We start from the raw sequence: 56,188 nt of genomic DNA, 5'->3' as shown, positions 1-56,188 counted from the left end.
GCCGCACCAGCGAGGGCAAGACCAGCCGCGAGATCAAACGCTGCCTCAAGCGTTACATCGCCCGCGACCTCTACCGCCTACTCGAATCAGGACCAATCAGGGATTGACGATCCATAGGAGCGTCCCCGCCCGGTCGACCCCGCCTGAGCAGATCCTGGCCGCCTGCGTGCCCGTCCAGCGACCGACCGGTGCGTCCCCACCGCCCGGGGCGTAGCGTCAGCCCCGTGACGACCGAGGTCCCCGCCGCGCCCCACGACGACGACACGCTGGCGCTCACCATGCGCCGCTTCCGCCACATGAGCAGCGTCGGCGGCAAGGACACGCCGCCGGTGCCGACCGAGGGCCTCCCCCCGGGCCCGAGGTGGCCGGCGATCCTGCAGACGGTCGCGCTGATGAGGTTTCGCCACCAGTTCCACCCCTGGCTGCACAGGCGGTACGGCGACGCCTTCACCGTCAACCTGGTGCCGGGCAACCGCCCGCTGGTGCTGTTCACCTCCCCGGAGGTGACCAAGGAGATCTTCGCCGCCGACCCCGAGGTGTTCCACGCCGGCAAGGGCAACGCGATCCTGGGCCCGGTGATGGGCGAGCACTCCCTGCTGCTCCAGGACTCCGCCGAGCACCACCGGGCACGCAAGCTGCTGATGCCGGCCTTCCTGGGCCACGCGCTGCGGGGCTACCGCGCCATGGTGGGCGAGGTCGCCGCCGCCGAGGTGTCCGGGTGGGAGGAGGGGCGCGACTTCCGATCGCTGGAACGGATGAACGCGCTGACCCTCGAGGTCATCCTGCGGGTGGTCTTCGGCGTCACCGACGAGGACCGGCTGGCCCGGCTGCGGCCGGCGGTCAACCAGACGGTGGAGATCAGCCCGGCCGTCCTTCTCGGCTGGGCGTACCCCCGACTCCAGCGGTTCGGGCCGTGGCGCCGGACGGTGCTCAACCAGATCGAGCTCGACAAGCTGATGTACGCCGAGATCCGCGAGCGCCGCCGGGCGACGGACCTGGCGCAGCGCTCCGACGTCCTCTCCCGCCTGCTGGTCGCGGGGGCCGACGAGGAGGGCGGCGGCCTGTCCGACGTGGAGCTGCGCGACCAGCTGGTGACGCTCCTGCTCGCCGGCCACGAGACGACCGCGTCCGCGCTCTCCTGGGCGCTGGTCGAGGTCGGCCGCTCGCCCGACCTGCTCGCGCGGACCCAGCGCGCCGTCGACGAGGGCGACGACGCCTGGCTCGAGGCGGTCCTCAAGGAGGCGATGCGCCTCCACCCGATCATCCCGATGGTGGTCCGCACCCTGATGCGGCCCGCCACCGTCGGCGGCTGGGCGCTGCCCGCCGGGGCCACGGTGGGCCCGTCGATCATCGTCAGCCATCGCAGCGAGGCCGGCTTCCCCGACCCCGAGGTCTTCCGGCCCGAGCGCTTCCTGCCGGCGCTGAGCGGGCAGGAGGCGCCGCCGCTGAACGTGTGGATCCCGTTCGGCGGTGGGGTCCGCCGGTGCATCGGCGCCGGCTTCTCGCTGATGGAGGGGGTCGAGGTGCTCCGCGAGGTCTTCCGCCGGTACGACGTCGCCGCCGTCGGCTCCGACGTGGCCAAGGTCCGCAACATCACCAGCGTGCCGCGCCGCGGCGCCCGGATCCGGGTCCGCTCGCGGGGCTGACCGGACGGGTGGAGGTCCAGGACGAGGTCGCGGCCGCGCCCGCCCGCTCGCGACGACGCGTCTGGGCGGTGGGCCTCGCGGGCGGGGCGCTGCTGCTCGCCGTCGCGGTGGTGATCGCGGTCGCCGTCGACCGCTCGCCGGGACCGGCCGACGCCTGTGGCGAGGCGGTCGAGAAGCCCGGCGGCGGCCGGTGGCGCTGCACCTTCGCCGACGACTTCGACGGCGACCGGCTGGACGAGGAGAAGTGGCGGGTGCCGCACGGACCGCCGACCGGCGATCGCGGCACCGAGACCTGCCCGGTCGACGACTCGCGCAACGTCGCCGTGGCCGACGGTGAGCTCCGGCTGACCGTCACGCCCGTCGACGGCCCGGTCGCGTGCGAGGCCGTGGCCGCCGCCCGCTACGCAGGCGGCACCGTGTCGACGTACCGTCTCTTCTCCCAGAAGTACGGCCGGTTCGAGACCCGGATGCGGACCGCGCCGGTGACGGCACCGGGTCTGCACGAGGCCTTCTGGCTGTGGCCCGACGACCGCTACCCCGACCCCCGTGGGCTGGCGTGGCCGGCTGCCGGGGAGATCGACATCGCGGAGACGTACTCGCTGTACCCCGACCTCGCCGTGCCGTTCCTCCACTACGGCACCGACGACAACGGCGGGCCGGTGCCGGGCACCAACACGGCCCACTGCTCGGCACGGCGGGGTGCGTGGCACACCTACACCCTCGAGTGGACGCCCGACCGCATCACCATCGAGGTCGACGGCGACGAGTGCCTGGTCAACGAGTCGGGGGACCCGGCCTTCGACAAGCGCTACATCGTGCTGCTGACGGCCGGCCTCGGGCGCGGCCAGAACGCCTACCGGGGCGGCTTCGACCTGCCGGCCACGCTCGAGGTCGACTACGTCCGGGTCTGGAAGTGACTCAGGCGGCCGCGGCCGGCACCACCTCCACCGTGGCGGCCACGTCCTCGAACACGTCGCAGTAGGCGGGGTAGTCGCTGCGCGCGACCGTCGCGGTCAGCGTGACGCCGACGCCGTCGACCAGCCACGACCACTGCTCCCCGACGAGGTCTGTGCCGGCGAGGTGGTGGGAGAAGCGGCGGTAGAGCACCTCGTGGTCGCCGAGCCCGAACCGGTCCTCGTCCTCGAGGTCGAACCGGACGAGCTGGAGCCCCATCGTGGTCAGCGCGTCGCGACGCCAGGTGAGCAGGTCGCTGTCGACCGGGACGGCGCGCACCACCAGCTCGGGCGGGAAGCCGCCGGGCGGCCGCTCGCGACAGCGCGCGGCGACCACGATCCCGCGGGCGGGATCGGTGCGGGTCGCCCAGCGAGGGGGCAGCGAGACGTTGATCGAGGTGCGCGACGGGACGGGCACGGTGGGCTCCTTCCGGCGAGGCGGGTGGGGCGAAAGCATGCGCCCGCCTCGGCCGTGGCGGAACCGGCCACCCCGGCACCTGTGGAGAGCCGCGTGGGCAAGGTGTGCCACCGCCGTCCAGCGCCGTCGCCGCGGCACCGACAGGCCGGGTGTCGGTGCGGCCACCTAGCGTCGGTGCATGCCCATCGCACGCAATCCTCAGCTGGTCCTCGACTGCCCGGACCCGATCGCTCTCGCGGAGTTCTACGGAGCCCTCCTCGGCTGGCCGCCCCAGGTGGAGCCGGACGGCAGCTGGGCGACCATCGCGTCCGAGGGCCGGGGGATCCACTTCCAGCGGGTCGACGACTACCGGCCACCGCAGTGGCCCGGCCAGGACGTGCCGCAGCAGATGCACCTCGACGTCGACGTCGAGGACCTCGACGAGGCGGAGGCGGCCGTGGTCGCCCTCGGGGCGGTCAAGCACGACCACCAGCCCGGCCGGACGTTCCGCGTCTTCCTCGACCCGGCCGGCCACCCGTTCTGCCTCTGCCTGGGGTGAGTGGCTCGTCGAGCACCATCACCCTGACGTCGATGCCGTGCCCACCGGCCTCGACCAGCCAGGCGGGCTGCAGGGTGCTGACGGTGCGCCACCCGGCGGCCTCGTACATCGTCAGGGCGGCCGGGTGGACCTCGAGCACCTCCAGGCACGGCTGTCGGGCCGAGTCGCGGATGTCGCCGACGACCGTGTCGAGCAGGCGTCGGCCCACGCCGCGGCGACGCCCGTCGAGGCCGACGAAGAGCGTCGACACCCAGGCGAGGTCCGACACGTCGCACCCGTGCGCGTCGGCACAGGCCCGGTTCATCGCGTCCGCGTCGACGAACCCGCTGAGCGGCGCCAGCCGGCAGACGTGGCCCACGACGGCGCCGCCGACCTCGGCGACCCAGGCGGCTTCCGCGTCCTCGGCGTGGAGGAACTGCTCGACCGGCACCGGCAGCGGGTTCCGGAAGGGGTAGCGGCTCACCGGCTGCTGCGCCAGCAGCACCTCGGCCAGCACCGGGATGTCCTGGGGCCGACGCCGGCGAACGGTGACGGGCGGGACCTCGCGTTCCACCGGCCGATCATCCCTCAGAGAGCGAACGCCGCCCGCACCTCGTCCTCGGTGAGCCCGTAGTCGGCCAGGTGGTAGCTGTGCGAGGGCCTCCGCGGCCCGCTGCGGGACTCCTCGTCGAGCCGCTGGACGTTGGCCCGCGCCTCCGTGCTCCAGTCGATGCCGAAGGCCTCGTAGATCGACCCGACCGTGCCGACCGGGTCGGTCACGAAGGCGCGGTAGTCGACGTCGAAGAACTGGCTCTCGTCGTACGTGGGTCGCGCCTGCCAGAAGGAGTGCCACTGCCGGGTCAGCAGCCCCAGCTGGTCGCGGCCGAGCATCTCGCCCACGAACGTGGTGGAGTGGCCGGCGGTCGCCTCGGCCGAGAGTGAGCACGCCGAGGCCACGGACGTCACCGGGTCCCGCTGGGTCATCACCACGAGGGCGTCGGGGTAGACGCTCATCAGGGCGTCGAGGGCGATCAGGTGGGAGGGGTTCTTCAGCACCCACCGCTTGTCCTGGTCGTTGAGGCCGATCAGCTGCAGGTTCTGCTTGTGGCGCTGGTAGGCATCGGTCCAGTCCTGCGCCGCCAGCCAGCCGGAGTACGTCGGCACGTGGGCCAGCGACTCGAAGCCGATCGACTTGCCGGTCTGGCGCAGCACCCGCCAGCACTCCTCCGGCTCGGCGGCGTCGGAGTAGTGGATGCCCATGAACTCGGGGTTGGTCACGTGGTGCTCGCGGAAGGCCGCCTGCATGGCCGCGAAGATCGGGTCGTCGTCCCAGGTCTCCCGCGGTGGGCGCGGCTGCGGGAACTCCGTCAGCCACATCTCCAGGCCCTGGTGGGCCGGGTCGGCGCAGAGCAGCCGGCTCAGCGCCGTGGTGCCGGTGCGGGGCAGGCCCAGCACGAAGATCGGCCGCTCGATGCGCACGGCGGCGTGCTCGGGGAACTCCGCGAACCTCGCCTGGGTCAGCAGCCGGGCGACCAGGGCGCTCTTGACCTGCGACCGCATGAAGTAGTTGCCGACCGGCGTGAGACCCGCCTCGGGCGAGTTGAGGTCGTCGACGACGAGGCGGAACGCCTCCTCGTGCTCGGTGCCGCCGAAGTCGCTGAGGCCGGTCGTGCGGACCGCGGCCGCGCTGATGTCCTCGAAGCTGCCGACGTCGGCGCGCTGGCGAGGAGCCGCCTGGTCAGTCGACATGGAACTCGCCGCAGTCGACGTTGAGCACGACGCCGGTCACCGCCGAGGCCAGGTCGGAGGCCAGGAAGAGCGTGGCCCGCGCCACCTCGTCCGGGGTCGCCAGCCGCTTGAGGTCGGTGGGCGCGGCCTTCTCGGCGTAGACCTCGTCGTGGGTCCGGCCGGTCTCCGACGCGATCCAGTCGAAGTAGGCCTTGTTGACGTCCTCGTAGATGTAGGACGGCGCGACGCTGTTGACCCGGATGCCGCGCGGGCCGAGCTCGGTGGCCAGCGAGGAGGCCATGTGCTTCAGCGTGCCCTTCGACAGCTTGTAGCCGGAGTACTCCGGCTGGCTGCTGTAGATGACGCAGGAGTTGACCATGATCACCGACCCGCCCGGCTTGTCCGGCGTCGCGGCCAGCGCGTCGGCGAACAGGGCGGACAGCCGCAGCGGCGCGAAGACGTTGGTCTCCTGCGCGGCGCGCAGCCCGTCGAGGTCGAGCGTGCTGATCGGGTCCATCGGCGGGATGCCGAACGCGTTGTTGATCAGGCAGTCGACCCGGCCGAACTCCTCGAGCGTCGCCTGCACCAGGTGCTCGCGTGCCGCCTCGTCGGTGATGTCGGTCGGCACGACCAGGGCGCGCCGGCCGTGGCCGCGCACCACCTCGGCCATCTTCTCCAGGCGCTTGGGCGTGCGGGAAGCCAGCACCAGGTCGGCGCCCATCCTCGCCGCCTCCTCGCCCAGGGAGCGGCCGAGGCCGGGGCCGACGCCGGAGAGGACGATCACCTTGTCGGTCAGCAGCGGCACCGCCGGAGCGGCCGTGGCGGGAGCGGTCTGGGTGGTGGTCACGAGATCATCCTTCGGGCGACGGAGCGCTGCCGGGCGGCGATCCGCTCGGCGTACTGCTCCTGGGTGAGTGGAGAGAGGTGCGGCAGGTGCTTCGGCACGTCCGCGAGGGGGACCACCTCGACCGTCGGGCCGTCCGCGGCCGTCAGCTCGCGGGTCAGCTTCTGCCAGCGCAGCATGACCGGTCCCGTGCGGTGGCCCGTGGTCTCCAGCCAGTTCGCGATCGGCGCCGGCTCGTCGGCCGTGCCGGCCGGTGGACGCTCGGAGACCACGAACCGCATCACGCCGTCGGGGTCGGTGACCGCCTGTGCCTTGGTCAGCGAGGTCTGGTGGGTCTCGTAGTCGGTGGAGGCGTACCAGTCGGAGCCGACCTGGATGGCCTGGTAGCTGCAGTCGTCGCACCGCGGGACCGAGACCACCATCGCCTCGTCGTCGGCGAGCTCGTAGTGCCCAATCGAGGAGAACTGCGACGGCAGCCCGCCGGGGGTGGCGGCCGGCACGGTCAGGGTGTTGACCGGCTCCTTGTACTGGAAGAAGTGGGGAAAGGCGAACCAGGTCTGGATCGACCCGACGAGCGAGCGGGCCGCGACGTCGTACTTCTTGCGCAGCGTCTCCTCCGAGAGCGGCCGCTTGGGCCGCCCCAGGGTGTCGGGGCGCTCGATCCACAGCGTCCCGCGCTCCTCGTTGTCCCAGTCGTTGAAGACCTCCCGGACGATCAGCGTCTTGGCGCCCGGCTCGGCGACGTAGCGGAACTCGAAGGTGCCGTCGTCGGCGATGTCGAGCTCGCGGTCGTCGAAGGCCATCAGGCTCAGCGCCGCCGAGTCCGCGGTGTAGGCACCGCCCATGACCTGGAAGGACAGGTCCGCCGACGTGCCGCGCCGGCCGCGGACGACGTACTCCACGCCCTCGCGCAGGTAGGCGTTGAAGTAGACGGCGTCGGGGTTGTCCAGGCCCTGGCGGGAGAACTGGTGGGTCGGGTTGACGAAGAGCGGGTGCTCGAGGTCGTAGTCGAACGCCGTCTGCATCGCCATCCGGATCCGGCCCGCCAGGTAGTCGTAGCCCTCCAGCCGGTCGGCCTCGGTGCGGATGAACGGCGCGTTGGCGATCAGCTCCTCGGCCTCGGCGATGGCGTCCTGCAGCGGCTTGGTGAGGTCGAGCGACCCGCTCATCGGTTGACCTTGGCGATCACGGTCTCGGCGTACTGCTCGAGGTGCTTGACCTTGGTCTCCAGCGGCTCGGTGTCGGGTCCCTTGATGTAGGGCACGCGGAACCCGACGATGCAGTCGGTGACGCCCTTGTCGGCGAGGCGCTTCACGCCGTCGGGGGTGTAGGCGTCGTAGGAGATCACGTGGACCTCGAAGTCGTCGCGGGTGTCGCCCTCCTCCCGGCGGATCTCCGCGAGCCGGGCGAGCAGCCGGTCGAGCTCCTCGCCGTCGCCGCCGGCGTGCATCCAGCCGTCGCCCTTGCGCACCGCGCGGCGGAGCGCAGCGTCGGAGTGTCCGCCGACCAGGAGCGGGATCCGCTCCGTCGGGGCGGGGCACTGCTGCAGGGAGTCCACCTCGTAGAACTCGCCGCGGTAGCTGAAGAACGTCGGCTCGGCGCCGGGCTGGGTCAGCCCGCGCACGATGTCCATGCACTCGTCCATCCGCTTGCCGCGCCGCTCCCACGGCACTCCCATCGCGGCGAAGTCCTCGCGCCACGGCGACAGGCCGACACCGAGACCGAGGCGGTTGCCGGAGAGGAAGGCCAGCGACGAGGCCTGCTTGGCCACGAGCACCGGCGGCCGCACCGGCAGCTTCAGGACGAACGGGGTCAGCCGCAGCGTCCTGGTCTGCGCGAACAGGTGCGCGCAGAGGATGAACGTCTCGATGAACTCCTTGCCGAGCAGGAACTCCCGGTCGCCGGTGTCGGTGTAGGGGTACTTGGAGTCCGACTCCTCGGGGTAGATGAGGCTGTCGGCGATGGTCATCGACGTGTAGCCCGCGGCCTCGCACGCCTGCGCGAGCGGCGCGTAGTAGCTGGCATGGGTCATGCCCTCGGCGAAGGAGAAGCGCATGTCAGCCTTTCGGTCGTGGCGGGCGGGCGTCTCGAACTGTAGAACGTGTTCCAGTTTTCTGCCAGAGTGAGCGCGTGGCACTGCCGAAGGAGAAGCCCCAGGGGCTCGACTCGCCGATCACCGCCAAGGTCATCAAGTACGGCGCCCGGGCCAACGTCGCGCTGTTCCGGCTGACCAACGGTCGCCTGGGTGCCACGTGGCGGATCGGTGCGGGCTGGCGGAAGCCGGTCCCGGTGCTGCTGCTCCACCACGTCGGGCGCCGGAGCGGGCAGGCGTTCACCACGCCCCTGCTCTACCTGGCCGACGGCTCGCGGCTGGTGGTCGTCGGCTCGCAGGGCGGCCTGCCGAAGCACCCGCAGTGGTTCCACAACCTGGTGGCCCAGCCCGAGGTGACCGTCGACCTGCCGCGGGAGCGTGGTCGCCGGGTCCGGGCCCGGGTCGTCGAGGGGGAGGAGCGCGAGGAGCTGTGGCCGCGGCTGGTCGACCTCTACGCCGACTTCGCGAGCTATCAGTCGTGGACCGACCGGGAGATCCCGGTCGTCGTACTCGAGCCGCGTGACTGAGCGCGGCGCGGCAGGAACCGGAAGGGACGGCACGGAGATGGGCACACAGGGACGGGCGCAGGGATGAGCACGGGGATGAGCCCAGGGACGAGCCCAGGGACGAGCCCAGGGATGAGCACGGGGACGGACGTGGGCCTGCAGGAGCTGGCCGACCGGACGGCGATCACCGACGCGCTGACCCGCTACACCCTCGCCATCGACACCGGCGACTTCGACCTCCTCGACACCGTCTACACCGCCGACGCGGAGATCGACTACACCGAGAGTGGTGGCATCGCCGACCGCTACCCGGCGGTCAAGCCGTGGCTCGCCGAGAACCTGCCGGCCTTCTCGAGCAAGCGGATGCACACCCTCGGGCAGGTCGCCATCGCGTTCTCCGAGTCGGGCGACGAGGCCGACGTGACGGCGTACTTCCACAACCCGATGCTGATCGCCGACGGGTCGCAGCGCAGCGACGGGACGCCGGGCGAGCGGCTGGTCGAGGTAGGCGGGCTCTACCACCACACTTTCGTGCGCACCGAGGCCGGCTGGCGGTCGCGCCGGCTCCACGAGCAGGTGGTCTGGACCCGCGGCTTCTGAGCCGGCGGCGGGGACCGGTTTGGCTGGCTCCCGGCGGTCGCCCACAATGGCTGGGTGAGCGACCCCCGCGAGCCCTCCCGGCCCGAGCGCCCCGTCCTCAACGGGCTGGTGGCGCTGTGCGCCGTCGCGCTCGGCGTCGGCCTGCTGCTCGCGCTGGTCGCGGTGCTGGGCACCAGGATGGCCGGCCTGGAGGAGGGCGATGGCTCGGCGGCGGCGGAGTCCACGGAGCGGGAGTCGATGTACCTGCCCACGCCCGCCGAGACGTCCGACGACGGCGGCCCCCTCATCACGCTCCACACCGAGGACACCGACGAGCCCACCGGCGGCTCCGCCGCGCCGGAGGACGGCCGGACCACCGAGTCGGACAAGAAGAAGAAGCAGCCGAAGCAGCGCGACATCTCGCTGCAGGCGCAGCAGAACGCCGTCGAGGCCGGCGAGCGCATCTACTTCAGCGGCGTCTACCCCGGCGGCGAGGGGGCGATCCTCTGGGTGCAGCGCCGGGAGGGCGGCCGCTGGGCCGACTTCGCGGCGAGCGTCGGCGTCACCAACGGCACGTTCAGCAGCTACATCTTCACCGGCGTCACCGGCCTCCAGCGGTTCCGGGTGATCGACCGCGACACCGGCAATACCTCCAACGAGATCCGCGTCCGGGTGGGTTGACCCCGGCGCCGGCGCACGCGGCCGGCCCTCACCGGCCCGGCTGCGCGCAGCGGCCGCGAGCCTGCTCGCCGGTCCGGGAACAACCCCGGTCGCCGGCCGGTTGTGCCCTGTGTCAAACTTGAGTCGACTCGGCTCAACTAACTTGAAGCAGCATGCGGGAGGAACACACCATGGCACGAGCTGTCGGCATCGACCTCGGCACGACGAACAGCGTCGTCGCGGTCCTCGAGGGCGGCGAGCCCACGGTCATCGCCAACGCGGAGGGTGCCCGGACGACCCCGTCGGTGGTCGCCTTCGCCAAGAACGGCGAGGTGCTCGTCGGCGAGGTCGCCAAGCGCCAGGCGGTCACCAACGTCGACCGCACCATCCGGTCCGTCAAGCGCCACATGGGCTCCGACTGGAAGACCAGCATCGACGACAAGGACTTCACCCCCCAGCAGATCTCCGCCTTCGTGCTGCAGAAGCTCAAGCGCGACGCCGAGGCCTACCTCGGCGAGACCGTCACCAACGCGGTGATCACCGTGCCGGCGTACTTCTCCGACGCGCAGCGGCAGGCCACCAAGGAGGCGGGCGAGATCGCCGGGCTCACGGTGGACCGCATCGTCAACGAGCCCACGGCGGCCGCACTGGCCTACGGCCTCGACAAGGGCGACGACCAGACGATCCTCGTCTACGACCTCGGTGGCGGCACGTTCGACGTGTCGCTGCTGGAGATCGGCGAGGGCGTCGTCGAGGTGAAGGCCACCAGCGGTGACAACCACCTCGGCGGTGACGACTGGGACAACGCGATCGTCGAGTGGATGGTGAAGAAGTTCAAGGACGCCAACGGCGTCGACCTCGCCGCCGACAAGATCGCCGCCCAGCGTCTCCAGGAGGCCGCGGAGAAGGCGAAGATCGAGCTCTCCTCCTCGAGCGAGACGACGATCCACCTGCCCTACATCACCCACGGCGAGAACGGTCCCCTGCACTTCGAGGAGCGACTGACCCGCTCGGAGTTCCAGCGGCTGACCGCCGACCTGCTCGAGCGCACCAAGGCGCCGTTCCAGAACGTGCTCAAGGACGCCGGAGTGAAGGTCTCCGACATCGACCACGTGGTGCTCGTCGGCGGCTCCACCCGGATGCCGGCGGTCACCGAGCTGGTCAAGGAGCTGCTCGGCGGCAAGGAGCCCAACAAGGGGGTCAACCCCGACGAGGTCGTCGCCGTCGGCGCCGCTCTGCAGGCGGGTGTGCTCGCCGGCGAGGTCAAGGACGTCCTGCTCCTCGACGTCACGCCGCTCAGCCTCGGCATCGAGACCAAGGGCGGCGTCTTCACCACCCTGATCGAGCGGAACACCACGATCCCGACCAAGCGCTCGGAGATCTTCACCACCGCCGACGACAACCAGCCGTCGGTCGAGATCAAGGTGGCCCAGGGCGAGCGCGCGATCTGGTCGCAGAACCAGCCGCTCGGCAACTTCGAGCTGACCGGCCTGCCCCCGGCGCCGCGCGGGGTCCCGAAGATCGAGGTGACCTTCGACATCGACGCCAACGGCATCGTCCACGTGTCCGCGAAGGACCAGGCGTCGGGTCGCGAGCAGTCGATGACGATCTCCGGCGGCAGCGCGCTGTCGAAGGACGAGATCGACCGGATGGTCAAGGAGGCCGAGCAGTACGCCGAGGAGGACGCCCGGCGGCGCGAGGCCGTGGAGGTGCGCAACCAGGGGGACCAGCTCGTCTACACGACCGAGAAGTTCCTGGCCGACAACGGCGACAAGATCCCCGAGGACGTGAAGACGGAGGTCCAGGCCGACGTCGACGCGCTCAAGAAGGTGCTCGAGGACGCCGACGCCGACAAGGACTCGATCCAGGTGGCGGTCACCAAGCTCGGCGAGTCCAGCCAGAAGATGGGCGCGGCCATGTACGCCGCCGCGGAGGCCGACTCCGCCGCGGCCGGGGGCAGCACCGGGGCCACCGGTGAGAGCGACGACGACGTCGTCGAGGCCGAGATCATCGACGACGACGCGTCCGACCAGGCGGCCGAGGGCGACGCCAAGTGACCGGCGACCCGAACGCCCGCCCGGAGGGGGAGCGGCCCGAGGGAGCCGCTCCCTCCCCGGAGGGAGCCGCCGACCACAGCCGGCTCGACGACGTCGCGGCCCGCGCCGAGGAGGCCGCCCCCGTGCCGCCGCCCGACCCGGACGGCGCTGCCGGCGCCGACGGGGCCGACGGGGCTGGCGGGGCCGACGGGGCGCCGGGGCAGGGCGCTGCGTCCGCGGAGGGCGACGAGCTCGCCGTCACGCGGATGGAGCTGGAGGAGCGGACCCTCGACCTCCAGCGGCTGCAGGCCGACTACCTCAACTACAAGCGCCGCGTCGAGCGTGACCGCGAGCTGCTCAAGGAGAACGCCACCTACGCCGCGCTCACCCCGATCGTCGACGTGCTCGACACGATCGACCGCGCGCGGGAGCACGAGCCGCTCGAGGGCGGGTTCAAGGCCGTCGCCGAGCAGCTCGAGCGGGTGGTGACCGGTCTCGGGCTGGTGAAGTTCGGCGAGCCGGGCGACCCGTTCGACCCGACCGTCCACGAGGCGCTGTCGCACGTGGGCACCGACCCCGAGGTCGAGGTCACCACGTGCAAGGTGATCGCCAAGGCCGGCTACAAGATCGGCGACCGCGTGGTGCGCGCCGCGCAGGTGCTCGTCGTCGACCCGGCGGACCCGCAGTGACGGTTCCCGGCACGGGCAGCTAGGAGGGAGGTGCGCGATGAGTGACGAGGGGATCAGGTCCGACTGGGCCACCAAGGACTTCTACAAGGAGCTCGGGGTCTCGAAGGCCGCCACGGCCGAGGAGATCAAGAAGGCCTACCGCCGCCTCGCGCGCGCCAACCACCCCGACTCCCACCCGGACGACCCCGCCAAGCACGAGAAGTTCAAGTCGGTGGCCGAGGCCTACGACGTGCTCGGCGACGCGGACAAGCGGAAGCGGTACGACCAGGCCCGCGAGATGTTCAGCCGCGGCGGCTTCCCCGCCGGTGCTGCCGGCGGTGCCGGGTTCGGCGGTGCCGGGTTCGGCGGGGGCGGGGTCAACCTCGACGACCTGCTGCGCGACCGCGCAGGCGGTGGAGGTGGCTTCGGCGACCTGTTCGGCGACCTGTTCGGAGGCGGCTTCAGCGCCGGGCGGCGGGCGCCGCGGTCCGCGCGGGGCGCCGACCTCGAGACCACCGCGACGATCGGCTTCTCCGAGGCGCTCGAGGGGGTCACCGTCTCGCTGCGGGTCACCACCGACGGCGCCTGCGCCACCTGCAACGGCACCGGCGGCAAGCCCGGCACCAGGCCGCACGTCTGTGCGACCTGCGACGGCACCGGGTTCGTCACCGCGTCCGTCGGCGGGGCGTTCTCGATGAACGAGACCTGCCCGTCCTGCGGGGGGCGCCAGCTCGTGTACGACGACCCGTGCCCGACCTGCCACGGCACCGGCCGCGGCAGGTCCGCCCGCACGATCCAGGCCCGGATCCCCGCCGGCGTCAAGGACGGGCAGCGGATCCGGCTCCGCGGCAAGGGCGCGCCCGGCGAGAACGGCGGTTCGGCGGGCGACCTCTACGTCACGGTCAAGGTGGCGCCGCACCGGGTCTTCGGCCGCAAGGGCGAGCACCTCACCGTCGACGTGCCGGTGTCCTTCGCCGAGCTCGCGCTCGGTGCGGAGGTGAAGGTCCCGACGGTCGACGGTGCCCCGGTGACGCTGCGGATCCCCGCCGGCACGCCCAACGGGCGCACCTTCCGGGTGCGCGGCAAGGGCGCGGCGAACGCCGACGGCACCCGCGGCGACCTGCTCGCCACGGTCGAGGTCCAGGTGCCCCGCACGCTCAGCGCGGAGGCCCGTGAGGCGCTCGAGGCCTACGCCGCCGCCACCGCCGACGTGCCGCTGCGGGCGGGTCTGTTCGAGGCCGGGGGCCGGTGATGGCGACCCGTCGCGCGCCCCGCGTGGAGCCGCCCTCCCCCGAGGAGGCGGTCTTCGTGATCAGCGTGGCGGCCCAGCTCAGCGGGTTGCACCCGCAGACGCTGCGCACCTACGAGCGGATGGGGCTGATCACCCCTGGTCGCACCGGCGGGGGCGGTCGTCGCTACTCCTACCGCGACATCGAGCGGCTCCGCGAGATCGCCGAGCTCACCTCCGCCGGCATCGGCATCGAGGGGGTCCGCCGCATCCTCGACCTCGAGAACGCCGTGACCGCCCTCCGCGCCCGCAACGCCGAACTCCTCGCGGAGCTGGACGCGACGCGGCAGGCGCTGCAGCAGGCCGTCGCCAGCCGGCCGCCGGCGGCGCCGGCCAGCAGGCTCCCCGCACTGCGGCAGACGACGGCCGGACGTGCCGTGGTGGTCTGGCGCCGCAACCCCTGACCCGGCGGGTCGGCGGGCCGGCAGCCGCCGAGGTTTCTGCGACATCGCGACCTGAGATCCCCTGTGCCGCCGGTCACGGACCCACTAACCTCGGCGCCACGGGACCGTCCGGTGGCATGGGGCGCCGCGCCGGCCCACGGGACGAGGAGTGCGCGTGGACGCGGTGCTGCAGTGGCTGGAGGACTGGGTCCGCCATGTCGACTGGGTCGCCTTCGTCTCCATCCCGATCTTCACCGGCGTGGTGGGCTGGCTGATCAACTGGTCGGGGCTGTGGATGCTCTTCAAGCCCATCGACTTCTACGGCGTCCGCGTGCCGGGCCTGCGCGAGGTCGCCGGGGTGCTCCCGCGCAAGCTGCAGGAGATACCCGGCTGGATGGAGGGCGGTCTCGGCTGGCAGGGCATCGTGCCGGCCCGCGCCGCCAAGATGGGCAGCATCGCCGTGGACAAGGTGATCGCCAAGCTGGGCACGCCGGCCGAGTTCTACGCCCAGCTCGAGCCCGACCGGATCGCGGAGCACATCGTCGACGTGTTCCGCCCCGACCTGCCGGCGCTGGTCCACGAGGTGATGATGCGCGAGCACCCACGGCTGTGGCGCGACCTCCCGAGGCCGGTCCGCCAGGCCGTGATCGACCGCGTCCAGGCCCAGCTGCCCGGCGTCGTACGGACGATCACCGACGAGATCGGCGTCCACATCGACCAGCTGCTGGACCCCAAGATCATGGTCATCGACCACTTCCGGCAGAACCCCGAGCTCGTCGTCCGGGTGTTCCGCGACGTCGGTCAGCGCGAGCTGAACCTGATGGTCGCGTTCGGCTTCATCTTCGGGTTCCTGCTCGGCATCCCGGTCGCGATCGTCGACGTCACCTGGCACATCTGGTGGCTGCTGCCCATCCTCGGGGTGATCGTCGGGTGGACCACCAATCTGCTCGGCATGTGGCTGATCTTCGACCCGCCGGAGGAGCGGCGGATCCTCGGCATCAAGGTGCAGGGGCTGTTCCTGCGACGCCAGTCCGAGTGCGCCGAGGTCTACGCCCGGATCATCGCCGACGACGTGATCACCCTCGAGCGGATCGGCGACTTCCTGATGGACGGGCCGCGGGGCGACCGGACCCGTCAGATGATCGCCACGGCCATGCGGCCCGCCATCGACCGTGCGGCGGGGCCGCTGCGCGGCGCCGTGACGGTCGCGATGGGTGGCCGGCGCTACGCGAGCATCAAGGAGTCCTTCGCCCACGAGGCCGTCGGCCGCACCATCACGCCGTTCCGCGACGCGGAGTTCAGCCGGCAGCAGGCGGACCGGATCCGGGTGCTGATCGCCCGACGCACCAAGGAGCTCCCGCCCCGGGACTTCGTGGAGATGATGCGCTCGGCCATCAAGGAGGACGAGTGGATGCTCTACGCGCACGGCGCGATCATGGGCGCGGCCGGCGGGTTCCTCCACGTGGCGGTCTTCAACTGGGGCCTGATCCCGGGGTTCCCGTCGTGACGACTTGGCCGGCAGACGAGGATGGGAGCGTGGCCGCAGACCCGATGGAGCACGACGACCTGCGAGGTGTCCACCGCGACGCCATCGCTGCCGCCGACGACGCCGACGGCCTGCCGCCGCTGCCGCCCCTCCCCGCCGTGCCCGGACCGACGGTCGCGGAGACCCTGCCGGGCCTGGCGCGGGTCGCCGCCTCCGCGGCCCGGCACACCACCGCGTGGGGCGTCCGTACGACGGCGCGCGGCTGGCTCCGCCTCGGCAAGGCGGCGACCGACCGGGACGAGGCGGCCAGGCTGATCCGTGACGTCGGCACCTACGTCGGAACGGCCGGCGAGGTCGCCCGCCAGGTCGCGGAGGGAGTGCCCGTGGCCACCGCCCTGCTGCGCGCCGGCGAAGCGCTGGACGACGGCGACCGGCCCCGCAAGTCGCCACCGTCCTCGCTGGTCGACGGCCAGGTGGTGGCCAGTCGTCCGGTGACGCTGCGCGAGCGCGGGGCCGAGCTGCTCGAGCGCTCCCGCGACGTGTGGCGCCAGGACGACGGGCATCCGGCCTTCGACCGGATCCTCGACGAGCTGGCGCCCGACGAGGCGCGGATCCTGGTGATGCTGCTCCGCAACGGGCCGCAGCCGAGCGTCGACGTACGCACCGGCGGCCCGATCGGCATGGTCAGCAGCCAGCTCGTCGCGCCCGGGCTGAACATGGTCGGCGCACGCGCCGGCCTGCGCTACCTGGAGCAGGTGCCGTCGTACCTCAACAACCTGTTCCGGCTGGGCCTGATCTGGTTCTCGCGGGAGCCGGTGCGCGACCACATGGAGTACCAGGTGCTGGAGGCGCAGCCCGACGTGCTGGCTGCGATGCACTCGGTGAAGTTCGCCAAGGTGGTCCGCCGCAGCATCCACCTCACGCCCTTCGGTGAGGAGTTCTGCCGGCTGGCCCTCGTCGACGAGGCGACCGCTGCCGCGGACCTGCCCGAGCATGCGGCTCCGCCGGAGGACCCGGCCCAGCAGTGACCCGGCCCAGCAGTGACCCGGACCGCCGGTCCGCTCACTGCGCGGAAAGGGCCGTCGGCACGGTCGTCGCCTCGAACGGGTCGTGGGGGAGGTCGTCCTCCGCGTCCGGGGTGCGCAGCGCGATCCGGCCGGTGACCCGCAGGCCGACCGCCGCCGCGTCGGCCGGCGGAGCCGCGGCGACGGTGAGCGCTCCCGCGCTGCCCGCGGCGAGCGTGGCCGGGCGCCGGAGCCCGTCGAGGAGCGCCGCGTCGACGTCGACGAGCCCCATCGCGGGCGCGGGCATCGGCTGCGAGGAAAGCGAGCGCCGGTCGCGGTCGAGCCACTGGACGGCGCTCGTGCCCGGCGTGATCAGCACCCGGACCGGTCCGGCCTCTCCGTGGGCCACGAGATGAGGCTGTGGCGGCTGTCCGGGGGTCAACCGGGCGCTGAACCGCACGGTCGCCAGCGGGCTCTCGAGGGCGACGGCCGTGACCAGGTCGTCGAGGCGGCGCAGCCGTGACTCCAGCTCGCCCCCGGACGAGGACGGCACGACCAGCGAGCCACCGGCCGACGAGGCGAGGACGGCGTGCGGCGGCGCGCCGCCGGCGTGGACCGGTGCCCCGGTGAGCGACGCCGCCAGCCGCCTGGCCTCGGCGACGTGCTCGGGGTCCAGCCGGCCGCGGAAGGTGCCGACCAGGTCGCGCCGCGCGCCGTCGGCCGGCCGTGCCACCCACAGCCACGCGGAGCCGTCGTCGGCGACGGCGGCGGTCTCGTCGCCGACCTCGCCGGCGAACCCGCCGCGGGCGAGGCGCAGGACCAGGCCGTCGAACCACATGGCGCGTACCTCCGGGTGGTCGGGGTCAGGAGCGCTCGGCGCGGAACTCCGACTCGTCGGCGTGCCGCAGCTCGGGCTGGCGGGCGTTGAAGGCGGCGGCGATCCTCGCGAACTGGTCGGGGCGGATGTCGCCGGAGTTGTCGCTCATCATGCCGGTGTTGCTGTAGGTGATCTCCTGCGAGGCCACGGGAGCCCCGCTGGCGTCGAGGGTCGGCTGGCTGTGCGTGCGTCCGGCGGGCTGGGCGGGCGCCTGCGCCGCCAGCCGCTGCTGCATGGCGGCCACCACGGCCGTCAGGTGCGGGTCGGGCGGTGCGGCGGCGGCCACGGCGCCGGCGGGCGTGTTCATCACCTGCTCCACCGCGGTGTCGATCTCGGTCTGGAGGCCGGAGGTGCTGTCGCTGATCGCCTGGTCGACGTCGAACATGAGCAGCTGCTGCACCTGGGTCTCGGCTGCGGCCTGCGCCGCGTTCTGGACGAGCGTGCGGGCCCGGACGTACAGGGTCGGCAGTCCGGAGACCGAGCCGGGCGTCAGGAGGGCTGCGGCGTTGCCCAGCGCGCTGTTCATCAGGGTCGTGGTCTGCGGCTCGTGGATCATCGCGGCGATCCACTCCGGGCTCCACGTCCCCGGGATGGCCTGGATCCGGGCCAGCAGGGAGCCCGGCGGTGCGACCGGCGGAACCCGCCCGGCCGGTCCGACCATGCGGTCGGCGAGCGCCGCTGCGTCGGCTGCTTGCGGCTGGCCCCGACGCAGGGCGCCCCACACGCCCGAGCCGCCTCGCGCGGGGCCGCCGGCGATGTTGATGTCGATGTCACCGCTCGGCCCACCGCCGACGCTCACCTTCTGGCTGTGCGGGTCGAGCAGCGCGGTCTCGTAGGCGGCCGCGACGATCTCGGTCAGCGCATTCGCGTCCAGGCTGGCGGCGACGGCCGCGTTGGCGACCGTCCGGTTGGAGAAGTTCTCGCCGGTCTGGAACTCCGCGACGTGGCGGGCGCGCGCCCCCACGGCGGGGGTCGCAGCCGTCGTCAGGATCTCGGTCAGCCGGTCGCGGACGGCGCTCGCGCCGCCGCGGAGCGCCTGGGACAGCCGGTCGGCGACCGGCACCTTCACCGAGCGGAACGCCGCCCCGAGCTGACGGCTGGCTCCCCGGAGCCGCGACATCAGGGGCGGGGTCATCGCCGCCAGCACCATCCGCTTGACCGTCGCGCGGTCCAGGGCCTGGCCGCGCTGGCCGCCGAGGGTGGGGGAGACCTGGTGGAGCAGCGCGTGCATCTGTGCGTTGCTCTGGCTGTACTCGTCGTTGAGGCCGAGCAGGTGGCCGTACTCGTGCGCGAAGGTGGCCTCCGCCGTACCGCCGTAGTCGCCCATGTTCATGTAGTAGTTGCCGGCGTCGATGGGATGGCCGGTCGCGGGGTCGGCGGTGACCCCGGACCCGAAGACCCGGATCGTCTCGTTGGCCGACGCGGCCGGGTCCCACACCGCCGTGGCGACGAAGCTGACCGGCAGCTCGACCGGCTCGGGCGCCGGCGGGTCCGGCACGCCCGCGACCGGGTCCGCCGGCGTCGGCGGCGGCGTGCGGGTGCCGACCAGCTTGATCTTGCCGTCCCAGTTGCTGCTCAACGAGGGAAGGAGCGTGTCGGTGACCCATCGCCGGCGCTCGTCGCCCGCCGGGATCTCGCTGGAGGTGCCCAGGTGTCCCAGGTAGTTGGGGTTCTCGGTGCCGTCGGGGAGCGTGCGCCGGGTGTCCCGGTCCTGGCTCACGAACTTGATCTTGACCTCGATGCGGGCGCCCGCGTCGGTCCGGGTCATGTCGAAGCTCGCCGGCGTGCCGCCGTACGTCGCGGCGCCGGCGGTGCCCGGCGTGACGGCGGGGTTGGTGTCCGGCCGCTGGTTGTAGAGCGTCTCGGCTGGCGCGTCGACGGTCAGCACGGTCCGTTGGAGCGGTGCCGGAGCACCCGGGTGGCGGCGCCCGACCAGGTCGGCCACCGCCCGGTTGCCGACCTTGCGCTGGAGGTCCAGGACGCCGGGCAGCGGTTCGGCCGCCGGCCCGGCGAGCGGGCCGTGGCCGCCGCGTCGCGCCGGCGACGGGTCCTTCTGGCGCCCGTGCACGGTCACCTGCCGATTGTGCGCCTCCGGTGGCGCCCGGGCAGGGCAGTCGAGCCGCGCCGTACGGGCAGCCTCGAGGGGCCGATCGGGCAGCCGGACCGGGCCGTGAAAATAGCCAAAGTTGAGTGGAACAGACTCAACTTCGGGATCGTTGCACCAGATGTCCCGGTGGGTCTGGCGCACCAGGCCCGCGACCGGACACGATCGTCACCACACGTCCCCAGGAGATGGACCCATGAGCCAGTTCGGCGCCGACAAGTTCACCACGCGCAGCCGTGAGGCGATCGAGGCGGCCCAGCTCGCCGCCACCACGGCGGGCCACACCACCGTCGAGCCGATCCACCTGCTCGTCGCGCTGCTGCTGCAGACCGACGGATCGGCCGCGAGCCTGGTCAGCAAGGCCGGCGTCGACGCGCCCACCCTCGTGCACGCCGCGTCCGCCGAGCGCGACCGGCTGCCGAAGGCCTCGGGCGCCACCGTCCAGCAGCCCGCCGGGTCGGCGGCGCTCACCCGCGTGCTCGCGTCGGCGCTCGACCTGGCGCAGTCGATGAAGGACGACTACGTCGCCGCCGAGCACCTGCTGATCGCGCTCGCGACCGTCGAGTCGTCGGCGAGGAAGGTGCTCGCCGACGCCGGGCTGACCGCCGAGGGGCTGCGCGAGTCGCTGACCGCCGTGCGCGGCAACCGCCGGGTCACGTCGCAGGACGCCGAGTCGACCTACGAGGCCCTGGAGAAGTACTCCGTCGACCTGACCCGGGCGGCCGAGGAGGGCCGGCTCGACCCGGTCATCGGTCGCGACTCCGAGATCCGTCGCGTGGTGCAGGTGCTGTCGCGGCGCACGAAGAACAACCCCGTCCTGATCGGCGAGCCCGGCGTCGGCAAGACCGCCGTGGTCGAGGGGCTCGCGCAGCGGGTGGTGGCCGGCGACGTGCCCGACTCGCTGAAGGGCCGGCGGGTGCTGTCGCTCGACCTGGCCGCGATGGTGGCCGGCGCGAAGTACCGCGGCGAGTTCGAGGAGCGGCTCAAGGCGGTGCTCGAGGAGATCAAGCAGTCCAGCGGCCAGGTGATCACCTTCATCGACGAGCTGCACACGGTCGTCGGGGCGGGCGCGGGCGGCGACTCCGCGATGGACGCCGGCAACATGCTCAAGCCGATGCTGGCCCGCGGCGAGCTGCACATGATCGGTGCCACCACGCTGGACGAGTACCGCGAGCGCATCGAGAAGGACCCCGCGCTGGAGCGGCGGTTCCAGCAGGTCTTCGTCGGCGAGCCCTCGGTCGAGGACACCATCCAGATCCTGCGTGGGATCCAGGAGAAGTACGAGGCCCACCACGGCGTGCGGATCACCGACGCCGCCCTGGTCGCCGCCGCCACGCTGTCCGACCGCTACATCACCGGACGCCAGCTGCCCGACAAGGCGATCGACCTGGTCGACGAGGCCGCGTCCCGCCTGCGGATGGAGATCGAGTCCTCGCCCGAGGAGATCGACCAGCTCCGGCGCCAGGTCGACCGGCTGAAGATGGAGGAGTTCGCGCTCGAGAAGGAGAGCGACGAGGCCTCCGTCGAGCGGCTGGCCGTGCTGCGCAAGGACCTCGCCGACAAGGAGGAGGAGCTGCGGGCGCTGGAGGCCCGCTGGGAGCGGGAGAAGTCGTCCCTCGAGGGTGAGGGCGAGCTGCGCCGGCAGCTCGACCAGCTTCGGGTCGAGGCCGACCGGCTCACCCGCGACGGCAACCTGGCCGGCGCCAGCGAGATCCTCTACGGCCGGATCCCCGAGCTGGAGGCGCAGATCCGCGAGATCGAGGCGGTGACCGACGCCGCGGAGACCGACCCCGCCGACAAGCTGGTCGGCGAGGAGGTCGGTGCCGAGCAGGTCGCCGAGGTGGTCGAGGCGTGGACCGGCATCCCGACCGGCCGGATGCTGCAGGGCGAGACCGCCAAGCTGCTGGAGATGGAGCAGGTGCTCGGCGAGCGCCTGATCGGCCAGCGCGAGGCGGTCGGAGCCGTCAGCGACGCCGTACGGCGGGCGCGGGCGGGCATCGCCGACCCCAACCGCCCGACCGGCTCCTTCCTGTTCCTCGGCCCGACGGGGGTGGGCAAGACCGAGCTCGCCAAGGCGCTGGCCGACTTCCTGTTCGACGACGAGCGGGCGATCGTGCGCATCGACATGAGCGAGTACTCCGAGAAGCACTCCGTGGCCCGGCTGGTCGGCGCGCCTCCCGGCTACGTCGGCTACGACGAGGGCGGCCAGCTCACCGAGGCGGTCCGGCGCCGGCCGTACTCGGTCGTGCTGCTGGACGAGGTGGAGAAGGCGCACCCGGAGGTGTTCGACATCCTCCTGCAGGTCCTCGACGACGGCCGGCTCACCGACGGCCAGGGCCGCACCGTGGACTTCCGCAACACGATCCTGATCCTGACCTCCAACCTCGGGTCGCAGTACCTCGTGGATCCGACGCTCGACCCGGAGAAGCAGCGGGAGTCGGTGCTGGCGCTGGTGCGGCAGAGCTTCAAGCCGGAGTTCCTCAACCGGCTCGACGAGATCGTCACCTTCGAGGCCCTGACCCGCGACGACCTGTCGCGCATCGTCGACCTGCAGCTGGCGCTGCTGGAGAAGCGGCTCGCCGTCCGGCGGATCTCGATCGACGTCACCCCCGAGGCCCGGGCCTGGCTGTCCGACGTCGGCTACGACCCGGCGTACGGCGCCCGGCCGCTGCGCCGCCTGGTGCAGAGCGCCATCGGCGACCCCCTCGCCCGGATGCTGATCGGCGGCCAGGTCGCCGACGGCGGCGCCGTACGCGTCGACCGCGGCGAGGACGGCCTCGAGCTCTCCGCCGCCTGACCCAGCCCCGACAAGATCCAGCCCGACCCCTCGAATCGGGGGTGAGGCGGTCTGATGGAATGGCGCGCATGAGCAACCAGCCGGAGCCGCGTCCGGGACAGGCGACGCTGGCCGGGGCTCTGGTCATCGCCGGGTCGGTGGCGGTGGTGCTGGCGGCGTGGCAGCGGATCTCGTCGCTGCACACCCTGGAGGTCCAGGACGGGCTGAGGCAGGCGCTGGCCGAGCCGCCGCTGTCGGAGGCCGGGATCGGCATCGAGGGCCTGACCACGACGGTCCGGGTGCTGTGCATGGTCGCCGGTGGTGCCGCGACCGCGTCGGCCATCCTCGGGTTCCAGGTCTACAAGCGGTCGCGGAGCGCCCGGATCGCGCTGACCGCGCTCGCCCCCGTGCTGCTCGTCGCGGGCTTCGCCACCGACAGCCTCTTCGCGCCGCTGACCGTCGCCGGCATCACGCTGCTCTGGCTCCAGCCCACCCGGGACTGGTACGCCGGCAGGCCGTGGGTGCAGCGCTTCGAGGAGCGCCGCGCCGAGCGGCTCGCCTCGCTGCGCCCGCCCGGCGCCGCGCCGGGGCCGCCTGCTGCGGGACCGCCTCGGGCGGGCGCTGGGACGAGCGGGCCCGCGGCCGCGGCGCCGCCGCGGCCCGCCGCCGGCCGCCGTCCCTCGGCGCTCATCTGGGCGATCGTGCTGACCTGGACCGGCGCGGTGTTCGTGACCGTGACCATGCTGGCCGCGATCCCGGCGCTCCTCGACCGCGACACCCTCGCGGAGCAGGTCGAGCGCGTCGAGGAGCAGCAGGGACGCTCCCTGGAGTCGATGAACCTGACCGAGGACATGTTCCTCGCGATGATGATCGCGATCGTCGCCGCCATCGTGCTGTGGTGCCTCGCCGCGCTCGTGCTCGCCACACTCGTCCTCCGTGGCCGCAACTGGGCCCGCATCACGCTCGCGGTCTCCGGTGCGTGCGCGGCGCCGGCGGCGCTCGCCGGTGCCCTCGTCGGATCGCCGCTGGTGCTCGTCGCCGCCGCGAGCGGCATCGCCAGCTGGCTGCTGCTGCGCCCCGACGTGTCGGCCTGGTTCAGGCGCTGAGGTCGGCGCCGGCCAGGCGTCGTACGGCCTCGTCGAGGACGGCGGCGTCCTTGCAGAACGCCCAGCGCACCAGGCGCCGCCCGCCGCCGGGGTCGTCGGGCCGGTCGTAGAACACCTCCGCGGGGATGGCGACGACGCCCGCCCGCTCGGGAAGCGCCCGGCAGAAGTCGCGGCCGCTGGCCCAGCCGAGCTCGCCGACGTCCGTCGTGGCGAAGTACGTCCCCTCCGGCGTGTACGACGCCAGGCCGGCCGCGCGCAGCCCGCTCACCAGCTGGTCGCGACGGTCCTGAAGCCAGCGCGCCTGCTGGCGCGGGAAGTCGCCGTGCTCGTCGAGGGCCACCGCCACCGCCGGCTGGAGCGGCGCCCCGGAGGTGTAGGTCAGCCACTGCTTGGCGCCCATCACGGCGGAGACGAGCGGGGCCGGGCCGGTGGCCCAGCCGACCTTCCAGCCCGTGACCGACCACGACTTGCCGGCGCTGGAGAGCGTCAGCGTCCGCTCGGCCATCCCGGGCAGCGTGGCGATCGGCACGTGCGCCCGGCCGTCGAAGGTGAGGTGCTCGTAGACCTCGTCGGTGACCACGACCAGGTCCCGCTCCTGCGCGACGCGGGCCACGGCGGCCAGCTCGTCGGCGTCGAGGACGCGCCCGGTCGGGTTGTGCGGCGTGTTGAGCAGGATCAGCCGGGTGCGGTCGGTGACGGCCGCCTCGAGCTCGGCCGGGTCGAGCCGGAAGTCGGGGGCGCGCAGGGTCACCGGCCGCCGTACGCCACCGGCGAAGGAGATCATCGCGGTGTAGGAGTCGTAGTAGGGCTCGAGCGCGACGACCTCGTCGCCGGGATCGACCAGCCCGAGCAGCGCCCCGGCGATCGCCTCGGTGCAGCCGGTGGTCACCAGCACCTGGCTGTCCGGGTCCAGGTCGATGCCGTAGTGCCGCTGCTGGTGCCGCGCGATCGCCGCGCGCAACGGCGCGATCCCGGCGCCCGGGGCGTACTGGTTGTGACCCTCCTGCAGGGCCCGCGCGGCAGCGGCGAGGACCTCGGGCGGGCCGTCGGAGTCGGGGAAGCCCTGACCCAGGTTGACCGCTCCGGTGCGTGCGGCGAGGGCCGACATCTCGGCGAAGATGGTGGCGGGGAGGTCGGCGACGCGGCGGGAGGCGCTGTGCACCCTTCGGACCCTAACCGGCGAGCCCCCCGGACACGGCCGGCCCTGCGGAGGTCGCCGACCTTCACCCCGCCCGAGCGGGCAGATCACCGGTGCCGCGACCCGGCAACTAGCCTTCACCCCGTGACGACCACCGACACGGCGCTCGCCGCCGACATCGACGCGACCTGCCGGCTGACGGGCGAGTTCACCCTCCGGTCGGGCCAGGTCAGCAGCGAGTACTTCGACAAGTACCTGTTCGAGGCCGACCCCCAGCTCCTGGCCCGCGTCGCCCGGGAGGTGGCCCAGCTGCTCCCGACCGAGAAGGACCTGCTCGGTGGGCTGGAGATGGGCGGCATCCCGATCGCCACCGCGGTCAGCCAGCTGATCGGCATGCCGACGCTGTTCGTCCGCAAGCAGGCCAAGGAGTACGGCACCGCGAAGCTGGCCGAGGGCCCCGACTTCACAGCGCAGCGGGTGGTGCTGATCGAGGACGTGATCACGACCGGTGGCGCCGTGCGGGACGCCACGAACGCGCTGCGGGCGGCAGGCGCGATCGTGGAGACGGTGGTGTGCGCGATCGACCGCAGCCCCGAGGGGCAGAACCCGCTCGCCGACGTCGGCCTGGAGGTGCGCGCCGTGCTCACGAAGGCCGAGCTCGACGCCGCACGGGCTGCCCGTGGCTGACTCCGAGGAGCTCACCGGCGTCGCCGGCTGGGCGGTCGACCTCATGGAGCGCCTCGGCCCCGCCGGGGCCGGTGCGGCGATCGCCCTCGAGAACCTCTTCCCGCCGCTGCCGAGCGAGATCATCCTCCCCCTGGCGGGGTTCACGGCGAGCCGCGGCGAGTTCACCCTGGCCGAGGCGCTGCTGTGGACCACGGCCGGCTCGATCGTCGGCGCCGTCGTCCTGTACTGGCTGGGCGTCCTGATCGGGCGGGACCGGGTCTACTGGGTGTGGGAGCGGCTGCCCCTCACCCGGCGCAGCGACCTCGAGCGCACGGAGGCCTGGTTCGGGCGGCACGGGAAGAAGACGGTCTTCTTCGGCCGGATGATCCCGATCTTCCGCAGCCTGATCTCGATCCCGGCGGGAGTGGAGCGGATGCCCTTCCTGCTGTTCCTCGGGCTCACCGCGGCGGGGAGCGCGATCTGGAACACCACCTTCGTGCTCGCCGGCTACTTCCTCGGCGAGCAGTGGCACCGCGTCGAGGGCGTGGTCGGCACCTTCCAGTGGGTGGTCATCGCCGTGGTCGTGGCCGCGGTCGGCTGGTGGCTGGTGCTGCGGGTGCGCGGCCTGGCGCGCGAGCGGCGGTCGGGGACCGACACCTAGGAACGGCCCCGGTCGGGCGACTTGACGTCGAAGCCGGCGATGTCGCGGTCGGGCCGGCCGTCGTGGTCGCGGTCGTCGGCCTCCGGGGCGTTGGTACGCCGGCGGCGGATCGCCTCGCCCAGCATCAGCACGCCACCGAACGCACAGATCGCGATGATGACGTAGTCGATGTTGTCGCCCAGCCAGGGGACCCGCATGCCGAGGAAGTAGCCGAGCATGGAGATCGACAGCACCCAGAGCACCGCCCCCACGAGGCTCCAGACGTAGAAGCGACGCCGGTCCATGCCGGTGACGCCCGCCACGACGGTGATGTAGGTGCGCACGAAGGCCACGAACCGGCCGATCACCAGCGCCTTGTTGCCGTGCTTCTCGAAGAACACCTCGGTCTCGTCGAAGTACTTCTTCTTCAGGAACCGCCCGTCCCGCGAGTAGAGCGGCGGGCCGATCTTCCGGCCGATCTCGTAGCCCGCCACGTTGCCGGCGAAGCCGGCCACGACGAGCAGGCTCATCCCGATCAGCAGCTCGACCAGCGGCGAGCCGGGAAACACGTCCAGCCGCTCGGTCGCCACGAAGATGCCGTAGGCGAAGAGCAGCGCGTCGCCCGGCAGGAACGGGAAGAAGAGGCCGCACTCGATGAACAGGATGAGCAGGCTCACCCAGAGGAACTCGGAGCCGAACCGGTCCAGCAGCCACTCGGGGTCGAGCCAGTCGATGCCGAGGAAGAGCGGCACCGCGTCGGGGACGACCGGGAGGAGGTCGACGAGCGCTGGCACAACCGTCACGGTACCGCTGGGCGCCGACAGCCACATCGGGAACTACCCTGACTCCTCGTGGAGGACCCCGAGGCCGCGCGGGCGCCGTACGACCCGATGCCGCACGGCCGGCCGCAGGTCGGCGTGGGGCCGTGGGAAGGCCCGTGGCCGGACGATCCGCGCCTCGATCCGGAGCTCCTGCGCAGCGGCGACCGCCGCAACGTCGTCGACCGCTACCGGTACTGGACCCTCGAGGCGATCGTGGCCGACCTCGACCGGCGCCGGCACGACTTCCACGTCGCCATCGAGAACTGGCAGCACGACTTCAACATCGGCACCATCGTGCGCTCGGCCAACGCCTTCCTCGCGCGGGAGGTGCACATCGTCGGCAACCGCCGCTGGAACCGCAGGGGCGCGATGGTGACCGACCGCTACCAGCACGTGCGCCACCACCCTTCGGTCGCCGACCTGCGCGGCTACCTCCGCGACACCGAGGTGCACGGCGTCGCCGTCCCCCTGCTCGGGATCGACAACCTCCCGGGCTCCGCGCACCTGGAGACCATGCAGGTCCCGCGCCGGGTCTGCTTCCTCTTCGGGCAGGAGGGGCCGGGGCTCTCCGACGAGGCCCGCGCGGCGTGCGACGGCACGTTCTCCATCGCGCAGTTCGGGTCCACCCGGTCGATCAACGCCTCGGCCGCAGCGGCGATCGCGATGCACGCCTGGGTGCGGCAGCACGCCGACCTGTCCAGCGACGAGGCGTGGCGGGGCTGACCGGCCGCACGGCTCAGGGACGGCGTACGTCGTCGCCGCGCGTCAGCGTGCGGTCGGGGCAGTTGTTGATGACCTGGCCGTGCAGGGCCAACGGGTGGGCGAGCCGGACCGCGGAGTCGAAGCCGCGCCCGAGCACGGACCCGGCCACCACCACCTCGCTCCAGGTGGCCGCCGAGCGCTCGTGGTAGTAGCGGCAGTTGTCGAACCGCAGGGTGAGCGTGACCTCCGCGGTGGTCCACGGCGCCACCCGCAGCGGCAGGTTGTCGCCGTCGGCCACCAGCAGCGGCCGCGGCTGGTCGGGCAGGCCGACCCGGTCGACCGTCAGCGGCAGCGGCCCGCGGTTGTGCACCGGCACGGTGAGCGTGACCGTCTCGTCGTGGCGGTAGTGCAGCGCGTAGGTGCCGTCGGCGCCGTACTCGGGGATCATCAGGCCGGCCTGCACCGGCAGCCCCGGCGCGACGCCCTGCTCCAGCCGCACCAGTGCGGGCGCGAGCAGCCATACCGCGACCAGGCAGACGACACCGACCGCCCACAGCGCGCGTCGTCGCCGGCGCGGCGACCGTGGCTCGGCGGAGCCGCCCGCGTCGTACGACGCCTCCCGCTCGGCCCGGACGAGGAGACTCATCGCGACCCCGACCGCCGGCCGCGGAACCGGAGCGCGAAGGCGCCGGCGAGGCCGATCCCCACGACGAGCGCCGGCACCACGGGGCCGACGGGGTCGCGGTCGCCCGCTGCCGCCGCCCGCGCGATGCTCGCCTCGGTCGGCTTCTGCGGCGTGACGATCCAGGTGCAGCCCTTCGGCTGCGGGTTGGAGTAGCGGTCGTACTGGGCGCACGGCAGCAGGCTCGTGGTCTTGATCAGGTTGCTGACGGGCAGGAACGACCGGATCCGGCAGTTCGGCAGGTAGCCGAGCGTCGCGTTGTGGGTGAGCTTCTTGCCGGGAGCGACCTGGTTGTTCTCCCAGCAGTTGCCCACGCCGGCGTCGTCCCACCACACGTCGAGGCCGTTGGGTGCGTAGTCGCCCTCGGGCGAGACGCCCATCAGGTTGCGGGTGAAGTAGTTGTGGTTGGAGTTGTCGGTCTGGTGCAGGGGGTTGTAGTCCTCCCGCATCAGGGCCGGCGGCACCCAGAAGAGCATGAAACCCTGCCGCCAGTTGTCCCACACCTGGTTGTCGTCGACGTAGTTGTGGTTGCCCACGATCATGCCGCCGGTGCCGACGGGCAGGGGCAGTGGCGGGCAGACGACGCCCCGCTCGTGCCCGCGGTCGGCGGGCTTCTCCGCCTGGCAGGGGGCGTCCTCGCCCTGCACGTTGGGGTAGTAGTTGAGGTTGTTGGAGTAGATCTTGTTGCGCGTGAACCACCCGTGGTCCTGGGGCATGCCGGGGTGGCCGGCCAGGATCGACTCGACGACGAACCCGATGCCGTTGTGGTGCATCCGGTTGTCGTGGACGTAGACGGAGTTGCCGGCGGTGCCGGAGAAGCCGAGGGCGTTGTGGTGCATGTCGCAGTTGCGCACCTCGACCGCCCACCGGGTCAGCGGGCCGGTCTTCCGGTTCTTGGCGTTCACGTCGGCGGCGCTGCCCGGATAGATCCCGGAGTCGCCGTTGTGGTGCGCCTCGCAGTTCTCGATCAGGCCGTGGTCGGAGGTGAAGGCGAGCACGCCGTAGAGGTCGTTGTAGCGGGTGACCACCCGGTCGACGACGAAACCGTCGGTCTCGTGGACGTAGACGGCGTTCTCGCGGAACAGCTCGAGGGTCATGTTCGCGAGGTAGAACCCGTCGGCACGGTCGGCCTTGAGCCCGTTGTGCTTGACCCAGTCGCCGTCCTCGCGGAAGCCGCCGGTGAGCACCACGTCCTCGGGGTCGGCGCCGGTGCCCTCGATCTGCAGGTGGCAGCGAGGTCCGTCGCAGACGATGTCGGGGTCGTCGGGATCGTCGCCGGCGACCGTGACGAGGTTGACGATCTCGCCGCACGAGTACGACAGCTCGTAGCTGACCACGCCGCCGTCGTACCCCTCGTCGCAGGTGGGGTCCCACGACGGCTCCTCGCGGTAGACGCCGGGCAGGACGTAGATGTTGCTGCGCTGGGTGTCGACCGCGTCGACCGCCGCCTGGAGGTGCTCGAACCTGCACCGGTCCAGCAGCGCCTGGTTGTGCTGGCGCAGCTGCGGGTCGTCGATGGCGGCGATCCGCTCGGCCGAGTCGGGCTTGCAGACGACGAGGACGTCGGCGGCGTCGGCGAGCGAGCGGTGCACGGGCACCGAACCGGTGCCGGGCGGGAACTCCGAGTCGCGCTCCTCGTGGGCGTCGGCGGGCGCGGCGAGGAGCATCGCGACCACCAGGCCGAGGAGCGCAGCGGCGAGTCGAGTCATCGGGGGGCCTCCTTCGGGCGCGCTCGGCTGCCGAGCCGGCGCCTTCAGGGGTTGAACGCCCGGGGCGGCGGAATGTTACGTGGGTCACACTCCGGGGCCGGCCGATCCGGCCTCGGGAGGGTCACGCGCGGCGGTCGGGCGGCGGGTGAGGGCGGCCGGCGCGCCACGGTAGGTTGAAGGGAGTCGTTCCCACACCCGCGCAGGAGCTCAGCAGCATGCCTATCGCAACCCCCGAGAAGTACGCCGAGATGCTCGACGCAGCGAAGGCGGGCGCCTTCGCCTTCCCGGCGATCAACGTCACCTCGTCCCAGACGCTCAACGCCGCCCTGAAGGGCTTCGCGGACGCGGGCTCCGACGGCATCATCCAGATCTCCACCGGCGGGGCGGAGTACCTCTCCGGTCCCAGCGTCAAGGACATGGTGACCGGGTCGGTCGCGTTCGCGGCGTACGCCGCCGAGGTCGCCAAGAGCTATCCGGTGAACATCGCGCTGCACACCGACCACTGCCCCAAGGACAAGCTCGACAAGTTCGTGCGCCCGCTCCTGCAGATCTCCGCCGAGCGCGTGCAGCGCGGCGAGCAGCCGCTGTTCCAGTCCCACATGTGGGACGGCTCCGCCGTGCCGCTGGACGAGAACCTCCAGATCGCCGAGGAGCTCCTCGCCAAGGCCGCGGCCGCCCGGATCGTCCTCGAGATCGAGGTCGGCGTGGTCGGCGGCGAGGAGGACGGCATCGTCGGCGCGATCGACGAGAAGCTCTACACGACGCCCGACGACGCGCTCGCCACGGTGCGGGCGCTGGGGGTCGGCGAGAAGGGGCGCTACCTGACGGCGCTCACCTTCGGCAACGTGCACGGCGTCTACAAGCCCGGCAACGTCAAGCTCCGCCCCGAGATCCTCAAGGCCGCCCAGGAGGCGGTCGTCAAGGAGCTCGGGCTCGCGGCCGACGCGAAGCCGTTCGACCTCGTCTTCCACGGCGGCTCCGGCTCGTCGGCGGAGGAGATCGCCGCGGCCGTCGACTACGGCGTGGTGAAGATGAACGTCGACACCGACACCCAGTACGCCTTCACCCGCCCGGTCGCCGAGCACATGCTGCGCAACTACGACGGGGTGCTGAAGGTCGACGGCGAGGTGGGCGACAAGAAGCTCTACGACCCCCGGTCGTGGGGCAAGGCGGCCGAGGCCGGCATGGCCGCGCGCGTCGTCGAGGCGGCCGAGCACCTGCGGTCGGCCGGCAAGACCGTCGGCTGAGCGAGCGGTGATCGGGGAGGTCGGAGGACCGGGTCCGGGGGAGGCCGAGGAGGTCACGGAGCCAGCGTCGCGCGACCCTCACCACCTCCCCACCGCGGCCGACGTCGACCGGGCCGCGGCCCTGCTGGGGCCGGTCGTCGCGCCGACCCCGCTGCAGCGAGCGGGGCGGCTGTCCGCCCTGACGGGGCTCGACGTCTGGCTCAAGCGTGAGGACCTGACACCCGTGCGCTCCTACAAGGCCCGGGGCGCCTACACCGTGCTGGCCGGGCTGACCGACGAACAGCGGGCCACGGGCGTGACGTGCGCGAGCGCGGGCAACCACGCCCAGGGTGTCGCGTTCGCCTGCGCGCGGGCCGGCGTGCGCGCCACGATCTTCCTGCCCCGCACGACACCGCGCCAGAAGCGCGACCGCGTCGCGGCACTCGGCGGCGCGATGGTCGAGGTGGTGATCGCCGGCGAGGCGTACGACGACGCGGCGGTGGCCGCCGCGGAGTTCGCCGCGGCGTCGGGGGCGACGGTGATCCCGGCGTTCGACCACCCCGGCATCGTGGCGGGCCAGGGCACCGTCGCCGCCGAGATCCTCGCCCAGTCGGCCGGCCTCGGCTGGACCCCCGACGCGGTGGTGCTGCCGGTGGGCGGCGCCGGCCTCCTCGCCGGCTGCCTCGCCGTGCTCGGGGAGCGGGCACCCTCGGTGAGGGTGGTCGCCGCCGAGCCCTCCGGCGCGGCCTCCCTCGCGGCGGCGATCGAGGCGGGCCGACCGGTCGACCTGGGCGCGGTCGACCAGTTCGTCGACGGCGCGGCGGTCCGGCGGGTGGGCGACCTGACCTACGCCGTGGTCGACGCGGCCCGGCCGCGCGTCGAGATCACCACGGTTCCCGTGCCGGAGGGGCTGATCTGCGTGGAGATGCTCGACCTCTACCAGGTCGACGGCATCATCGCCGAGCCCGCCGGCGCGCTCGCGCCCGCGGCGCTGCGGCTCGGAGCGTCGGGCGGGCTCGACGCGCTCGGTCTGGCGCCGGGATCCCGCGTGGTGGCCGTCGTCTCGGGCGGCAACAACGACGTCTCCCGCTACGCCGACATCGTCGAGCGGGCGCTGGTCCACGAGGGGCTGAAGCACTACTTCCTCGTCGAGTTCCCCCAGGAGCCGGGTGCGCTCCGGAGGTTCCTCGACGACGTGCTCGGCCCCGACGACGACATCACGCTCTTCGAGTACACCAAGCGCAACAACCGCGAGACCGGGCCCGCTCTCGTCGGCATCGAGATGCAGCACCCCGACGACCTCGAAGGGCTCCTCGCGCGGATGGCGGCGTCGAAGCTGCGGGTGGAGAAGGTGTCGCCCGACAGCCCGCTGTTCGGGTTCATCGTGGACTGACCGCCCCGCCGGCCCGGCCGGCCCCGGAGGCCGCCCGCCGACCCTCAGGAGCGCGGGCCACAATGGCTCCATGCCTCCGCTGACGCCCGGAGCCGACCTGATGGCCGGCCCTCCTCCGACGAACCTGCCCGCCGACCCCGCCGCCGACCTCCTCGCCGCAGGAGACGCGCCGAGCGCCGTCGTACGACGCCTGCCGGCGTCGCCGCTCGCGTGGGCCAGCCTCGCCGACCAGGCGCGGGAGCAGGGCGCCGACGACGTGACCGTCTACGCCTACGCCCGGGTCGGCTACCACCGCTCGCTGGACCTCTTGCGACGCAACGGCTGGAAGGGTCACGGGCCGGTGCCGTGGGAGCACGAGCCCAACCGCGGCTTCCTCCGCTGCCTGGCCCTCCTCGCCCTCGCCGCCCGCGCCATCGGCGAGACCGACGAGTGGGAGCGCTGCCGCGACTTCCTCCGCGACTCCAGCCCGACGGCGGCGGACGAGCTGCTGGGTGGGGGGTGAGCTCGCTTGTAACTCGGTGTTACGGACCACTGCCACGGTGCTGTGACGCGTCATGACTCCGTGGTGGATGACCGAACACCGAGTTACAAGCCAGATCCGCCCCCAGCCCGCACCCGGCCCCACCCCGCCGGTCGCCTAGCCTGTGCAGCGTGAACGACGCGCCCAGCACCGCCCCCGAGCCGGACCTCAACGACCAGATGAAGGTCCGGCTGGCCAAGCGTGAGCAGCTGCTGGCCGAGGGCGTCGAGCCGTACCCGGTCGCCGTCGACCGGACCCACACCCTCGCCGAGGTCCGCGAGCGGTGGGGCCACCTCGAGGCCGGCGAGGAGACCCAGGACGTGGTCGGCGTCGCGGGGCGGGTGATCTTCGTGCGCAACACCGGCAAGCTCTGCTTCGCGACCCTCCAGGAGGGGATCGGCACCCGGCTGCAGGTGATGCTCAGCCTCGGCGAGGTCGGCGAGGAGGCGCTCGCCGACTGGAAGGCCAAGGTCGACCTCGGCGACCACGTCTTCGTCGAGGGCCGCGTCATCTCCTCCAAGCGCGGCGAGCTCTCGGTGTTCGCCTCCCGTTGGGCGATGGCCTCGAAGGCGATCCGGCCGCTGCCCGTGCTGCACAAGGACCTCTCCGAGGAGGTCCGCGTCCGGCAGCGGTACGCCGACCTGATCGTGCGCCAGGAGGCGCGCGACATGGTGCGCACCCGGGCCGCGATCGTGCGGGCGGTGCGCACCACGCTCGAGCAGAAGGGGTACCTCGAGGTGGAGACCCCGGTCCTGCAGCTGATCCACGGCGGGGCGCGGGCGCGGCCGTTCCGCACGCACATCAACGCCTTCGACCAGGAGATGACGCTGCGGATCGCGCTCGAGCTCAACCTCAAGAAGGCGGTGGTCGGCGGAGTCGACCAGGTCTTCGAGATCGGCCGGATCTTCCGCAACGAGGGCGTCGACTCCACGCACAGCCCCGAGTTCACGATGCTGGAGGCCTACCAGGCCTACGGCGACCAGCGCACCATGGCCGACCTCACCCGCGAGCTCGTCCTCGCCGCCGCCGACGCGGTCGGCTCCCGGCAGGTCGAGACCCCGGCGGGCACGGTCGACCTCGACGGGGAGTGGCGGTGGCTCCCCGTCTACCAGGGCGTCAGCGAGGCGGTCGGACGCGAGGTCACGCCCGACACCGACGTCGCGACGCTCCGCCAGGTGATGGACGAGCACGACCTCGGCTACGAAGAGTCGTGGGGCGCCGAGACCTTGGTCCTCGAGCTGCTCTCCGAGCTCGTGGAGCCCACGCTCCTGCAGCCGACCTTCGTGTGCGACTACCCGCCGTCGGCCCAGCCGCTCGCCCGTCGCCACCGCGACGACCCGCGGCTGATCGAGGCGTGGGACCTGATCATCGCCGGCGTGGAGCGCGGCACCGCGTTCAGCGAGCTCGTCGACCCGGTGGTGCAGCGCGAGGTGCTCACCCAGCAGTCGATCCAGGCGGCCGGCGGCGACCCCGAGGCGATGCAGCTCGACGAGGACTTCCTCCGCGCCCTGGAGTACGGCGCACCGCCGATGGGCGGGATGGGCCTCGGCATCGACCGGCTGATCATGCTCTTCACCGGGGCCGGGATCCGGGAGACGATCCTCTTCCCCCACCTGCGGCCGGAGCGCTGAGCCGCCCGCCGGGCACCCGTCGACGCGCACGCCCCGGAGGCGCTCAGGCCACCGCGTCCGCCCGGTCGGTCACCGGCACCACCATGGAGTACGCCGCCGGCTCCACCCGCCACGTCCGGCTGCGCACCGGGCCGCCGATCTCGCCGTCGCTGTTGCAACGGAACAGGCCCCCGCTGATCGTGACCGCGCGGCCGCGCACCGCCGTCACGGTGGCGTGCTCGTCGTGGCGGCCGAACGGCAGCCGCAGCGCCAGCGCCAGCCGGTCGGCGAGCCGGGCGGGGGAGGCCACGAGCACGTCGACGAGGCCGTCGTGCGGCTGGGCGTCGGGCGTGAGCTCCGCGCCGCCCCCGACCGACGCCCCGTTGCCGATCGCGACCATCAGCACGTCGGTGTCGACGTCGGCGATCACGGCGCCGTCGACTTCGACGCGGACGCGGAGGCTGGGCGGGTTGATCGCCGTCTGCAGCGCGCCGATGGGATAGCCCAGCTTGCCGAGGTTCAGCCGGCCGACGCCGACGGCACCGAGCCGCTCCTTCCACTTCGCGCCCCGCGCTCCGGCCAGCGCACCCGCGCCGACGTGGACACTGTTGACGGTCACGCCCTCCGCGTCGTCGACGACCAGGTCGAGCGGGCGCACCTCGCCGGTGAGCACGACCTCGGCAGCCGCGGCCGGCTCGAGCGGGATGCACAGCGTCCGGGCGAAGTCGTTGCCGGTGCCGAGGGGGACCAGCCCGAGGACGCTGTCGGCGAGCCGGCCCTGCCGGTGCAGCGAGGCGACGACGGCGTGCAGGCTGCCGTCGCCGCCGACCACCACGATCCGCCGGCCGTCGACGTCCGCGAGCGCGGCGTCGAGCTCCTCGGGCGCGGCGGTCGCCCGGACCTCGACGTCGGTGGCCGCCCGCAGGACGTCCAGTGCCTCGGTCAGCGCCACCTCGTCCGCCGTACCGGCGTCGGCGTTGGTGATCACCAGGAGCGGGCCGGGAGGATTCGCCATGGCCCCAGCCTAGAGTTCGGGCGCATGGGGACGAGTCGCCGCTGGACGGCACGTGAGCTGATCGACCTGGTGCTCGACGAGGGGTCCTACGAGTCGTGGGACGCCCCGATCGACCTGAGCGCCCACGCCGACGACTACCAGGCCGAGCTGCGCGCCGCCGCGGAGAAGGCCGGCACGGACGAGTCGGTGCTCACCGGACGCGGCAGGGTCCGCGGCCGGCCGGTGGCGTTCGTGGTCAACGAGTTCCGGTTCCTCGCCGGCTCCATCGGGATCGCCGCGGCCGACCGGATCGCCGGCGCCGTCCGCCGGGCCACGGCCGAGGGTCTGCCCGTCCTCGCCAGCACCGCGTCGGGCGGCACCCGGATGCAGGAGGGCACCCGCGCCTTCGTGCAGATGGTGGAGATCTCCCGCGCACTCATGGAGCACCGGGCCGCGGGGCTGCCCTACCTGGTGCACCTGCGCCATCCCACCACCGGCGGGGTCTACGCGTCGTGGGGCTCGCTCGGGCACGTGACGGTCGCCGAGCCGGGGGCGCTCGTCGGCTTCCTCGGCCCCAAGGTCTACGAGGCCCTCAACGGCGAGCCCTTCCCCGAGGGCGTGCAGCTGGCCGAGAACCTCGCCGCCAAGGGGGTGATCGACGCGGTGGTGCCGGCCGAGGAGCTGCCCGCCCTCGTCGACCACGCCCTCGGCGTGCTCGTCGACCGGCCGTCGCCCGCGTCGCTGGACCGGCGCGACCCCGTGCCGGCCGGCACCGTGCCCGACCACCCGGTGTGGGAGGACATCGAGCACACCCGCGACGAGGAGCGCGCCGGCGTCCGCGACCTGCTGCGGTACGGCGCCGCCGGCACCCTCCGGCTGCGCGGCACCGACGAGGGCGAGCGCGACGACTCGGTCCTGATCGCGCTGACCCGGCTCGACGGCCAGCCCTGCGTGCTGGTCGGGCAGGACCGGTCGCGGCAGACCGCCGCGACGCCGATGGGGCCGGGAGCCCTGCGCGAGGCGCGCCGCGGCATGAACCTCGCCGAGGAGCTGCGGCTGCCACTGGTCACGGTCGTGGACACCCCCGGCGCCGAGCTCTCGCAGCGGGCCGAGGAAGGGGCGATCGCGGGCGAGATCGCCCGCTGCATCGCCACCCTGGTGACGATGACCGTGCCGACCGTCTCGGTCATCCTCGGCCAGGGGTGCGGCGGCGGCGCGCTGGCGCTGCTGCCGGCGCGCCGGGTGCTGGCGACCTCCCGCGGCTGGCTCTCCCCGCTGCCCCCCGAGGGCGCGAGCGTGATCGTGCACGGCGACACCGGCCACGCCGCCGAGATGGCCGAGCAGCAGCGGGTGGGCGCGCTCCAGCTGCTGGCCGGTGGCGACGTGCACGTCGTCGTGCCCGAGCGACCGGACGACGGGGTGGAGTCGCTCGCCCGGGCGGTGGCCGCGGAGGTCGCCGTACAGCTGGCCGCCGCGCGCGGGTGACGCCGGTCCCGGCGCGGCGGAGCCGCTCAGGCGTCGGCGACCGTCATGTCCTCGCCGGCCCAGAACGCCCGCATGCTGGTGATCTTGCCGTCGTCGTCGAACGTCATCACGTCGATCGGCGCGAGGGTGTAGGTCTGCTCGCCCGCTCGGGTGACCAGCTCGAACTGGAACGCCGCCTCGTTGCCGGCGACCCGTGCCGCGAGCAGGGTGCTCTGCTGCTCGAGGCCCTCCAGGCCGGCGTAGAACTCCAGGATCGACTCCCGCGTGGCGCGCACCTCGGAGCCGACCGGGTCCTCGACGGTCGCGCCGTCGGCGTACAGGTCGAGGACCTCCGCAGCGGTGCCGGAGCCGACCAGGTCGACGTAGCGCTGGATGGTCTCGAGGATGGTGTCCCTGCTGGCAGCCACTGCTGGTCCTCCGGTCGTCGGCCTCGGGCGCGGCGGTCGTCGAGCCCGCCGAACATAGAACACGTTCTCGTTTGCTGAATCCAGCCCAGAGGCCGGTTTTGGTAGCGTGTCGGCGCAAGAGCCCCGGTCGCCGCCGGGGTTCCTTGACGTGGAGAACCCGATGTGGGTGCGTTGAGCAGCCGACCCGACCAGGCGGGCGGAGGGACTCCGTCCCGAGTGAAGGAGCGTGCGGATGCCCGCGATCGTGATCGTCGGCGCCCAGTGGGGCGACGAGGGCAAGGGCAAGGCGACCGACCACCTGGGCAGCCAGGTCGACTACGTCGTGAAGTTCAACGGCGGCAACAACGCCGGCCACACCGTGGTCATCGGTGAGGAGAAGTACGCGCTGCACCTGCTGCCCAGCGGCATCCTCACCGCAGGCTGCACCCCGGTGATCGGCAACGGCGTCGTCGTCGACCTCGACGTGCTGTTCGAGGAGATCGACGGGCTCGAGGCGCGCGGCATCGACACCGGCCGGCTGAAGGTCAGCGCCAACGCCCACGTCATCGCCGACTACAACCGCCAGCTCGACAAGGTGACCGAGCGCTTCCTCGGCAGCCGTCGGATCGGCACCACCGGCCGCGGCATCGGCCCCACCTACGCCGACAAGATGAACCGCATCGGCATCCGGGTGCAGGACCTGTTCGACGAGAAGATCCTCGCCCAGAAGGTCGAGGGCGCCCTCGAGCTCAAGGGTCAGGTGCTGACCAAGATCTACAACCGCCGCGCGCCCTCGGTGGAGCAGACCGTCGAGGAGCTGCTCGGCCACGCGGAGCGGCTGGCGCCGTACGTATGCGACACGACGCTGCTCCTCGGCGAGGCGCTCGACCGGGACGAGGTGGTGCTGCTGGAGGCCGGCCAGGCGACGCTGCTCGACGTCGACCACGGCACCTACCCGTTCGTGACGTCCAGCAGCGCGACGGCGGGCGGAGCGTGCACCGGCTCGGGCATCCCGCCGACCCGGATCGACCAGGTGATCGCCATCGTCAAGGCCTACACCACGCGCGTCGGCGAGGGTCCGTTCCCGACCGAGCTGCACGACGACAAGGGCGAGTTCCTGCGCAAGCAGGGGTGGGAGTACGGCACGACCACCGGTCGCCCGCGGCGCTGTGGCTGGTTCGACACGGTGATCGCGCGCTACGCCGCCCGGGTCAACGGGGTGACCGACTTCGTGCTCACCAAGCTCGACGTGCTCACCGGCCTCGAGCAGGTCCCGGTGTGTGTGGCCTACGAGGTCGACGGCGTCCGCCACGACGAGATGCCGGTCAACCAGAGCGACTTCCACCACGCGAAGCCGGTCTACGAGCTGCTGCCCGGGTGGTTCGAGGACATCGCCCACTGCCGCTCCTTCGAGGAGCTGCCGAAGGCCGCCCAGGACTACGTGGAGTACGTCGAGGAGCGCTCCGGGGCGCGCATCTCCGTCGTCGGTGTGGGACCGGAGCGGGAGCAGGCGGTCGTCCGCCACCCGCTGCGCTGAGACCACTGCGCTGAGGAACATGGGTATGGACCACGCGGTTTGGGGCATCGTGGGGTCCGAGGATCGTGGGGGTCCGTGGGAGGTGCTGTGTCGGAGCGGCCGACGGTGGTGATCGTCGACGACTCAGCAGAGCTGCGCATGCTCGTGCGCTCCCGGCTCGAGGCGTCCGGTCGGTTCGAGGTCGTCGGCGAGGGCGCCGACGGCGGCGAGGCCATGCTCCTCGCCCACCAGCACAACCCCACGCTGATGCTGCTGGACACCTCGATGCCCGTCATGGACGGTCTCGAGGCGCTGCCCCTGATCCTGGCGGTCTCGCCGGAGACCAAGGTCGTCGTCTTCACCGGCTTCGAGGGCCCCGACCTCGCGGTCCGCGCCCGGGAGCTCGGCGCCGTCGACTTCGTCGAGAAGTCCACCCCGATCGGCGAGCTCCCCGAACGGCTGCTGGAGCACGTCGAGACCATCGTGTCCGGCGGCCGCGACCCACGTCCTCGCGGGCTGCGCGTGGCCGTCGAGCCCGACGAGCACTCCGCCCGTGACCAGGCCGCGCTCGACGAGCACCTGGAGCGCTACCGCGAGGTGTTCCACCAGGCGGCGATCGGGATGGCGACGATGACGCTCAACGGGAGCATCGTCCGGGCCAACGCCGTGCTCGCCGAGATGGTGCACCGTCAGCCCTCCGACCTCGTCGGCCTCGACTACGGCGTGCTCACCCGCCAGCACGGCGACGAGCTCGACGACGCGCTCACCCTGCTGACCGAGAAGAACGAGGACCACGCCACCTTCGAGCACCCGCTCGTGACCGACGACGGCGCCAGCACGCTGCGGGTGACCCTGGCGCCGATCCGGGACTCCCGGGGCAAGCCGCTCTACGTCTTCGCGCAGATCCAGGACATCACGCCGGAGGTGGAGCTGCGCCGCAGCGAGGAGCTGTTCCGGCTGCTCGTCACGGCGGTGCAGGACTACGCGATCTTCATGCTGGGCGTCGACGGCAGGGTCGCGAGCTGGAACGCCGGCGCCGAGCGGATCAAGGGCTACGCCGCCGAGGACATCATCGGGCGGCACTTCCGCGTGTTCTACCCCGACGACCAGCGCGACTCCCGGCACCCGGAGCACAACCTGCAGCTGGCGCTCCGCGACGGCTCCTACGCCGAGGAGGGCTGGCGGGTCCGCAGCGACGGCAGCCAGTTCTGGGCGAGCGTGGTCATCACCGCCGTGTACGACGAAGCCGGCCGCCACCGGGGGTTCGCAAAGGTCACCCGCGACCACACCCAGCAGCGCGGCCACGAGGAGCAGCGCAGACGCGCGGTCGAGCAGCAGGCCCACGTGCTCGCGCTCACCGCCCACGAGCTGCGCACGCCCTCCGCGGTCATCGAGGGCTCCGTCTCGCTGCTGCGCGACCTCGGCGACCGGATGGAGCAGGCCCATCGCGACCAGGTTCTGGAGGCGATGGCGAGCAGCGCCCGCCGGCTGCACCGGCTCGCCGCCGACCTCGCGGCCGCCTCCGACGTGCACGCCGACGCCCTCGCCCTCCAGCCGGAGACGATCCATCTGCGCGCGACGCTCGACGCCGCGGCCGACCGGGTCACGGCCGTCCATCCCGACGCCCGCATCTCGGCCCACGTCGAGCACGACGTCGAGTTCGTCGCCGACCCCGCACGGATCGGGCAGGCGCTCGACAACCTTCTGGAGAACGCCGTGCGGCACGGCCGGCCTCCGGTGACGGTGCGCGGCGAGGCGACCGGGTTCGGCGTGGAGATCGGCGTCTCCGACGCCGGCCCCGGGGTCGAGCCCCGGCTGCTCGACCGGCTCTTCGACCGGTTCGCCCACGCCGGTGCCACGGGAGGGACCGGTCTGGGGCTGCACCTGGTCCGCGAGATCGCGCGCAGTCACGGCGGCGAGGCGTCGTACGTGCCGCCCGGGCACGACCGCCGGACCACCTTCGTGGTCCGGCTGCCGAGCACGCCGCAGGTGCCGGGAGTCTGAGCCGCCGGACCAGCCGCGGCGCGCCGGTCGGCCGGCCCTAGGCTGGGCGACCGTGAGGACCCTCGTCATCGGCACCGGCGGCCGCGAGCACGCGCTCGCCCTCGCGCTCTCCCGCGACCCGGGGGTCACCGAGGTCCACGCCGCTCCGGGCAACCCGGGCATCGCCGCGTTCGCGACCGTCCACGACGTCGACCCGATGGACGGCAGCGCCGTCGCGGCCCTCGCCGGGGAGGTCGGCGCCGACCTCGTCGTGGTCGGGCCCGAGGCGCCGCTGGTGGCCGGCATCGCCGACGACGTCCGGTCCGCGGGCGTCGCCGTGTTCGGGCCGGGCCGGGAGGCGGCGCGGCTCGAAGGGTCGAAGGCCTTCTCGAAGGAGGTGATGGCGGCGGCGGGGGTGCCCACCGCGGCGTCGCTCACCTGCACCACCCCCGAGGAGGTCGAGGCGGCGCTCGACCGGTTCGGCGCGCCGTACGTCGTGAAGGACGACGCGCTGGCGGCGGGCAAGGGCGTGGTGGTCACCCGCGACCGCGCCGAGGCGCTCGCCCACGCCGCGGCCTGTGGCCGGGTCGTGGTGGAGGAGTTCCTCGACGGGCCCGAGGTGTCGCTGTTCGCGGTGTGCGACGGCGTCACGGCGTACCCGCTGCAGCCGGCCCAGGACTTCAAGCGGATCTTCGACGGCGGCCGCGGTCCCAACACCGGCGGCATGGGCTCCTACAGCCCGCTGCCCTGGGCCCCGGCGGACCTGGCAGCGACGGTGACGAGCCAGGTGGTGCAGCCGACCCTGGACGAGATGCACCGGCGAGGCGCGCCGTTCGTGGGCTGCCTCTACGTCGGCCTCGCGCTGACCGAGGCGGGTCCGCGGGTCATCGAGTTCAACTGCCGCTTCGGCGACCCGGACATCCAGCCGGTGCTGGCCGTCCTCGACTCGCCGCTGGGCGGGCTCCTGCACGCCGCGGCGCATGGGCGGCTCGCCGAGGTCGCCCCGCCCCGCTTCCGCGACGCCGCGTCGGTGACCGTCGTCCTCGCCTCCGCCGGCTACCCCGAGTCGTCGTCGAAGGGCGACGTGATTACCGGCGTCGGCGCTGCCAACGGCGTCGCCGACGTGGACGTCATCCACGCCGGCACGGCGATCGTCGACGGCCCGGACGGCCGGCATCTGGTCACCGCCGGCGGCCGGGTGCTCGCCGTCCGCGCGGTCGGCTACGACGTCTCCGACGCCCGGGCTCGCGCCTACGCCGCCGCCGACCTGATCTCCTTCCCCGGTCTCCAGCGCCGCTCCGACATCGCCGCCGAGCCGCTCGGCGTGGTCGAGGGCGCCGCCGTCACCGACCACTGACCCGACCCCTCCTCCCACCGGTCGGGCGACGGGGCGCGGCTCGACGCACCGGGAACCACGATTCGGTGGCGTGGGAGAATCCGGGAGTGACCGCCCCGAACGTCGCCGTGCCCAACGTCCTCGCGACCCGCTACGCCGCCGCGGACCTCGCGGAGATCTGGTCCCCTGAGCACAAGATCGTGCTCGAGCGGCGGCTGTGGATCGCGGTGCTGAGGGCGCAGCGGGACCTAGGCATCGACGTGCCGGACGGCGTGGTGGAGGCCTACGAGGACGTGGTCGAGAAGGTCGACCTCGGCTCGATCGCCGCGCGCGAGCGGGTCACCCGCCACGACGTGAAGGCGCGGATCGAGGAGTTCGCGGCCCTCGCCGGGCACGAGCACATCCACAAGGGCATGACCTCCCGCGACCTGACCGAGAACGTCGAGCAGCTGCAGGTCAAGCAGTCGCTCGCCCTGGTCCGCGACCGCGCCGTGGCCGCCCTCGCCCGACTCGCGCGGCTCGCGGCGGAGCACGAGACCACGGTGATGGCGGGCCGCTCGCACAACGTCGCGGCGCAGGCGACCACGCTGGGCAAGCGGTTCGCGACGGTGGCCGACGAGCTGCTGATCGCCGTCGAGCGCATCGAGGAGCTCATCGCCCGCTACCCGCTCCGCGGCGTGAAGGGACCGGTCGGCACCGCGCAGGACATGCTGGACCTGCTCGGCGGCGACGACGCCGCGCTGGAGCGGCTCGCCGACCTCGAGCAGCGGGTCGCCGGGCACCTCGGCTTCGACCGCGTCCTCACCTCGGTCGGCCAGGTCTATCCGCGCAGCCTCGACTTCGACGTGGTCTCCGCGCTCGTCCAGCTCACCGCGGCGCCGAGCAACCTCGCCACCACCATCCGGCTGATGGCCGGCAACGAGCTGGTGACCGAGGGCTTCAAGGAGGGCCAGGTCGGCTCCTCGGCGATGCCGCACAAGATGAACACCCGCTCCTGTGAGCGGGTCAACGGTCTCGCCGTCGTGACCCGCGGCTACCTCTCCATGGTCGGCGAGCTCGCCGGCGACCAGTGGAACGAGGGCGACGTCTCCTGCTCCGTCGTACGACGCGTCGCGCTCCCCGACGCGTTCTTCGCCGTCGACGGGCTGTTCCAGACCTTCCTCACCGTGCTCGACGAGTTCGGGGCCTTCCCGGCGGTCATCCAGCGCGAGCTCGACCGCTACCTGCCGTTCCTGGCCACCACCAAGGTGCTGATGGCGGCCGTCCGCAACGGCGTCGGCCGGGAGACCGCGCACGAGGCGATCAAGGAGGCGGCGGTCGGCACGGCGCTGGCCATGCGCAAGGGCCAGGCCGCCAACGACGTCTTCGCCAAGCTCGCCGCCGACGACCGGCTGGGGCTGACCGCCGAGCAGCTCGACGGGCTGGTGTCCGACCCGATCACCTTCACCGGCGCCGCGGTCGCCCAGACCCAGGAGGTGTGCCGCAGGGTGGCCGCCCTGGTCGAGCGGCACCCGGCCGCCGCGGCGTACACGCCCGGCGCGATCCTCTGAGGCGGCGGCTCAGAGCACCTTCGACAGGAACGCCTGGGTGCGCTCCTGCTGCGGGTTGCTCAGTACGTCGCCGGGCTCGCCCTCCTCGACGATCACCCCGCCGTCCATGAACACGAGCTTGTCGCCGACCTCGCGCGCGAAACCCATCTCGTGGGTGACCACCATCATGGTCATGCCCTCGGACGCCAGGTCCTTCATCACGGCCAGCACGTCACCGACCAGCTCGGGGTCCAGCGCAGAGGTGGGCTCGTCGAACAGCATCAGCTGCGGCTCCATCGACAGCGCCCGCGCGATGGCGACCCGCTGCTGCTGACCGCCGGAGAGGTGGGCGGGGAAGGCCTGCTCCTTGTCGGCGAGCCCGACCTTCTCGAGGTTGCGGCGGGCGAGCGCGACCGCCTCCTCCTTGGAGGTCTTGCGCACCTTCTGCTGCGCGACCGTCAGGTTGCGCAGCACGGTCATGTGCGGGAACAGGTTGAACTGCTGGAACACCATCCCGATCCGCGAGCGGAGCCGGTCGATGTCGACGTCGGGGTCGGTCACCTCGATGCCTTCGACGAAGATCTTGCCTGCGGTCGGCGTCTCGAGCAGGTTGATGCAGCGCAGCAGGGTCGACTTGCCCGAGCCGCTGGGGCCGACCACGCAGACCACCTGGCCGTCGTCGACGTGGAAGTCGATGCCCTTGAGCACCTCGTTGTCCCCGAAGTACTTGTGCAGCTGCTGGACGTCGATGGCCGCGTTCTCGCGGCCCTGCCCTGCCGTCGTCGACGACGGCTCGGTGGGTGCAGTCATCAGCGGGCCCTCCCGGCCTTGGCTTCCATCCGGCGTACGACGACCGACAGCGGCACCGTGATCAGCAGGTAGCACAGGCCGATCACGATGATGGGGGTCAGGTTCGCCTCGCTGTTCATGCCCTCGCGCCCCCACTTGGTGAGCTCGTACTGGTCGAGGGAGAGCCCGAGGATGTAGATCAGCGAGGAGTCCTTCGTGAGCAGGATCAGCTCGTTGGTCAGCGGGGGCAGCACGATCCGGAACGCCTGCGGCACCACCACGGTGACCATGGCCTGCGTGTGCGACATGCCCAGGGTGCGCGCCGCCTCCATCTGCCCCTTCGGCACCGCCTGGATGCCCGCGCGGATCGTCTCCGCCATGTAGGCGCCGCCCACCAGCCCCAGGGCCAGCGTCACCGTGCCGAGGTTGCCGAACGGGATCTCGTAGTCCGGGAAGGCACGGGGGAAGCCCTGCCCGAGGGCGAGGAAGACCACCAGCGCCGGCAGCCCGCGGAAGAGCTCGATGATCCCGGTGGCGAGCCAGCGCCACGGCCACACGCTCGAGAGCCGCATCAGGGCCAGCACCAGGCCGAGGGCGAGGCCGAAGGCGAACCCGCACGCGGTGTAGATGACGGTGTTCTTCAGCGCGGTCGTGATCACCCGCGGGAACTGCTCCCGGATGATCTCGGGGTCGAAGAAGAACTCCTGGACCTTCTGCCAGTCCGCGCCCAGCACCAGGACGGCGGCCAGTGCCGTGATGACGACGTACTGCGCGTAGCGGAAGTACGCCGCCCGCCTGCGCTTGCTCAGCGCCACCCGAGGCTCCCGTCAGCCGGCGCCGCGGGCGCGGCGCGTCGTCCGGACCGGCACACGCGACCGTCGGTCACTGCGCCGCGGCCTCACCGAACCACTTCTCGTAGGCCTCGTTGTAGGCCTCCTCGTCGGCGATCGCCTCGTTGAGGACCTCGAGCAGCTCGTCGTTGCCGCCCTTGGCCACGGCGAAGCCGTACTCCTCACCGGTCTTGAACTCGGTGGCGACCTTCACCTCGGGGTTCTGCTCGACGTAGTAGTTGACGAGCCCGTTGTCGTTGACGCCCGCGTCGGCCCTGCCGTTGCGGACGGCCTCCATCATCAGCACCGAGTCCTCGAACGAGACGGCCTTGGCGCCCTTGGGGAGGTTCTCCTTCACGTAGCTCTCGCCGGTCGTGCCCTCCTGGGTCGCGATCCGCTTGCCGGCCAGGTCCTCGAGGCTCTCCGCGTTGGAGTCGGCCGGCACGAGCAGAGCCTGGGTGGCCTCGAAGTACGGGTCGGTGAAGTCCATGACGTCCTCGCGCTCGGGCGTGATCGTCATCGCGCCGGCCGCGACGTCGCAGTCGCCGTTGTCGAGGGCGTTGCCGGAGACGATGGTCTCCCACGCGGTGTCGACGACCTTGGTCTCCAGGCCCTCGGCCTCGGCGGCGATCTTGAGCACGTCGATGTCGAAGCCGACCACCTCGCCGCCCTCGGTGAACTCGAACGGCTCGTAGGGGAGGTGGGTGCAGATCGTCAGCGTCCCCTCCTCGACCAGCTTGACCCCCGACTCGGTCGTCGTGGTCTCACGGTCCTTGGCGCAGGCGGAGAGGCCGAGCGCGAGGACGCCGGCGGAGAGGGCAGTCGTGGCGAGGCGAAGGTTCATGCGCCTCACCATAGGCGCCCGTGCAACACCGCGGCCTCACGTGAACGTCACTTTTTGATGACGATCACCGGTGCCGCGGACGGCGCCGCGCCGGTCAGGACGGCTTGACGTCGAGCACGACCTCGAACTCCAGGAGGTCGGCCCCGGCGGCCACCGGCTTCTTCTGCTCCTCACCGGGCTTGGTGGCGTGGGCGGCCTTCCCGTCGCCCTCGCGCCACCGGTCGAACGACGCCTGGTCCTCCCAGTGGGTGACCACGAAGTACCGGTCGTCGCCGGCGACCGGCCGCAGCAGCTGGAAGCCCAGGAACCCGGGGGAGCCCTCGACGGCCCCCGCGCGGGCGGCGAACCGCTCCTCGAGGTGGGCGCCCATGCCCTCCGGGACGGAGATGGCGTTGATCTTCACGACGGACATGGCTCGAGCCTAGGCCGCGCGGCAATCAGCAGCCGACGTCGCTCCAGTCCAGGTCCTCGCGCCGGTCCTCCCCGGAGCCGAAGGCGTACGCCGAGCAGTACCGCTCGCTCATCAGCGGACCGCGCTCGAGCGTGATCGGCTTCCAGACGCCGTTGCCGCGTGGCTCCAGGTAGGTGAGCCGTTCGGCGAGCTGGTCCTCCGGCCTGCCCCTGCCGCGGAGGTAGCGGTCGAGCCACCGCTGCACGTGCACGCTGCTGAGGGCCTGACCGTGCCGGGAGGCCGGGAGCACCAGCGGGATGTCGGTCCACTCGAGGTGGGTGGAGGCGCGGGGGACGAGCAGCAGCGAGTCCACCTGCGCCGCCCGCCAGCCGTCGAACCCGGTGGCCCGCTCACGCATCCGGTCCGGCGTCCCGGGGCCCGGCACCAGCGACGAGCCGCCGGAGAGGTGCCACGGCGTGACGGTGAAGCCGTACTCGGCCTGGAGCGCCAGCGCCGGCACGCGGGGCGTGACCGGGCCCTGGTCCACCGGCACCCCGCCCTCGCCGCCGGCGAGCTTGTCGAGCGCCACCACCGCCGACACCCGCCGGTCGTAGCCCTGCACGTAGGAGACGGCTGCGGCGCCCATCGAGTGTCCGATGACGGCGAGCCTGCGGTCGCGGCCGGGTGCCGTGGGCTCCGCCAGGCGGCTGCGGTCCCACAGCTGCCACCACGGGTTGTAGGCGTCGACCCTGGTGCCGGCCGCCCCGGGGTTGGGGTACGGCGACGTGGGGGTGGACAGCAGGAAGTCGATGCTGTCGACGGTGCCGGTGGTGAAGTTCGACAGCTGCTGGAACGGCACGCCGGGGCAGGGCAGTTGCTCCTTGGTGCCGAGGGCCGGGTCGCCCGCGACCGGGCCGAACGGGTTGCAGAACGGGAACGGCCCGCCGGTGGTGTGCGGCAGCGTCTCGCTGGTGCCTTGACCCTGGACGTCGAAGAGCAGCACCAGGTAGCCGCGCTCGGCGAGGTCCTGGGCGAGCCACTGGTACATCCCCTGCGAGCCGCCGACGGACCCGGGCGTGATCACCACGCCCGGGTACGGCGCCCGCAGCGCCGCACCGGTGTAGGGGTCGCGCGCCGCGGGGAGCGGGGCGTAGAGCGTCCCGGCGAGCCTGGCGCCGAACCGGTTGGTGTAGGCGACCTTGCGCATCCGGCCGCGGGTGCCGTCCCAGCCGGCGCGCAGCGGGTTGCCGACGTTCCAGCCCGGCACGGCCATCGCCGGGGTCAGCGACAGCCGCAGCGGGTCGGCCAGCTGGGCGAGCAGCTGGGTGGTGCTCACGATGCTGCTCTGCCGGACCAGCGCAGGCAGGTACGCCGGGTTCTGCAGCTGGCCGCCCGGCCCGACGACCCGCCCGTAGGCGTCGGCCATGTTCCTCAGGTCGGCGGCGGCGTCGTACGACGGAGGGGCGGGCCCGTCCTCGGCGGCGGCGGGCGCGATGCTGAGCGCCAGGCAGGCGGCGACGGCAGCCGCGACGACGCGAAGGCGGGGGGAGGTCCTCACGCAGGGTCGAACGACGACCGACCCTGCCGGCTACGCCTCAGGCGCGCGCCTCGCCGCCCCAGTTGGCGAGCTTGGCGGCGACGGTGGGCAGGTCGGCCGGCTCCGTGACGCCCTCGGCGTGGGGCGCGAAGAACCAGACGTGGAAGTGGCCGCGGTGCGCGCCGTAGCGGCTGACGTCGACGTACGCCGTCTGGGGCAGGTTCTCCAGGATCCGCACCACGCGGTTGGAGATCCGCCCGAACTGGGAGGCGAGCTCGTCGTCGAGCTGGCCGACGCGGGTGTGCTCCCTGGTCTGCAGCAGCAGCGACGCCGCCATGTCGGTGGGGCCGTCGGTGTAGGAGAGGATCCAGTAGTCGTCCTCCCAGACGATGCGCTCGGGGACGACGTTCGCGCACTCGGGGCACTCGCCAACGATGGCCTGGCGCTTGGCGCCGACGATCCTCGCCCAGACCTCTTCTGCAGACTCCGGCATGGAAACACTGTGCCAGCCGCGTCGGCGGCTCGTGCTGGCACCCCCGGACCGGGCATGGTCCGCCCCTAGGCTGTCGCCCGTGACGCTCGCGAACATCCCGCCCGCGCCGGAGCTCCCCGGCGCCCGCCACCTGCACTCCGGCAAGGTCCGCGACCTGTACGAGGTGACCGACGGGCCGCACGCGGGCAACCTGCTGATGGTCGCCAGCGACCGGCTCTCGATCTTCGACTTCGTGCTGGAGACCACCATCCCCGACAAGGGCGAGATCCTCACCCGGATGTCGCTGTGGTGGTTCGCGCAGCTGGAGGACCTGGTGCCCAACCACCTGGTCTCCACCGATGTGCCGGACGCCGTGCGCGGACGGGCGGTGATCTGCGACCGCCTCGACATGTTCCCGGTGGAGTGCGTCGCCCGCGGCTACCTCACCGGCTCCGGGCTGCTCGACTACCGCGCCACCGGGGAGGTGTGCGGCATCCCGCTGCCCGCGGGCCTCGAGGACGGCAGCCGGCTGCCGGAGCCGGTGTTCACCCCCGCGACGAAGGCCGACCTCGGCGACCACGACGAGAACGTCGACTTCGCGGCCGTGGTCGCCGCCGTCGGCGGCGAGACCGCGGAGGCCCTGCGCGCGCTCACCCTGCAGGTCTACGGCCGCGCCGAGGAGATCGCCCGCGAGCGGGGCATCATCCTCGCCGACACCAAGCTCGAGTTCGGCGACCGCGACGGCGTGATCGTCCTCGCCGACGAGGTGCTCACCCCCGACTCCTCGCGTTACTGGCCCGCGGACGAGTGGACGCCGGGCCGCGCGCAGCCGTCGTACGACAAGCAGATCGTGCGCAACTGGGCGCTGTCGCCGGACAGCGGCTGGGACCGGGCCTCGGGCGAGGCCCCGCCCCCACTGCCGCCCGAGGTGGTCGAGCGCACCCGCAGCCGCTACATCGAGGCCTACGAGCGGCTCACGGGCGAGACCTTCTGAGGGTGTCGCGGGCGGGCGGCTGGCGGCGGATCTCGCTTGTAACTCGGTGTTCGGTCATCCACCACGGAGTCCTGACGCGTCACAGCACCGTGGTAGTGGTCTGTAACACCGAGTTACATGCCCCCATCGCCCCCTTCCCCCCACACCCCCGCCGAGTAGGGTCGGCGCCATGACGAACCTCGCCGCCCTGCTCGAGAACAGCGCCACGGCGCACGCCGACCGCACCGCGATCGTGTTCGGTGAGACGCGTCTGTCGTATCCGCAGGTGAACGGTGCGGCGAACCAGGTGGCGAACCTGTTGGTGGCGCGGGGGATCCGGCCGGGGGACAAGGTGGCGTTGTCGTGCCCGAACCTGCCGTACTTCTCGATCGTCTACTACGGGATCCTCAAGGCCGGCGCGACGGTCGTCCCGCTCAACGTGCTGCTCAAGGGCCGCGAGGTCGCCTACCACCTGGCGGACTCCGACGCGAAGGCCTACTTCGCCTTCCAGGGAACTCCGGAGCTGCCGATCGGCCAGGAGGCCTACGAGGGGTTCCAGGAGACCGAGGGGTGTGAGCACTTCTTCGTGATCACCGCCGACCCGGCGGCGGCCTCGCCGATCGAGGGCACCGAGACGATGGGGCAGGCGATGGCCGGGCGGCCGGCGACGTTCGAGACCGTCGAGGTCGACGACGAGGACACCGCGGTCATCCTCTACACCTCCGGCACGACCGGGCAGCCCAAGGGCGCGGAGCTGCGGCACCGCAACATGCGCGACAACGCGCTGTCGGGTGAGGCGCTGTTCGGTGCCGACCCGGCCAACCCCGACACCTACCTGTGCGTGCTGCCGCTGTTCCACTCCTTCGGGCAGACGGTGATCCAGAACGGCGGGTTCGCCTACGGCGGCACGGTGGTGATGCTGCCCCGGTTCGAGGCGCAGCCCGCGCTGCAGCTGATGCTGCGCGAGAAGGTCACCTTCTTCGCCGGCGTGCCGACCATGTACTGGGGCCTGCTCGGTGCGCTGGACGAGAGCGTGGACGTCAAGGCTCTGGCCGCCAACCTGCGGGTCGCGGTCGCCGGCGGCGCCGCGCTCCCGGTCGAGGTGCACCGGGAGTTCGAGAAGCGGTTCGGGGTGACCATCTTGGAGGGCTACGGCCTCTCGGAGACCTCCCCTGTCGCCTCGTTCAGCAAGTACGGCGAGCCGGTGCGCCCGGGCTCCATCGGCGTGCCGATCCCCGGTGTCGAGATGCGGCTGATCGACCCCGACGGCTGGGAGGAGGTCACCGACCCCGACGGCATCGGGGAGATCGCGATCAAGGGCCACAACGTGATGAAGGGCTACTACAAGCGGCCCGACGCGACCGCCGAGGCGATCAACCCCGAGGGCTGGTTCCGCTCCGGGGACCTGGCCCGCAAGGACGCCGACGGCTGGTACTACATCGTCGACCGCTCCAAGGACATGATCATCCGCGGCGGCTACAACGTCTATCCCCGCGAGATCGAGGAGGTCCTGCTCACCCACCCCGCGATCTCCCTGGCCGCGGTGATCGGGGTTCCCCACGAGAGCCACGGCGAGGAGATCAAGGCGGTCGTCATCCTCAAGCCCGGCCAGTCCGCCACGCCCGAGGAGATCGTGGAGTGGAGCAAGGACCAGATGGCCGCCTACAAGTACCCACGCCTCGTCGAGATCGTCGACAACCTCCCCATGACCGCCACCGGCAAGATCCTCAAGCGCGAGCTCAGCTGACCGCCCCTCAGGCGAACGGGTTCGGGAGCGCGCCGGGCAGCTCGGCCAGCAGCTCCCGCGCCCGGGCCGCGACCTTGTGCTCGACGAGCACCTCGTAGCGGGTGGCGACGACCGAGCTGACGGAGGAGAAGTCGCGCCGCCCGCGGGTCGCGGCATAGCCGGCGAGGGTGAAGATCACCCCGAACAGCGCGCCGATCAGCGTCGTCGCGACCACCGTCGCGAGCGCGTCGCCGGTGCCGAACAGGGTTAGCACCAGGCCGACGAACAGCCCGAACCAGAGGCCGCTCAGGGCGCCGCCGAGCGCCACCCGGCCCGTGGTGAGGCGGCCGGTGATCCGCTCGACCCGCTTCAGGTCGGTCCCGACGATCATGCAGTTCTCGACGGGGAAGCCCTGGTCGGCGAGGAAGTCGACGGTCCGCTGGGCCGCCGCGTAGTCGTCGTACACCGCCAGCGACTGGGGGAACTCCAGTGCCAGGGGTGTCCGGTCTGCCGCTGCCCGGGGAGTCGGTGTGCTCATGGTTCCCAGTGTGCCTCGCGTCGCACAGCGGTCCAGGATGCGCGAGCCGGCGGTGACCCCCACTAGACTCCGGGCCGTGGCCCGAGTCGTCGTTGCCGTCATGCCGAAGCCCGAGATCCTCGACCCGCAGGGGAAGGCGGTGCTGGGCGCCCTGCCCCGCCTCGGCTTCACCGGCGTGACCGACGTCCGCCAGGGCAAGCGCTTCGAGCTCGAGCTCGAGGGCGAGGTGACCGACGCCGTGCTCGCCGAGGTGCACCAGATGGCCGAGACGCTGCTGTCCAACCCGGTCATCGAGAACTACACGGTGCTGGTCGAGGACGCCGCCGCGAGCGCCGAGGTGCCCGCATGAGGGTCGGGGTCGTCACCTTCCCCGGCTCGCTCGACGACGTCGACGCGCAGCGCGCGGTGCGGCTCGGTGGCAACGACGCGGTCGCCCTGTGGCACGGCGACGCCGACCTCAAGGGCGTGGACGCGGTCATCCTCCCCGGTGGCTTCTCGTACGGCGACTACCTGCGCTGCGGTGCCATCTCCCGATTCGCGCCGGTGATGAGCGAGGTGGTCGAGGCGGCGCGCAGGGGGATGCCGGTGCTGGGCATCTGCAACGGCTTCCAGATCCTCTGCGAGTCCCACCTGCTGCCGGGCGCGCTGATCCGCAACGACCACCGCAGGTTCGTGTGCCGCGACCAGCGGCTGCGCATCGAGAATGACCGCACCCCGTGGACGGCCGCCTACGCCGAGGGCCAGGAGATCGTGGTCGCCCTGAAGAACGGCGAGGGCGGCTTCGTCGCGGACGCCGAGACCCTCGCCCGCATCGAGGGAGAGGGTCAGGTCGTGGCGCGCTACCTCGAGGTCAACCCCAACGGGTCGCTGAACGACATCGCCGGCCTGGCCAACGAGCGCGGCAACGTCGTGGGGCTGATGCCCCACCCCGAGCACTCCGTCGAGGAGCTCACCGGCACCGGCACCGACGGGCTCGGCTTCTTCACCTCGCTCGCGGAGTCGGTCCTCGCCTGAGCCGGTGAGCGGCCGCCCGGTGCCCCGGGCGACCGCCGTCGCCGCGCGCCGGATCAGCGGCGGCCGGCGCGGAGCCTGTTCCAGGTGGCGGTGTTGACGATGCCGGCGCCGGGGATGCCGACCTTGCTGCGGTAGGCCTTGACCGCCTTCGCGGTCGCGGCGTCGAAGACCCCCGTCACCCTCAGCTCGTACGACGGCACGGCGGCCTGCACGGCCCGCTGGGCGCGGCGCACGTACTCCCCGGTCGACCCGACCTTGAGCACCGGACGGGCGCCGTAGCTGAGGATGCTCATCCAGTTGCGGACGCTCCACGTCGAGCTCTGGGAGAACCCGCGCTTGCGCTGCCACGCCTTGGCGGCCGCCTGGGTGGCGCTGTCGTAGTCGCCGTCGACCGGCCCGCTGTAGAGCCGCTTCATGGTGAGCAGGCACTGCAGCGCCTTGACCCGGGCGGTCGTCGCCGCCGAGGGGCGGGTGGTCGGCGAGAGGGCGTAGTAGCGCTGGAGGTCGATCCGCACGCCCCCGCAGTAGGACTGCTTGGTCGCGACGCTGCCGCGTCCGACGTCGAGGTAGTTGCGGTCGATGTTGATCGTGACGCCGCCCCACTTCTCGTCGTGGCCGCCCTGATACTGCTTCACCCGCTTGTGCGGGGTCCACGCGGTCGGCGTCAGGTAGGCCGAGCTGACCGACGTGTTGGCCTTGCCGTCCCAGCGCGCGATCCACAGGTAGTCGGGCAGCACGTAGGCGCCGGGGCGCTGGATCCGCGCCTGGTCGATCATCTTGATGCCGGATCCGGCGCTGGAGTAGTAGCCGGACCGGTAGCCCAGCTGGTGCAGCCGCACGGTCCACGCGTGGACGAACCGGATCGCCGACTCGCGGCAGTGGGTCTGGGTGATGTCGAAGGCCTCGAGGTCGTAGAACAGGGTGCTGCCCTTGACGATGCCGAGGGAGGTCGCGACGGAGACCGCCTTCTCCGCCTCCGCCTTCGCCTGTGCCTTGGCCTTGGCGTAGTACCTGGTCGAGTCGGGGCTGATCGTCGGGTCGATCCGGGCGCCGTACTTGGGGTAGCGCGCGCTGCAGCTGGCCTGTGGCCCGAGGGTGATCGGGAGCAGCCGCCAGCCCTTGCGCAGCTGGGTGGAGACCCAGGTGGGCGTCAGGTTGGGCTGGCTGCGGCAGTGCCGGGAGTTGCCGGAGATGTAGATCCCCACGGACATGAAGGGCGAGTGCTCGTGCCAGGCGTCCATCTTGGCCTGGGTCGGCGCCAGGCACTGGTCGAAGCCGTAGCCGGTGAAGTCGCCCGGCGTGACGGGGTTGCCGCTGGCGGCGGCCGAGAGGTCCAGCGGTGCGGCCGGCTGGGCGGGCCGCTCGGCGCGCAGCGGCGCGAGCAGCGCCACCGCGAGCACGGCGACGACGGTGATCGCGGTGACCGCGGCAGCGCGCCCCAGTGCGGGGCGCAGGCGGGGAGCGACGGAGGTGGACCGGACGGACCGGGCAGACCGGGCGAGCATGGCGGATCTCCAGGGGAAGGCGGATGGCTCCGGCGGAAGCCACGTCACGATAACCACAACTTTCACACCAGTAACAGCCGTCGGCGAGAACTACACCGGTGTAGTTCTTCGTGGACCGGACACCCTCCGGCAGGGAGCAGTCGTCCTCCGTCCCGATCGGCGGCCGACCGGCCGGGTTGAGGAGCCGCCGGTGACCGATCTCATGGGGAGCGGAGACCCGACCCGCGCGAGGCGGCCGATAGATTTGCACCTGTGGCCGACACCGCACCCGCCCCCGCCCGCTCGACGCTCGACACCGTCTCCGTGGCGGCCGGCGAGCCGGACCGGGAGCAGCCCTGGGCCGACCTCGGGCTGAAGGCCGACGAGTACGACCGGATCCGCGACATCCTCGGTCGCCGGCCGACCAGCTCGGAGCTGGCGATGTACTCGGTGATGTGGAGCGAGCACTGCTCCTACAAGTCCTCCAAGGTGCACCTGCGCCAGTTCGGCGAGCTGGCCGAGCAGCTCCGGGCGACCGAGGGCTCCGGCACCGGCGCCGCCGGCCGGATGCTCGCCGGGATCGGCGAGAACGCCGGCGTGACCGACATCGGCCAGGGCTACGCGGTCACCTTCAAGGTCGAGTCGCACAACCACCCGTCGTACGTCGAGCCCTACCAGGGCGCCGCCACCGGCGTCGGTGGCATCGTCCGCGACATCCTCGCCATGGGCGCCCGTCCGGTGGCCGTGATGGACCCCCTGCGGTTCGGCCCGCTCGACGCCGAGGACACCCACCGGGTGCTGCCCGGGATCGTCGCCGGCGTCGGTGGCTACGGCAACTGCCTCGGCCTGCCCAACATCGGCGGCGAGGCGGTGTTCGACGACACCTACGTCGGCAACCCGCTGGTCAACGCCCTCTGCGTCGGCGTGCTCAAGCACGAGGACCTCCACCTCGCCAAGGCCTCCGGCGTCGGCAACCTGGTCGTCCTGTACGGCGCCCGCACGGGCGGCGACGGCATCGGCGGGGTCTCGGTGCTGGCCTCGGAGACCTTCGACGCCGACGGCCCCGCGAAGCGCCCCAGCGTCCAGGTGGGCGACCCGTTCATGGAGAAGCTGCTCATCGAGTGCACGCTCGAGCTGTTCCACGCCGGCGTGGTCGCCGGCATCCAGGACCTCGGCGGCGCGGGCCTGTCCTGCGCCACCTCCGAGCTCGCCTCGGCCGGCGAGGGCGGGATGCACGTCCACCTCGACCGCGTGCCGCTGCGCGACTCGACGCTAGCGCCCGAGGAGATCCTGATGAGCGAGTCGCAGGAGCGGATGATGGCGGTCGTCGAGCCCGCCGACATCGACGCCTTCCTCGCGATCTGCGCCAAGTGGGACGTCGAGGCGGCGGTGATCGGCGAGGTGACCGACACCGGCCGGCTCGAGATCGACTGGCACGGCGAGCGCGTCGTCGACGTGCCGCCGCGGACCGTCGCCCACGACGGCCCGGTCTACGAGCGGCCCTACGCCCGCCCGGACTGGCAGGACGCCCTCCAGGCCGACGCCGCCGAGGCGCTGCCCCGCCCGAGCTCAGGCGCCGAGCT

The 56,188-nt window shown here is 72.4% G+C and carries 53 protein-coding genes (1 of these 53 only partly in view); 31 read left to right on the top strand and 22 right to left on the bottom strand.

Going from position 1 to position 56,188, the window contains the following annotated elements; genetic code table 11:
* Positions 1 to 224: 224 nt before the first annotated feature.
* Entirely contained in the window at positions 225 to 1,646 is a 1,422-nt protein-coding gene (locus tag ACPOLA_RS10010) for a cytochrome P450 (protein ID WP_435770274.1), read from the top strand.
* A gap of 8 nt (positions 1,647 to 1,654) precedes the next feature.
* A complete protein-coding gene (locus ACPOLA_RS10005) occupies positions 1,655 to 2,563 on the top strand; it encodes a glycoside hydrolase family 16 protein (RefSeq protein WP_435770273.1) in 909 nt (302 codons plus the stop codon).
* A 1-nt stretch (position 2,564) separates the two neighbouring features.
* Here ACPOLA_RS10005 and ACPOLA_RS10000 read toward each other — a convergent pair whose 3' ends face one another.
* Positions 2,565 to 3,017 (bottom strand): hypothetical protein, encoded by a 453-nt coding sequence (locus tag ACPOLA_RS10000; protein ID WP_435770272.1) that lies wholly within the window; start codon positions 3,015 to 3,017, stop codon positions 2,565 to 2,567.
* 178 nt (positions 3,018 to 3,195) lie between these two features.
* Here ACPOLA_RS10000 and ACPOLA_RS09995 point away from each other — a divergent pair, with 178 nt between their 5' ends.
* Positions 3,196 to 3,555: a VOC family protein gene (locus ACPOLA_RS09995; protein WP_435770271.1), complete on the top strand. Its 360-nt coding sequence runs from the start codon at positions 3,196 to 3,198 to the stop codon at positions 3,553 to 3,555.
* Here the strand turns inward: ACPOLA_RS09995 and ACPOLA_RS09990 are convergent.
* From ACPOLA_RS09990 to ACPOLA_RS09970, 5 genes are read right to left on the bottom strand one after another with little or no spacing between them, the layout of a single operon-like run.
* Complete coding sequence (locus ACPOLA_RS09990) at positions 3,473 to 4,108, bottom strand: GNAT family N-acetyltransferase (protein WP_435770270.1); 636 nt, start codon at positions 4,106 to 4,108, stop codon at positions 3,473 to 3,475. The two genes, ACPOLA_RS09995 and ACPOLA_RS09990, sit on opposite strands and share 83 nt — an antisense overlap.
* A 14-nt stretch (positions 4,109 to 4,122) precedes the next feature.
* Positions 4,123 to 5,283 (bottom strand): sulfotransferase family protein, encoded by a 1,161-nt coding sequence (locus ACPOLA_RS09985; protein WP_435770269.1) that lies wholly within the window; start codon positions 5,281 to 5,283, stop codon positions 4,123 to 4,125.
* Entirely contained in the window at positions 5,273 to 6,109 is an 837-nt protein-coding gene (locus ACPOLA_RS09980; RefSeq protein WP_435770268.1) for an SDR family oxidoreductase, read from the bottom strand. The genes ACPOLA_RS09985 and ACPOLA_RS09980 overlap by 11 nt, the downstream gene beginning before the upstream one ends.
* Positions 6,106 to 7,275 carry a hypothetical protein gene (locus ACPOLA_RS09975; protein ID WP_435770267.1) on the bottom strand — a complete coding sequence of 390 codons (1,170 nt, stop codon included), beginning with the start codon at positions 7,273 to 7,275 and terminating at the stop codon, positions 6,106 to 6,108. Before ACPOLA_RS09975 ends, ACPOLA_RS09980 begins: the two co-directional genes overlap by 4 nt.
* Positions 7,272 to 8,162, bottom strand: coding sequence for a TIGR03619 family F420-dependent LLM class oxidoreductase (locus ACPOLA_RS09970; RefSeq protein ID WP_435770266.1), 891 nt, complete (start codon positions 8,160 to 8,162; stop codon positions 7,272 to 7,274). Before ACPOLA_RS09970 ends, ACPOLA_RS09975 begins: the two co-directional genes overlap by 4 nt.
* 74 nt (positions 8,163 to 8,236) lie before the next feature.
* Here ACPOLA_RS09970 and ACPOLA_RS09965 point away from each other — a divergent pair, with 74 nt between their 5' ends.
* From ACPOLA_RS09965 to ACPOLA_RS09925, 9 genes are all read left to right on the top strand, one after another.
* Positions 8,237 to 8,725 carry a nitroreductase/quinone reductase family protein gene (locus tag ACPOLA_RS09965; protein ID WP_435770265.1) on the top strand — a complete coding sequence of 163 codons (489 nt, stop codon included), beginning with the start codon at positions 8,237 to 8,239 and terminating at the stop codon, positions 8,723 to 8,725.
* A gap of 111 nt (positions 8,726 to 8,836) precedes the next feature.
* Positions 8,837 to 9,304 (top strand): nuclear transport factor 2 family protein, encoded by a 468-nt coding sequence (locus ACPOLA_RS09960; protein WP_435770264.1) that lies wholly within the window; start codon positions 8,837 to 8,839, stop codon positions 9,302 to 9,304.
* A 54-nt stretch (positions 9,305 to 9,358) separates the two neighbouring features.
* On the top strand, positions 9,359 to 9,964 hold the full coding sequence (locus ACPOLA_RS09955) for a hypothetical protein (RefSeq protein ID WP_435770263.1): 606 nt from the start codon (positions 9,359 to 9,361) through the stop codon (positions 9,962 to 9,964).
* A gap of 170 nt (positions 9,965 to 10,134) precedes the next feature.
* On the top strand, positions 10,135 to 12,000 hold the full coding sequence (gene dnaK / locus ACPOLA_RS09950) for a molecular chaperone DnaK (protein WP_435770262.1): 1,866 nt from the start codon (positions 10,135 to 10,137) through the stop codon (positions 11,998 to 12,000).
* Positions 11,997 to 12,668 carry a nucleotide exchange factor GrpE gene (gene grpE / locus ACPOLA_RS09945; protein WP_435770261.1) on the top strand — a complete coding sequence of 224 codons (672 nt, stop codon included), beginning with the start codon at positions 11,997 to 11,999 and terminating at the stop codon, positions 12,666 to 12,668. Before dnaK ends, grpE begins: the two co-directional genes overlap by 4 nt.
* Positions 12,669 to 12,705: 37 nt before the next feature.
* Positions 12,706 to 13,899, top strand: coding sequence for a molecular chaperone DnaJ (gene dnaJ, locus ACPOLA_RS09940; protein WP_435770260.1), 1,194 nt, complete (start codon positions 12,706 to 12,708; stop codon positions 13,897 to 13,899).
* Complete coding sequence (locus tag ACPOLA_RS09935) at positions 13,899 to 14,339, top strand: heat shock protein transcriptional repressor HspR (RefSeq protein ID WP_435770259.1); 441 nt, start codon at positions 13,899 to 13,901, stop codon at positions 14,337 to 14,339. Before dnaJ ends, ACPOLA_RS09935 begins: the two co-directional genes overlap by 1 nt.
* 154 nt (positions 14,340 to 14,493) lie before the next feature.
* Complete coding sequence (locus ACPOLA_RS09930; protein ID WP_435770258.1) at positions 14,494 to 15,825, top strand: DUF445 domain-containing protein; 1,332 nt, start codon at positions 14,494 to 14,496, stop codon at positions 15,823 to 15,825.
* A 29-nt stretch (positions 15,826 to 15,854) separates the two neighbouring features.
* Positions 15,855 to 16,832 carry an Abi-alpha family protein gene (locus ACPOLA_RS09925; RefSeq protein ID WP_435770257.1) on the top strand — a complete coding sequence of 326 codons (978 nt, stop codon included), beginning with the start codon at positions 15,855 to 15,857 and terminating at the stop codon, positions 16,830 to 16,832.
* A 34-nt stretch (positions 16,833 to 16,866) separates the two neighbouring features.
* On the opposite strand, the gene ACPOLA_RS09920 is transcribed toward ACPOLA_RS09925, so the two are convergent.
* Together ACPOLA_RS09920 and ACPOLA_RS09915 are read right to left on the bottom strand one after the other, a co-directional pair.
* Entirely contained in the window at positions 16,867 to 17,646 is a 780-nt protein-coding gene (locus ACPOLA_RS09920) for a hypothetical protein (protein WP_435770256.1), read from the bottom strand.
* A gap of 25 nt (positions 17,647 to 17,671) precedes the next feature.
* Entirely contained in the window at positions 17,672 to 19,759 is a 2,088-nt protein-coding gene (locus ACPOLA_RS09915) for a hypothetical protein (protein WP_435770255.1), read from the bottom strand.
* A gap of 226 nt (positions 19,760 to 19,985) precedes the next feature.
* Between ACPOLA_RS09915 and clpB the strand changes: the two genes are divergently transcribed.
* Both clpB and ACPOLA_RS09905 read left to right on the top strand, forming a co-directional pair.
* Positions 19,986 to 22,586: an ATP-dependent chaperone ClpB gene (gene clpB / locus ACPOLA_RS09910; protein ID WP_435770254.1), complete on the top strand. Its 2,601-nt coding sequence runs from the start codon at positions 19,986 to 19,988 to the stop codon at positions 22,584 to 22,586.
* 68 nt (positions 22,587 to 22,654) lie between these two features.
* A complete protein-coding gene (locus ACPOLA_RS09905) occupies positions 22,655 to 23,671 on the top strand; it encodes a hypothetical protein (RefSeq protein ID WP_435770253.1) in 1,017 nt (338 codons plus the stop codon).
* Here ACPOLA_RS09905 and ACPOLA_RS09900 read toward each other — a convergent pair.
* Complete coding sequence (locus ACPOLA_RS09900; protein WP_435770252.1) at positions 23,661 to 24,833, bottom strand: pyridoxal phosphate-dependent aminotransferase; 1,173 nt, start codon at positions 24,831 to 24,833, stop codon at positions 23,661 to 23,663. The genes ACPOLA_RS09905 and ACPOLA_RS09900 overlap by 11 nt on opposite strands.
* Positions 24,834 to 24,953: 120 nt before the next feature.
* Between ACPOLA_RS09900 and pyrE the strand changes: the two genes are divergently transcribed.
* Both pyrE and ACPOLA_RS09890 read left to right on the top strand, forming a co-directional pair.
* On the top strand, positions 24,954 to 25,496 hold the full coding sequence (pyrE, locus tag ACPOLA_RS09895) for an orotate phosphoribosyltransferase (protein ID WP_435770251.1): 543 nt from the start codon (positions 24,954 to 24,956) through the stop codon (positions 25,494 to 25,496).
* Positions 25,489 to 26,136: a DedA family protein gene (locus tag ACPOLA_RS09890; protein WP_435770250.1), complete on the top strand. Its 648-nt coding sequence runs from the start codon at positions 25,489 to 25,491 to the stop codon at positions 26,134 to 26,136. Before pyrE ends, ACPOLA_RS09890 begins: the two co-directional genes overlap by 8 nt.
* Here ACPOLA_RS09890 and ACPOLA_RS09885 read toward each other — a convergent pair.
* Positions 26,133 to 26,909 carry a DedA family protein gene (locus tag ACPOLA_RS09885; RefSeq protein WP_435770249.1) on the bottom strand — a complete coding sequence of 259 codons (777 nt, stop codon included), beginning with the start codon at positions 26,907 to 26,909 and terminating at the stop codon, positions 26,133 to 26,135. The genes ACPOLA_RS09890 and ACPOLA_RS09885 overlap by 4 nt on opposite strands.
* Before the next feature lie 96 nt (positions 26,910 to 27,005).
* Between ACPOLA_RS09885 and ACPOLA_RS09880 the strand changes: the two genes are divergently transcribed.
* Positions 27,006 to 27,659 (top strand): TrmH family RNA methyltransferase, encoded by a 654-nt coding sequence (locus ACPOLA_RS09880; protein ID WP_435770277.1) that lies wholly within the window; start codon positions 27,006 to 27,008, stop codon positions 27,657 to 27,659.
* 13 nt (positions 27,660 to 27,672) lie between these two features.
* Here ACPOLA_RS09880 and ACPOLA_RS09875 read toward each other — a convergent pair whose 3' ends face one another.
* Both ACPOLA_RS09875 and ACPOLA_RS09870 read right to left on the bottom strand, forming a co-directional pair.
* Positions 27,673 to 28,284, bottom strand: a complete 612-nt coding sequence (locus tag ACPOLA_RS09875) for a hypothetical protein (RefSeq protein ID WP_435770248.1) — start codon at positions 28,282 to 28,284, stop codon at positions 27,673 to 27,675.
* Positions 28,281 to 30,029 (bottom strand): right-handed parallel beta-helix repeat-containing protein, encoded by a 1,749-nt coding sequence (locus ACPOLA_RS09870; RefSeq protein ID WP_435770247.1) that lies wholly within the window; start codon positions 30,027 to 30,029, stop codon positions 28,281 to 28,283. The genes ACPOLA_RS09875 and ACPOLA_RS09870 overlap by 4 nt, the downstream gene beginning before the upstream one ends.
* 215 nt (positions 30,030 to 30,244) lie before the next feature.
* Here ACPOLA_RS09870 and fbaA point away from each other — a divergent pair, with 215 nt between their 5' ends.
* The 4 genes from fbaA (at position 30,245) to lysS (ending at position 34,799) form a co-directional block, all read left to right on the top strand.
* Positions 30,245 to 31,276, top strand: coding sequence for a class II fructose-bisphosphate aldolase (fbaA, locus tag ACPOLA_RS09865; protein WP_435770246.1), 1,032 nt, complete (start codon positions 30,245 to 30,247; stop codon positions 31,274 to 31,276).
* Between the two features lie 7 nt (positions 31,277 to 31,283).
* A complete protein-coding gene (gene ilvA, locus ACPOLA_RS09860) occupies positions 31,284 to 32,648 on the top strand; it encodes a threonine ammonia-lyase IlvA (RefSeq protein ID WP_435770245.1) in 1,365 nt (454 codons plus the stop codon).
* 70 nt (positions 32,649 to 32,718) lie between these two features.
* Positions 32,719 to 33,150 carry a DUF3151 domain-containing protein gene (locus tag ACPOLA_RS09855; RefSeq protein WP_435770244.1) on the top strand — a complete coding sequence of 144 codons (432 nt, stop codon included), beginning with the start codon at positions 32,719 to 32,721 and terminating at the stop codon, positions 33,148 to 33,150.
* 149 nt (positions 33,151 to 33,299) lie between these two features.
* On the top strand, positions 33,300 to 34,799 hold the full coding sequence (gene lysS, locus ACPOLA_RS09850; RefSeq protein WP_435770243.1) for a lysine--tRNA ligase: 1,500 nt from the start codon (positions 33,300 to 33,302) through the stop codon (positions 34,797 to 34,799).
* Between the two features lie 43 nt (positions 34,800 to 34,842).
* On the opposite strand, the gene ACPOLA_RS09845 is transcribed toward lysS, so the two are convergent.
* Positions 34,843 to 35,793, bottom strand: coding sequence for a diacylglycerol/lipid kinase family protein (locus ACPOLA_RS09845; RefSeq protein WP_435770242.1), 951 nt, complete (start codon positions 35,791 to 35,793; stop codon positions 34,843 to 34,845).
* Between the two features lie 24 nt (positions 35,794 to 35,817).
* On the opposite strand from ACPOLA_RS09845, the gene ACPOLA_RS09840 reads away from it, so the two are divergent.
* Positions 35,818 to 37,257 carry a carboxyl transferase domain-containing protein gene (locus ACPOLA_RS09840; protein ID WP_435770241.1) on the top strand — a complete coding sequence of 480 codons (1,440 nt, stop codon included), beginning with the start codon at positions 35,818 to 35,820 and terminating at the stop codon, positions 37,255 to 37,257.
* A 26-nt stretch (positions 37,258 to 37,283) separates the two neighbouring features.
* Here the strand turns inward: ACPOLA_RS09840 and ACPOLA_RS09835 are convergent, their stop codons facing one another.
* Positions 37,284 to 37,664, bottom strand: a complete 381-nt coding sequence (locus tag ACPOLA_RS09835; protein WP_435770240.1) for a nuclear transport factor 2 family protein — start codon at positions 37,662 to 37,664, stop codon at positions 37,284 to 37,286.
* Positions 37,665 to 37,896: 232 nt separating this feature from the next.
* Here ACPOLA_RS09835 and ACPOLA_RS09830 point away from each other — a divergent pair, with 232 nt between their 5' ends.
* The 4 genes from ACPOLA_RS09830 to purB all read left to right on the top strand — a co-directional run bounded on the left by ACPOLA_RS09830 (position 37,897) and on the right by purB (position 44,028).
* Positions 37,897 to 39,180 carry an adenylosuccinate synthase gene (locus tag ACPOLA_RS09830; protein ID WP_435770239.1) on the top strand — a complete coding sequence of 428 codons (1,284 nt, stop codon included), beginning with the start codon at positions 37,897 to 37,899 and terminating at the stop codon, positions 39,178 to 39,180.
* A 75-nt stretch (positions 39,181 to 39,255) separates the two neighbouring features.
* Entirely contained in the window at positions 39,256 to 41,163 is a 1,908-nt protein-coding gene (locus tag ACPOLA_RS09825; RefSeq protein ID WP_435770238.1) for a PAS domain S-box protein, read from the top strand.
* A 52-nt stretch (positions 41,164 to 41,215) separates the two neighbouring features.
* Positions 41,216 to 42,499 carry a phosphoribosylamine--glycine ligase gene (gene purD / locus ACPOLA_RS09820; protein WP_435770237.1) on the top strand — a complete coding sequence of 428 codons (1,284 nt, stop codon included), beginning with the start codon at positions 41,216 to 41,218 and terminating at the stop codon, positions 42,497 to 42,499.
* Between the two features lie 86 nt (positions 42,500 to 42,585).
* Positions 42,586 to 44,028, top strand: a complete 1,443-nt coding sequence (purB, locus tag ACPOLA_RS09815; protein WP_435770236.1) for an adenylosuccinate lyase — start codon at positions 42,586 to 42,588, stop codon at positions 44,026 to 44,028.
* Between the two features lie 9 nt (positions 44,029 to 44,037).
* Here purB and ACPOLA_RS09810 read toward each other — a convergent pair whose 3' ends face one another.
* From ACPOLA_RS09810 to ACPOLA_RS09785, 6 genes are all read right to left on the bottom strand, one after another.
* Complete coding sequence (locus ACPOLA_RS09810) at positions 44,038 to 44,817, bottom strand: amino acid ABC transporter ATP-binding protein (RefSeq protein ID WP_435770235.1); 780 nt, start codon at positions 44,815 to 44,817, stop codon at positions 44,038 to 44,040.
* A complete protein-coding gene (locus ACPOLA_RS09805; RefSeq protein ID WP_435770234.1) occupies positions 44,817 to 45,611 on the bottom strand; it encodes an amino acid ABC transporter permease in 795 nt (264 codons plus the stop codon). The genes ACPOLA_RS09810 and ACPOLA_RS09805 overlap by 1 nt, the downstream gene beginning before the upstream one ends.
* A 67-nt stretch (positions 45,612 to 45,678) precedes the next feature.
* On the bottom strand, positions 45,679 to 46,470 hold the full coding sequence (locus tag ACPOLA_RS09800; RefSeq protein ID WP_435770233.1) for a basic amino acid ABC transporter substrate-binding protein: 792 nt from the start codon (positions 46,468 to 46,470) through the stop codon (positions 45,679 to 45,681).
* A gap of 94 nt (positions 46,471 to 46,564) precedes the next feature.
* Complete coding sequence (locus ACPOLA_RS09795; protein ID WP_435770232.1) at positions 46,565 to 46,882, bottom strand: antibiotic biosynthesis monooxygenase family protein; 318 nt, start codon at positions 46,880 to 46,882, stop codon at positions 46,565 to 46,567.
* Positions 46,883 to 46,907: 25 nt separating this feature from the next.
* On the bottom strand, positions 46,908 to 48,419 hold the full coding sequence (locus ACPOLA_RS09790; protein ID WP_435770231.1) for an alpha/beta hydrolase family protein: 1,512 nt from the start codon (positions 48,417 to 48,419) through the stop codon (positions 46,908 to 46,910).
* Between the two features lie 37 nt (positions 48,420 to 48,456).
* Complete coding sequence (locus ACPOLA_RS09785; RefSeq protein WP_435770230.1) at positions 48,457 to 48,891, bottom strand: HIT family protein; 435 nt, start codon at positions 48,889 to 48,891, stop codon at positions 48,457 to 48,459.
* Positions 48,892 to 48,970: 79 nt separating this feature from the next.
* Here ACPOLA_RS09785 and ACPOLA_RS09780 point away from each other — a divergent pair, with 79 nt between their 5' ends.
* Both ACPOLA_RS09780 and ACPOLA_RS09775 read left to right on the top strand, forming a co-directional pair.
* Complete coding sequence (locus ACPOLA_RS09780; RefSeq protein WP_435770229.1) at positions 48,971 to 49,864, top strand: phosphoribosylaminoimidazolesuccinocarboxamide synthase; 894 nt, start codon at positions 48,971 to 48,973, stop codon at positions 49,862 to 49,864.
* Positions 49,865 to 50,033: 169 nt separating this feature from the next.
* Positions 50,034 to 51,590 (top strand): long-chain-fatty-acid--CoA ligase, encoded by a 1,557-nt coding sequence (locus ACPOLA_RS09775; protein ID WP_435770228.1) that lies wholly within the window; start codon positions 50,034 to 50,036, stop codon positions 51,588 to 51,590.
* Between the two features lie 7 nt (positions 51,591 to 51,597).
* On the opposite strand, the gene ACPOLA_RS09770 is transcribed toward ACPOLA_RS09775, so the two are convergent.
* Positions 51,598 to 52,107 (bottom strand): YflT domain-containing protein, encoded by a 510-nt coding sequence (locus ACPOLA_RS09770; protein ID WP_435770227.1) that lies wholly within the window; start codon positions 52,105 to 52,107, stop codon positions 51,598 to 51,600.
* 76 nt (positions 52,108 to 52,183) lie between these two features.
* Between ACPOLA_RS09770 and purS the strand changes: the two genes are divergently transcribed.
* Positions 52,184 to 52,456 (top strand): phosphoribosylformylglycinamidine synthase subunit PurS, encoded by a 273-nt coding sequence (gene purS, locus ACPOLA_RS09765; RefSeq protein ID WP_435770226.1) that lies wholly within the window; start codon positions 52,184 to 52,186, stop codon positions 52,454 to 52,456.
* The gene (gene purQ / locus ACPOLA_RS09760) at positions 52,453 to 53,121 is read left to right on the top strand and encodes a phosphoribosylformylglycinamidine synthase subunit PurQ (RefSeq protein WP_435770225.1); all 669 of its coding nucleotides are present in this window, start codon (positions 52,453 to 52,455) and stop codon (positions 53,119 to 53,121) included. The genes purS and purQ overlap by 4 nt, the downstream gene beginning before the upstream one ends.
* Before the next feature lie 53 nt (positions 53,122 to 53,174).
* Here the strand turns inward: purQ and ACPOLA_RS09755 are convergent, their stop codons facing one another.
* Complete coding sequence (locus tag ACPOLA_RS09755) at positions 53,175 to 54,626, bottom strand: glycoside hydrolase domain-containing protein (RefSeq protein ID WP_435770224.1); 1,452 nt, start codon at positions 54,624 to 54,626, stop codon at positions 53,175 to 53,177.
* A 252-nt stretch (positions 54,627 to 54,878) separates the two neighbouring features.
* Here ACPOLA_RS09755 and purL point away from each other — a divergent pair, with 252 nt between their 5' ends.
* Positions 54,879 to 56,188: the 5' portion of a phosphoribosylformylglycinamidine synthase subunit PurL gene (gene purL / locus ACPOLA_RS09750; RefSeq protein WP_435770223.1), read on the top strand. Its footprint extends 994 nt past the window's final position; the window shows 1,310 of its 2,304 coding nt (coding positions 1-1,310); it begins with the start codon at positions 54,879 to 54,881; its stop codon lies off the right edge, out of view.

It is taken from the genome of Nocardioides proteolyticus (assembly GCF_051280635.3).
Classification (GTDB): domain Bacteria; phylum Actinomycetota; class Actinomycetes; order Propionibacteriales; family Nocardioidaceae; genus Nocardioides.
The sequence above is the reverse complement of the archived record's forward strand: the minus strand, read 5'-3'. Positions and strand labels throughout refer to the sequence as shown.

Excerpts from the sequence above, each read along its gene's own strand:
- ACPOLA_RS09995 (WP_435770271.1), top strand. The coding sequence starts at position 3,196 with ATGCCCATCGCACGCAATCCTCAGCTGGTCCTCGACTGCCCGGACCCG.
- ACPOLA_RS09985 (WP_435770269.1), bottom strand. The coding sequence starts at position 5,283 with ATGTCGACTGACCAGGCGGCTCCTCGCCAGCGCGCCGACGTCGGCAGC.
- ACPOLA_RS09975 (WP_435770267.1), bottom strand. The coding sequence starts at position 7,275 with ATGAGCGGGTCGCTCGACCTCACCAAGCCGCTGCAGGACGCCATCGCC.
- ACPOLA_RS09970 (WP_435770266.1), bottom strand. The coding sequence starts at position 8,162 with ATGCGCTTCTCCTTCGCCGAGGGCATGACCCATGCCAGCTACTACGCG.
- ACPOLA_RS09960 (WP_435770264.1), top strand. The coding sequence starts at position 8,837 with ATGAGCACGGGGACGGACGTGGGCCTGCAGGAGCTGGCCGACCGGACG.
- dnaK (WP_435770262.1), top strand. The coding sequence starts at position 10,135 with ATGGCACGAGCTGTCGGCATCGACCTCGGCACGACGAACAGCGTCGTC.
- dnaJ (WP_435770260.1), top strand. The coding sequence starts at position 12,706 with ATGAGTGACGAGGGGATCAGGTCCGACTGGGCCACCAAGGACTTCTAC.
- ACPOLA_RS09935 (WP_435770259.1), top strand. The coding sequence starts at position 13,899 with ATGGCGACCCGTCGCGCGCCCCGCGTGGAGCCGCCCTCCCCCGAGGAG.
- ACPOLA_RS09920 (WP_435770256.1), bottom strand. The coding sequence starts at position 17,646 with ATGTGGTTCGACGGCCTGGTCCTGCGCCTCGCCCGCGGCGGGTTCGCC.
- clpB (WP_435770254.1), top strand. The coding sequence starts at position 19,986 with ATGAGCCAGTTCGGCGCCGACAAGTTCACCACGCGCAGCCGTGAGGCG.
- ACPOLA_RS09905 (WP_435770253.1), top strand. The coding sequence starts at position 22,655 with ATGAGCAACCAGCCGGAGCCGCGTCCGGGACAGGCGACGCTGGCCGGG.
- ACPOLA_RS09880 (WP_435770277.1), top strand. The coding sequence starts at position 27,006 with ATGCCGCACGGCCGGCCGCAGGTCGGCGTGGGGCCGTGGGAAGGCCCG.
- ACPOLA_RS09875 (WP_435770248.1), bottom strand. The coding sequence starts at position 28,284 with ATGAGTCTCCTCGTCCGGGCCGAGCGGGAGGCGTCGTACGACGCGGGC.
- ACPOLA_RS09870 (WP_435770247.1), bottom strand. The coding sequence starts at position 30,029 with ATGACTCGACTCGCCGCTGCGCTCCTCGGCCTGGTGGTCGCGATGCTC.
- fbaA (WP_435770246.1), top strand. The coding sequence starts at position 30,245 with ATGCCTATCGCAACCCCCGAGAAGTACGCCGAGATGCTCGACGCAGCG.
- ACPOLA_RS09855 (WP_435770244.1), top strand. The coding sequence starts at position 32,719 with ATGCCTCCGCTGACGCCCGGAGCCGACCTGATGGCCGGCCCTCCTCCG.
- ACPOLA_RS09845 (WP_435770242.1), bottom strand. The coding sequence starts at position 35,793 with ATGGCGAATCCTCCCGGCCCGCTCCTGGTGATCACCAACGCCGACGCC.
- ACPOLA_RS09840 (WP_435770241.1), top strand. The coding sequence starts at position 35,818 with ATGGGGACGAGTCGCCGCTGGACGGCACGTGAGCTGATCGACCTGGTG.
- ACPOLA_RS09830 (WP_435770239.1), top strand. The coding sequence starts at position 37,897 with ATGCCCGCGATCGTGATCGTCGGCGCCCAGTGGGGCGACGAGGGCAAG.
- ACPOLA_RS09810 (WP_435770235.1), bottom strand. The coding sequence starts at position 44,817 with ATGACTGCACCCACCGAGCCGTCGTCGACGACGGCAGGGCAGGGCCGC.
- ACPOLA_RS09800 (WP_435770233.1), bottom strand. The coding sequence starts at position 46,470 with ATGAACCTTCGCCTCGCCACGACTGCCCTCTCCGCCGGCGTCCTCGCG.
- ACPOLA_RS09795 (WP_435770232.1), bottom strand. The coding sequence starts at position 46,882 with ATGTCCGTCGTGAAGATCAACGCCATCTCCGTCCCGGAGGGCATGGGC.
- ACPOLA_RS09785 (WP_435770230.1), bottom strand. The coding sequence starts at position 48,891 with ATGCCGGAGTCTGCAGAAGAGGTCTGGGCGAGGATCGTCGGCGCCAAG.
- ACPOLA_RS09775 (WP_435770228.1), top strand. The coding sequence starts at position 50,034 with ATGACGAACCTCGCCGCCCTGCTCGAGAACAGCGCCACGGCGCACGCC.
- ACPOLA_RS09770 (WP_435770227.1), bottom strand. The coding sequence starts at position 52,107 with ATGAGCACACCGACTCCCCGGGCAGCGGCAGACCGGACACCCCTGGCA.
- purQ (WP_435770225.1), top strand. The coding sequence starts at position 52,453 with ATGAGGGTCGGGGTCGTCACCTTCCCCGGCTCGCTCGACGACGTCGAC.
- ACPOLA_RS09755 (WP_435770224.1), bottom strand. The coding sequence starts at position 54,626 with ATGCTCGCCCGGTCTGCCCGGTCCGTCCGGTCCACCTCCGTCGCTCCC.